Annotated in this window: 50 protein-coding genes and 1 pseudogene (1 of these 51 running past the window's edge); 21 read left to right on the top strand and 30 right to left on the bottom strand. The window is 44.7% G+C overall.

Annotation, left to right across the window (positions count from 1 at the left end; translation table 11 throughout):
- A protein-coding gene (locus BCT34_RS20675; protein WP_076651817.1) for a methyl-accepting chemotaxis protein crosses the window boundary here: on the top strand, positions 1-1,462 show its 3' portion. 410 nt of this gene lie to the left of the window's left edge; the window shows 1,462 of its 1,872 coding nt (coding positions 411-1,872); the start codon falls outside the window, past its left edge; it ends in the stop codon at positions 1,460-1,462.
- A gap of 99 nt (positions 1,463-1,561) precedes the next feature.
- Here BCT34_RS20675 and BCT34_RS20670 read toward each other — a convergent pair whose 3' ends face one another.
- Both BCT34_RS20670 and ppiC read right to left on the bottom strand, forming a co-directional pair.
- Positions 1,562-2,968, bottom strand: a complete 1,407-nt coding sequence (locus BCT34_RS20670) for an alpha-amylase family glycosyl hydrolase (protein WP_076651816.1) — start codon at positions 2,966-2,968, stop codon at positions 1,562-1,564.
- A gap of 283 nt (positions 2,969-3,251) precedes the next feature.
- A pseudogene (ppiC, locus tag BCT34_RS20665) lies at positions 3,252-3,530 on the bottom strand (peptidylprolyl isomerase PpiC).
- Positions 3,531-3,815: 285 nt separating this feature from the next.
- On the opposite strand from ppiC, the gene BCT34_RS20660 reads away from it, so the two are divergent.
- Positions 3,816-4,730, top strand: coding sequence for a chemotaxis protein (locus tag BCT34_RS20660; RefSeq protein WP_076651815.1), 915 nt, complete (start codon positions 3,816-3,818; stop codon positions 4,728-4,730).
- Positions 4,731-4,824: 94 nt separating this feature from the next.
- On the opposite strand, the gene BCT34_RS20655 is transcribed toward BCT34_RS20660, so the two are convergent.
- From BCT34_RS20655 to hutW, 4 genes are all read right to left on the bottom strand, one after another.
- Positions 4,825-5,385, bottom strand: a complete 561-nt coding sequence (locus BCT34_RS20655) for an ATP:cob(I)alamin adenosyltransferase (protein ID WP_076651814.1) — start codon at positions 5,383-5,385, stop codon at positions 4,825-4,827.
- A 113-nt stretch (positions 5,386-5,498) separates the two neighbouring features.
- Positions 5,499-6,029, bottom strand: a complete 531-nt coding sequence (hutZ, locus tag BCT34_RS20650; RefSeq protein ID WP_004731858.1) for a heme utilization protein HutZ — start codon at positions 6,027-6,029, stop codon at positions 5,499-5,501.
- 119 nt (positions 6,030-6,148) lie between these two features.
- Entirely contained in the window at positions 6,149-6,670 is a 522-nt protein-coding gene (gene hutX / locus BCT34_RS20645) for a heme utilization cystosolic carrier protein HutX (RefSeq protein ID WP_048609727.1), read from the bottom strand.
- 57 nt (positions 6,671-6,727) lie between these two features.
- A complete protein-coding gene (gene hutW, locus BCT34_RS20640) occupies positions 6,728-8,137 on the bottom strand; it encodes a heme anaerobic degradation radical SAM methyltransferase ChuW/HutW (protein ID WP_076651813.1) in 1,410 nt (469 codons plus the stop codon).
- Positions 8,138-8,298: 161 nt separating this feature from the next.
- Here hutW and BCT34_RS20635 point away from each other — a divergent pair, with 161 nt between their 5' ends.
- From BCT34_RS20635 to BCT34_RS20610, 6 genes are all read left to right on the top strand, one after another.
- Positions 8,299-9,102, top strand: a complete 804-nt coding sequence (locus tag BCT34_RS20635; protein WP_076651812.1) for an energy transducer TonB — start codon at positions 8,299-8,301, stop codon at positions 9,100-9,102.
- Positions 9,103-9,104: 2 nt separating this feature from the next.
- Entirely contained in the window at positions 9,105-9,806 is a 702-nt protein-coding gene (locus BCT34_RS20630; RefSeq protein ID WP_076651811.1) for a MotA/TolQ/ExbB proton channel family protein, read from the top strand.
- Entirely contained in the window at positions 9,803-10,216 is a 414-nt protein-coding gene (locus BCT34_RS20625) for a biopolymer transporter ExbD (protein ID WP_076651810.1), read from the top strand. The genes BCT34_RS20630 and BCT34_RS20625 overlap by 4 nt, the downstream gene beginning before the upstream one ends.
- Before the next feature lie 157 nt (positions 10,217-10,373).
- Positions 10,374-11,264, top strand: a complete 891-nt coding sequence (locus BCT34_RS20620) for an ABC transporter substrate-binding protein (protein ID WP_076651809.1) — start codon at positions 10,374-10,376, stop codon at positions 11,262-11,264.
- Positions 11,265-11,370: 106 nt separating this feature from the next.
- Positions 11,371-12,408 (top strand): iron ABC transporter permease, encoded by a 1,038-nt coding sequence (locus tag BCT34_RS20615; RefSeq protein WP_076651808.1) that lies wholly within the window; start codon positions 11,371-11,373, stop codon positions 12,406-12,408.
- Positions 12,408-13,190 (top strand): heme ABC transporter ATP-binding protein, encoded by a 783-nt coding sequence (locus tag BCT34_RS20610; RefSeq protein WP_076651807.1) that lies wholly within the window; start codon positions 12,408-12,410, stop codon positions 13,188-13,190. The genes BCT34_RS20615 and BCT34_RS20610 overlap by 1 nt, the downstream gene beginning before the upstream one ends.
- Positions 13,191-13,592: 402 nt before the next feature.
- Here the strand turns inward: BCT34_RS20610 and BCT34_RS20605 are convergent, their stop codons facing one another.
- A complete protein-coding gene (locus BCT34_RS20605; protein ID WP_061032208.1) occupies positions 13,593-14,054 on the bottom strand; it encodes a TetR/AcrR family transcriptional regulator in 462 nt (153 codons plus the stop codon).
- A 530-nt stretch (positions 14,055-14,584) separates the two neighbouring features.
- Between BCT34_RS20605 and BCT34_RS20600 the strand changes: the two genes are divergently transcribed.
- Positions 14,585-14,884, top strand: a complete 300-nt coding sequence (locus BCT34_RS20600) for a YfcZ/YiiS family protein (protein WP_017629453.1) — start codon at positions 14,585-14,587, stop codon at positions 14,882-14,884.
- A 36-nt stretch (positions 14,885-14,920) separates the two neighbouring features.
- On the opposite strand, the gene BCT34_RS20595 is transcribed toward BCT34_RS20600, so the two are convergent.
- The gene (locus BCT34_RS20595) at positions 14,921-15,217 is read right to left on the bottom strand and encodes a YnjH family protein (protein WP_076651806.1); all 297 of its coding nucleotides are present in this window, start codon (positions 15,215-15,217) and stop codon (positions 14,921-14,923) included.
- A 103-nt stretch (positions 15,218-15,320) separates the two neighbouring features.
- On the opposite strand from BCT34_RS20595, the gene BCT34_RS20590 reads away from it, so the two are divergent.
- A complete protein-coding gene (locus BCT34_RS20590) occupies positions 15,321-15,920 on the top strand; it encodes a hypothetical protein (protein ID WP_076651805.1) in 600 nt (199 codons plus the stop codon).
- Positions 15,921-16,052: 132 nt separating this feature from the next.
- On the opposite strand, the gene BCT34_RS20585 is transcribed toward BCT34_RS20590, so the two are convergent.
- Positions 16,053-17,159: a 1-acyl-sn-glycerol-3-phosphate acyltransferase gene (locus BCT34_RS20585; RefSeq protein WP_076651804.1), complete on the bottom strand. Its 1,107-nt coding sequence runs from the start codon at positions 17,157-17,159 to the stop codon at positions 16,053-16,055.
- 175 nt (positions 17,160-17,334) lie between these two features.
- On the opposite strand from BCT34_RS20585, the gene BCT34_RS20580 reads away from it, so the two are divergent.
- On the top strand, positions 17,335-17,961 hold the full coding sequence (locus tag BCT34_RS20580) for an AraC family transcriptional regulator (RefSeq protein WP_076651803.1): 627 nt from the start codon (positions 17,335-17,337) through the stop codon (positions 17,959-17,961).
- A 127-nt stretch (positions 17,962-18,088) separates the two neighbouring features.
- Here BCT34_RS20580 and BCT34_RS20575 read toward each other — a convergent pair whose 3' ends face one another.
- Positions 18,089-18,580 carry a hypothetical protein gene (locus tag BCT34_RS20575; protein ID WP_076651802.1) on the bottom strand — a complete coding sequence of 164 codons (492 nt, stop codon included), beginning with the start codon at positions 18,578-18,580 and terminating at the stop codon, positions 18,089-18,091.
- 22 nt (positions 18,581-18,602) lie between these two features.
- Entirely contained in the window at positions 18,603-19,124 is a 522-nt protein-coding gene (locus BCT34_RS20570; protein ID WP_076651801.1) for a nicotinate-nicotinamide nucleotide adenylyltransferase, read from the bottom strand.
- Positions 19,125-19,233: 109 nt separating this feature from the next.
- Here BCT34_RS20570 and nadE point away from each other — a divergent pair, with 109 nt between their 5' ends.
- On the top strand, positions 19,234-20,064 hold the full coding sequence (gene nadE / locus BCT34_RS20565) for an ammonia-dependent NAD(+) synthetase (RefSeq protein WP_076651800.1): 831 nt from the start codon (positions 19,234-19,236) through the stop codon (positions 20,062-20,064).
- A gap of 137 nt (positions 20,065-20,201) precedes the next feature.
- Here the strand turns inward: nadE and BCT34_RS20560 are convergent, their stop codons facing one another.
- Positions 20,202-22,088 (bottom strand): hybrid-cluster NAD(P)-dependent oxidoreductase, encoded by a 1,887-nt coding sequence (locus tag BCT34_RS20560; RefSeq protein WP_076651799.1) that lies wholly within the window; start codon positions 22,086-22,088, stop codon positions 20,202-20,204.
- 218 nt (positions 22,089-22,306) lie between these two features.
- Here BCT34_RS20560 and BCT34_RS20555 point away from each other — a divergent pair, with 218 nt between their 5' ends.
- Together BCT34_RS20555 and pyrC are read left to right on the top strand one after the other, a co-directional pair.
- Entirely contained in the window at positions 22,307-22,465 is a 159-nt protein-coding gene (locus tag BCT34_RS20555; RefSeq protein ID WP_008215717.1) for a YqaE/Pmp3 family membrane protein, read from the top strand.
- A gap of 192 nt (positions 22,466-22,657) precedes the next feature.
- Complete coding sequence (pyrC, locus tag BCT34_RS20550) at positions 22,658-23,686, top strand: dihydroorotase (RefSeq protein ID WP_076651798.1); 1,029 nt, start codon at positions 22,658-22,660, stop codon at positions 23,684-23,686.
- A gap of 120 nt (positions 23,687-23,806) precedes the next feature.
- Here the strand turns inward: pyrC and BCT34_RS20545 are convergent, their stop codons facing one another.
- A complete protein-coding gene (locus tag BCT34_RS20545; RefSeq protein ID WP_076651797.1) occupies positions 23,807-24,712 on the bottom strand; it encodes a DUF808 domain-containing protein in 906 nt (301 codons plus the stop codon).
- 174 nt (positions 24,713-24,886) lie between these two features.
- Between BCT34_RS20545 and BCT34_RS20540 the strand changes: the two genes are divergently transcribed.
- Positions 24,887-25,813, top strand: a complete 927-nt coding sequence (locus BCT34_RS20540) for a M14 family metallocarboxypeptidase (protein WP_076651796.1) — start codon at positions 24,887-24,889, stop codon at positions 25,811-25,813.
- A gap of 188 nt (positions 25,814-26,001) precedes the next feature.
- On the opposite strand, the gene BCT34_RS20535 is transcribed toward BCT34_RS20540, so the two are convergent.
- The 10 genes from BCT34_RS20535 to xsc form a co-directional block, all read right to left on the bottom strand.
- A complete protein-coding gene (locus tag BCT34_RS20535; RefSeq protein ID WP_076651795.1) occupies positions 26,002-27,609 on the bottom strand; it encodes a BCCT family transporter in 1,608 nt (535 codons plus the stop codon).
- Positions 27,610-28,094: 485 nt separating this feature from the next.
- A complete protein-coding gene (locus tag BCT34_RS20530) occupies positions 28,095-28,667 on the bottom strand; it encodes a malate synthase (protein ID WP_076651794.1) in 573 nt (190 codons plus the stop codon).
- 236 nt (positions 28,668-28,903) lie between these two features.
- Positions 28,904-29,824 (bottom strand): cache domain-containing protein, encoded by a 921-nt coding sequence (locus tag BCT34_RS20525; RefSeq protein ID WP_076651793.1) that lies wholly within the window; start codon positions 29,822-29,824, stop codon positions 28,904-28,906.
- A gap of 11 nt (positions 29,825-29,835) precedes the next feature.
- A complete protein-coding gene (locus tag BCT34_RS20520) occupies positions 29,836-31,176 on the bottom strand; it encodes a TRAP transporter large permease (protein ID WP_017057942.1) in 1,341 nt (446 codons plus the stop codon).
- 37 nt (positions 31,177-31,213) lie between these two features.
- Positions 31,214-31,756: a TRAP transporter small permease gene (locus tag BCT34_RS20515; RefSeq protein WP_076651792.1), complete on the bottom strand. Its 543-nt coding sequence runs from the start codon at positions 31,754-31,756 to the stop codon at positions 31,214-31,216.
- Between the two features lie 164 nt (positions 31,757-31,920).
- Positions 31,921-32,922 carry a TRAP transporter substrate-binding protein gene (locus tag BCT34_RS20510; protein ID WP_076651791.1) on the bottom strand — a complete coding sequence of 334 codons (1,002 nt, stop codon included), beginning with the start codon at positions 32,920-32,922 and terminating at the stop codon, positions 31,921-31,923.
- Between the two features lie 117 nt (positions 32,923-33,039).
- A complete protein-coding gene (locus BCT34_RS20505; protein WP_076651790.1) occupies positions 33,040-34,506 on the bottom strand; it encodes an FAD-binding oxidoreductase in 1,467 nt (488 codons plus the stop codon).
- A gap of 48 nt (positions 34,507-34,554) precedes the next feature.
- A complete protein-coding gene (locus tag BCT34_RS20500) occupies positions 34,555-34,992 on the bottom strand; it encodes a nuclear transport factor 2 family protein (protein WP_076651789.1) in 438 nt (145 codons plus the stop codon).
- A 262-nt stretch (positions 34,993-35,254) separates the two neighbouring features.
- On the bottom strand, positions 35,255-36,061 hold the full coding sequence (locus BCT34_RS20495) for an FRG domain-containing protein (protein ID WP_076651788.1): 807 nt from the start codon (positions 36,059-36,061) through the stop codon (positions 35,255-35,257).
- Positions 36,062-36,490: 429 nt separating this feature from the next.
- Complete coding sequence (gene xsc / locus BCT34_RS20490) at positions 36,491-38,302, bottom strand: sulfoacetaldehyde acetyltransferase (protein WP_050643312.1); 1,812 nt, start codon at positions 38,300-38,302, stop codon at positions 36,491-36,493.
- A 264-nt stretch (positions 38,303-38,566) separates the two neighbouring features.
- Here xsc and BCT34_RS20485 point away from each other — a divergent pair, with 264 nt between their 5' ends.
- A complete protein-coding gene (locus BCT34_RS20485; protein WP_076651787.1) occupies positions 38,567-39,547 on the top strand; it encodes an AAA family ATPase in 981 nt (326 codons plus the stop codon).
- 3 nt (positions 39,548-39,550) lie between these two features.
- Entirely contained in the window at positions 39,551-41,272 is a 1,722-nt protein-coding gene (locus BCT34_RS20480) for a cobalamin biosynthesis protein CobT (protein WP_076651786.1), read from the top strand.
- A gap of 51 nt (positions 41,273-41,323) precedes the next feature.
- Here BCT34_RS20480 and BCT34_RS20475 read toward each other — a convergent pair whose 3' ends face one another.
- Both BCT34_RS20475 and pta read right to left on the bottom strand, forming a co-directional pair.
- Positions 41,324-42,088 (bottom strand): sulfite exporter TauE/SafE family protein, encoded by a 765-nt coding sequence (locus tag BCT34_RS20475; protein ID WP_076651785.1) that lies wholly within the window; start codon positions 42,086-42,088, stop codon positions 41,324-41,326.
- A 57-nt stretch (positions 42,089-42,145) separates the two neighbouring features.
- Positions 42,146-43,255, bottom strand: coding sequence for a phosphate acetyltransferase (pta, locus tag BCT34_RS20470; RefSeq protein ID WP_076651784.1), 1,110 nt, complete (start codon positions 43,253-43,255; stop codon positions 42,146-42,148).
- 154 nt (positions 43,256-43,409) lie between these two features.
- Between pta and BCT34_RS20465 the strand changes: the two genes are divergently transcribed.
- Complete coding sequence (locus tag BCT34_RS20465; protein WP_076657310.1) at positions 43,410-44,198, top strand: IclR family transcriptional regulator; 789 nt, start codon at positions 43,410-43,412, stop codon at positions 44,196-44,198.
- A 259-nt stretch (positions 44,199-44,457) separates the two neighbouring features.
- A complete protein-coding gene (locus BCT34_RS20460; RefSeq protein ID WP_076657312.1) occupies positions 44,458-45,885 on the top strand; it encodes an NAD-dependent succinate-semialdehyde dehydrogenase in 1,428 nt (475 codons plus the stop codon).
- A gap of 225 nt (positions 45,886-46,110) precedes the next feature.
- Here BCT34_RS20460 and BCT34_RS20455 read toward each other — a convergent pair whose 3' ends face one another.
- Together BCT34_RS20455 and BCT34_RS20450 are read right to left on the bottom strand one after the other, a co-directional pair.
- The gene (locus tag BCT34_RS20455; RefSeq protein ID WP_102300445.1) at positions 46,111-48,294 is read right to left on the bottom strand and encodes a malate synthase G; all 2,184 of its coding nucleotides are present in this window, start codon (positions 48,292-48,294) and stop codon (positions 46,111-46,113) included.
- Positions 48,295-48,411: 117 nt separating this feature from the next.
- Positions 48,412-49,365: a LysR family transcriptional regulator gene (locus BCT34_RS20450; protein WP_061038005.1), complete on the bottom strand. Its 954-nt coding sequence runs from the start codon at positions 49,363-49,365 to the stop codon at positions 48,412-48,414.
- Between the two features lie 130 nt (positions 49,366-49,495).
- Between BCT34_RS20450 and BCT34_RS20445 the strand changes: the two genes are divergently transcribed.
- Both BCT34_RS20445 and BCT34_RS20440 read left to right on the top strand, forming a co-directional pair.
- Positions 49,496-51,094, top strand: coding sequence for an isocitrate lyase (locus BCT34_RS20445; RefSeq protein ID WP_017633361.1), 1,599 nt, complete (start codon positions 49,496-49,498; stop codon positions 51,092-51,094).
- 230 nt (positions 51,095-51,324) lie between these two features.
- Positions 51,325-51,915: a hypothetical protein gene (locus BCT34_RS20440; protein ID WP_241902814.1), complete on the top strand. Its 591-nt coding sequence runs from the start codon at positions 51,325-51,327 to the stop codon at positions 51,913-51,915.
- Between the two features lie 89 nt (positions 51,916-52,004).
- Here the strand turns inward: BCT34_RS20440 and BCT34_RS20435 are convergent, their stop codons facing one another.
- The 3 genes from BCT34_RS20435 to BCT34_RS20425 all read right to left on the bottom strand — a co-directional run bounded on the left by BCT34_RS20435 (position 52,005) and on the right by BCT34_RS20425 (position 57,653).
- A complete protein-coding gene (locus BCT34_RS20435) occupies positions 52,005-52,973 on the bottom strand; it encodes a GTP-binding protein (protein WP_076657316.1) in 969 nt (322 codons plus the stop codon).
- Positions 52,974-53,031: 58 nt separating this feature from the next.
- Entirely contained in the window at positions 53,032-54,690 is a 1,659-nt protein-coding gene (locus BCT34_RS20430) for an amidohydrolase family protein (protein WP_076657318.1), read from the bottom strand.
- 524 nt (positions 54,691-55,214) lie between these two features.
- A complete protein-coding gene (locus tag BCT34_RS20425; protein WP_076657319.1) occupies positions 55,215-57,653 on the bottom strand; it encodes a M9 family metallopeptidase in 2,439 nt (812 codons plus the stop codon).
- Positions 57,654-57,671: the final 18 nt, after the last annotated feature.

Raw genomic sequence — 57,671 nt, 5'->3', positions numbered from 1 at the left:
AGTTGTTACCGCTCCTTATGTGGACGTATCAAGTAAGAAAGTCATCATATCAGTGGGCACCCCAGTTAAAGACAACGGGCGCTTCACTGCGGGTATGTTCTATGACCTAGAATTGACTAACCTTGCAACGTTAATAAACCAAGTGAACTTGTTTGATGCAGGTTACCTATTTCTAGTGACTGCCGACGGCACCACGATTGCTCACCCGAATGCGAAAAACAATGGTGAAATGCTATCAAGTTACATGCCACAAGCAACCATTCGCGAAGGCTCTCAAGAAATTGAAGTCGACGGCAAAATGTTCCTCATTAACTTCACCCATATCCCAAGTGAAGATTGGTACATTGGCGCAATCCTTGATGAAGAGATAGCATTCCAAACGGTTGAGGAATTGAAGCATAGCTCAATGATCTACTCTTTGATTGCTGTGATTCTAAGCATCATTGCACTCACTGTTCTGATTCGTGTGTTAATGCGCCCACTGGATGCACTGAACCAAGCAATTCAAGACGTAGCAAGCGGGCAAGGTGACTTAACTAAGCGTCTCGATACCAACACCGACCAAGAGTTTTCTGACCTTGCAGAAGGCTTCAATACCTTTACCGAAAATCTGCAAAATCAGATCATTCAATCGAAAGCGATTGGTGTTGAGATTAAACGTGGTACGGAAATCACAGTGAAAGGTGCGGGCGAATCAGCGAACGCAATGAATACCCAGTTGCAAGAGCTTGAACAGTTAGCGACTGCAATGAACGAGATGGCGGTTACTGCAACAGAAGTAGCTAACAATGCTCAAGGTGCGGCAGCGGCAGCCCGTGAAGCAGACGAAGCAACGCTAGACGGCACATCTGTCGTAAGTGACACCACCCAAGCGATTGATAACCTTTCAGCTCGTATCGACCAAGCCGTAACCGAAGTACAAGTACTTGAATCGGCAACGGCCAACATCGAAACGATTCTAAAAGTAATCAACGATATTGCAGACCAAACCAACCTACTGGCATTGAATGCTGCGATTGAAGCGGCGCGTGCGGGTGAATCAGGACGTGGCTTCGCAGTCGTAGCCGATGAAGTTCGTACTCTGGCGCAACGTACTCAAGAATCGACCACTGAAATTCGTAACATGATTGAGCAGCTCCAAGCTGGCGCAAGCTCAGTATCGAATGCGATGAATCAAAGTAAAGACACTGCTACTGACGCCGTTGAACGTGCTCAGCAAGCAAACTCTTCACTTGACCGCATCCGTGACGCGATTCAACGTATCTCAGATATGAACATCCAGATAGCTTCAGCAGCAGAAGAACAGAGCTTGGTGGCAGAAGAGATCAATAACAACACTGTTAAGATCAAAGACCTTTCAACACAAGTGTCCAATGCAGCTCAAGAAGCAAACACAGCAATGCAGGTACAAACGGACAATGTTCGCCAACAAGATGAGCTATTGAACAAGTTTACGGTTTAACCACCTCACCGTTCAATAACTTGAAATAAAAACCCCGCTTACTGATTGCCAGTAAGCGGGGTTTTCTTTTTAGTGTTATCTATTTTCTCGCTCTGCGAGTTAACTCGTAACCGACTCGATCTCGTTGGTCGTCAGCATCATGCACTGATTCGATTCCACCTTAATGGTTAAATCCTTGCCAACACAATCGAACACTTCTCCAGACAACAAATCGGTCACTGCGCCAGTCCAATTTAATGAGGCTGTTTTGCTTCGTTTCGACTTGTTGATCACCACAATGCCTTTATCACCACGGACAAACACCAACAAATCATCATTCGCTTCAACCACACGCATCGCTTCGCCATGAACATGGTTATGGAATTGAATCATGTTTTTCATGTAAGGTGCTTGCCAGTCGTTAAGCCAACGAGGTTGACCGCTCCTGTCCAGAATACCGCTGGTGCTCAGTTCACTGTAAACAAGTGGCACTCCACCATCTCGACCAAGAATGAAAGCATGAGCTAATCGTTCGTCCACTTCATCCATCACATGGTCCAAAAACACATCGTTGTTTGGAATATCATGAGTAACCGCGAACGTAATCGCTCGCATGTTCGACAAAGCCTGACCAAAACAATAAGGGTTAATCAAAGACTTAAAACTGCCCTGCTCTTCGAAAGCTTTGAAGATGGTGTTAAACAACGGGAAATCATACGCCCCTAAGCGAGTGTGCTTTAAGTATGGCTCAAGAAACAGTTCATACTCTTCTTCCGTCGCGCCACCATCGGTGATGATCTCACCAAAAATGTGCATCTCTTCGCAGATATCATCGGTCCACACTTTACGCAAATGTGACAACGTCATGTGTTTCGCTGCATCAATACGGAAACCTTTCACACCAATGGCTTTCAATGCTTTCAGATAAGCTCTCTGCTGTTCGACGACGTTATCGTTGTCTAACAGTGTTGGTAGGCCAGGATCGCTAGCGCCACCGGTAATACGTCCGTTTTGCACTTCCCAAGTGTCTTTCCAATTCTTGATGCCAAACGCTTCCACGAAGTCGTTCTCATCAAATAAAGGCTCAGAAAGGTCACCAAACAAACGTATGGATTCATAATAGTCGGCATCTTTTTGATAAGACGCCATGTCTTGCTGATTGGGATACGTTAAATCGCCGCGGATACCCGATTCGTTGGCCATATGGTTAAACACGACATCTACATAGGTGCGAAGCCCATGTTGCTTTAACGTATTCACCATCGCAGTGAAATCTTGCGTGTCACCAAGCTGATTATCAATTACGCGATAATCTTGTGGTTGATAACGCTGCCACCATTGGGTGCCAGAATTTCGGTCGCAACCTTTAGGGCCGCGCAGCGATTTCATCGCCGGTGATACTAAAACAGATTTATAACCCAACTCTTGGATCAGTGGGGCGTTCTTCATTACGTCAGCGTAGCGCCAGTCAAAGGCATGTAATATGACATCTGTCGCTGGGTTGCTTAACATAGCTGAACTCTCCATGTTGTTCTCCTACCAAACTCGTTTACAGCTTTCTAGATAAATACAAAGGCTAAAAGGCAAAGCTGCATAAATTTCCTTAAGAATGGCATTTATTATATGAGTTACTCATTAAAACCCCTCCTCCTCCCACCGATTAGTCACGGCGGATAGTTAAGGGCGTAGCGCCAATTATCGCATAACGTCTGGGATGAACACTCAACCGTAGTACTTTAAAACGCGCAAAAAAGTCACAAAAAAGGAGCGTATATACGCTCCTTTTATTCAATTTAACACATATTTACGACTAAGTTCTGTAAAGAACCTTCACTACATGCCAGCCAAATTTTGTTTTTACAAGATGTGGTACAAGTGTCTCGCCAGAGAAACAAACCTTATCAAACTGAGGCACCATTTGACCTTTTTTGAACTCGCCTAGGTCACCACCCTTTTTGCCCGACGGACAAGTTGAATGTTTCTTCGCTAGCGTTTGAAATTTAGCGCCCTTTTTAAGTTACGTCATGATGTCTTCTGCTAGTTCTTTATGCTTCACCAGAATATGAAGTGCTGCTGCTGTTCTTGCCATGATAATTCTCAGTTTGTTGCTGCCAGTTTACTTACGATGATTACTTAGAATCATCACTAATGCACTGACTGTTGTAAATCTGTTTACCGTTAACGGCTTATCGACATAAATTCATCGACAGCCAACGTTTGGCGTGATTTTAACCCAAGAACAGCGATTCTTCACTCTATAACCGAAAACAACTGCCTTAAAGGTCGTTAAAAACCGCATAGTGACTTGCTGCGGCTTCCATTTCCCTTTAAATTAATCCTTATAAATTAAGCGCATATTAAGTAGGAGCCACTTATGGCCAAACCGATCAGTAAAGCGAGTCAGTCACAGGGAATGTTGATGTTCAAGTTGTCCCTCACTCAAAGTTTTGCGATTGGCACGCTTAAGGTCAGGGAAATCGTTCCTTTTCAACCGATGACCCAAATCCCCTACTCTCATCACCACGTGATTGGCACAGTGACCATTCGTGACCTTACTGTTCCTGTGATTGATATGTCTGCTGCTATTGGCTTCCGCCCGATCACTCCCGCTGAATATAACGACTGTGTACTTATCGTCACCGACTGCTTAAGAACAGTCGTGGCATTCTTGGTTCGCTCAATCGATAAAATCATTGAATGTGATTGGAAGAGTATTGAATCGCCACCAGCAAGCGTCGGACGCAATGTATTTGTAACGGGCATTACGCGTTTTGAAGATCGTATCGTGCAAATGCTCGATGTAGAACTGCTGCTCTCTAAGATCTACCCAGATTACGAGAACGCACATATCCCGATGCTGACCGATGTAGAGAGGGAGCGCCTCAAAGCGTTGAACATCTTATTGGTTGATGACTCGTTAATTGCGCGTAAGCAACTATCTGATGCTCTAGACAGCATCAACATCCCTTATAGCATCTGTAACAATGGCTTAGATGCGATCGACCTAATGAGACGCCAAGCTAGCGTGGGTAATGCGGTCGACCTGTTAGTGAGCGATATTGAGATGCCAGGGCTCGATGGCTATGAGCTTGCGTTTGAAGTACAAAACGACAGCGCTCTAAGTCATGCTTATTGTATTTTGCACACATCATTGTCCAGTGAGATCTGTGTCGACCGTGCAAATCAGGTAGGGGCACATGAAGCGCTTGAGAAGTTCAATGCGGGTGAGTTAATCGAAGCAATGTTACGCGGTGCAAAAGTCTTAAACGGAGCCTCAACGGCTGCTTAGGCTCCTGTTTTAGAAGCTAAACCAATTATCAACTCAATGGTTTAACTTCTTTGTCTGTTACTTTTTCCAATCTTAGTGAGAATCGAGCCAACCGTTAGTCTTTCTTTGTTGGCATAGAGCTTTTTGGCATCGAGTAACTCTTACTCACAAACTCCACTTCCTCGACTTCATTCACATGATTGGTGAAAGACGCCAATGCATAGAGTGTGTTCGCGACTAAGTTAGCATATTTAAAAAGAATCGGATCCGGTGACTTTTTGCTCTCATGATGTTCAATACTCACCAAAGCCCGCACCACTTTCTTAGCCTGACAACGACACAAGTGAAGCTCGCTTGATACACGGTGCCCACCGGGTAAGACAAAGCCTTTAAAACCACCTTCTAGCTGCTCTCGGATACGATGATAATCTTGCTTGAGCTCGACCAATTCAGATTCAGTGATGGCGAGCTTACCGCGCACAGATCCATTCAAGTGGTAGATGTTTGGCTGCAAGCGTTGCAGGATTTCACGAACCTGAAGCTCTAGTTCCAAAGACAACACCAAACCAATTCGGCAACAAAGTTCATCCGACAAAATCTCAAAATCACAGATAGGGCTGTCTTCATAGATAAATGGGTAACAGAACTCGTCCCAATCTCGACTTACTGGTTTCACGTACCGATCCTTACACATAAATAGTCATCAAACGCCAATATACCAAACTCTTTGATTTAGACACAAAAAAGCCCTCACATTGGAGGGCTCCTGAAGAAATCGGTTAAACGAGATTACTCGTTAGATACTTTTTTGTGGCCTTCTTGTAGGTGAACGAAGTCCACCAGATCGTCGCCTGACACTTGGTATGCCTGACCGAAGCCTTTAACGAATAGGCCGTTCTCTGCTTTAAGGTTGAATAGAGAGAAGTCTTGAAGTTGGCTCAAACCATCAATGATTTCACCAAAACGCTCTTGCATCTGGCCGATCACTTGAGTCCAAAGTTCCGTTTCACGCTCCACAACACTTGCTTGAGCATCAAACGTTAAACGCTTACGTGCGTAAAGCTGCTTCGAGCTCTCTTCGTCTTCAATCATCATCAAAGAGACTTGAGGGTTCGCTTTCAAGTTACGAGCATGACGAGCAATATCAGAAATTAAAACAAAGTAACCTTCTTGGTTCTGAACGAAAGGTGCGTAACTTACGTTCGGGCGACCTTCTTCATCAACCGTTGCAAGTTGAAGGGTACGGCGCTCTTGGCGAAACTCTTTAATTTCTGGACCTAGGCGACCTTGTAGACGTTCTTGTTTTACTTGCTGTTCCATGGGTAATTCCTTTATTCACTTTCTCTGATTTATTATTTTTGCTCGAGGTTGAGCGATCATTAGCGAACTAAACGATCCTCGAGCATTGATGTCTTATTAACTATTACAGCTGATTCTGTTTAAGCTTGTTCTTTTAGCGCTTTGAAGCGTTCTACTTGGTCGGCAATAAGCTCACGCTTTTCATTGCGCCCTAGGTAAATCTTGAAAATGTTCTCACCCGTTTCGCTGAAGAAACCGAAGTAATGACTTTCACGCCCCATGAACGCTTTGCTCACCAAACCGATATGTTTAACGTTATCAAGCTTTAGGTGGCCATGAAGCTCGCCCTCTTTGCCCATCAGGTTGTAGTAACCGCGCGCTACTTTACCTTTCGGGAACGGCGCTTTTACTTCAAAGATAGAACCGAATGAATGCACGATTGTGGTCACAGGGCCCCAACCCACTAAGCCTTCTAGAATTTCTTGAGCACGACTGCCATCTAGCATTACCGCCATGTCGTTTGGAAAGGCAGCAACTACTTCAACCTCTGAAACACCTAGCTTCTCAGCAATTGCTGTCGGCAGTAGTTTTGGCTCTTCTTCTAGAATACGAGCGACGCGTTGTTCTAGAGTTTCTGTCATTTCTAATGTTGTATCTGTCATTGAATATATTCCGTATAAACGAGTAATTTACGTAAGTTTTAAATTTAAAATTCGATATTAAGCGTGCTTCAAGCTTGCATGCGGGTGAACGCCCGAACCTGATGCTTTCGGCGCTGGGTGCATTGCTTGGTATTCAGCGTTAAGCACTTGAATCACACTCTGAGCGAGGCTTACTGCCCAGAAGCTACCAGCAATAGTCAGGCTCAGATAATCTTCTGAAAGCTCAACCAAGCCATTGTTTTCCCAATGTGAGAACAGAGGTTTCAAGTAATCGAACGTGTCTTGTCCCATAAAGCTCGGTAACGTGCTTCTTCTAACAACACCAGAATCAAAGCCTGCCTTTAATGTTGAGAAGATCGGCTCTAATGAGCTTTGCTTCGTCATCATGGCAATCGGCAACTGACCTTGTTTTATAGACTCCATGTAGCTGTCTAAAGTTCGATGTTGCATCACACCATGGCCGCCAATGTTGCCACCAGCACCACAACCAATTGGAAGCACTTCGGCATAAGTTTTCGCTAAGCTGTTGTAAATGCTGCGTTCGCGGTTATCGCGAGTCCAGTGATTCACGCTCAGCTGTTTAACCTTGTGCTTAGCCATGAACTCAACACCCGCCAAGTACATGCTCGCCTTATCAGGCGTATTGGCCGGTGGTGGGATTTTTCCTTTCTCCACAAGATTAAGCATAGGTGCATTGCCTGCAACAATCAGTTGGTAAAGGTCAATGCCGTGTGCGCCAGTAGACATGTAGTCTTCTAAATCTTGTTGGAACACTTCCATAGACTGGTGCGGTAATCCATATAGCAAATCGAGAACGATAGGCGCTTGCTCGGTGCGGCTTAGTGAACTGATACGCTCCAATACAACCTCTCGGTCATCTAGGCGCTTAGCACTGCGTCGAACTTGAGTATTGAAGCTTTGAATACCAAAAGAGAAACGGTTGAAACCACCTTCAAGCGCACGATCAAACATCTCATCGCCAAAGCGATTGATGCGCCCTTCTAAAGTCATTTCCACATCGTTTGCTAAAGGGAAATATTGGCGAATAGCCTTACCTAGTTGCTCTACCTGTTGAGGCGATAGATCGGTAGGTGTTCCACCACCAATGTAGACGGCGTGAAATAATCCAGACTGAGCCCAAGGCGTTTTGGCTTTTTGCTTCAACTCAACCATCAGAGCATCGAAGTACTCATCCACTAATTTGCGGCTTGCGGCATTTTGGAAGAAGTTACAGAAGGTACAGCGCACACGGCAGAAAGGAATGTGGATATACAGGCAACGCTTATCCTGTTTCTTCCCTTCGCTTAGCATCAGTTCATCAAAAAGCTCCAACTTCTTGCTCGGGTCGACCGGAATTGAACTTCCTCCGGCATGTGCTGAATGCTTTTTCGCAAACGCAAAACGAAGCGGGTCTGGGCTAGAAACACCCAAGATTGATTCGTCAAATTTATAAATATTAAGACTCATATAATCTCTCTAAACACTTACATAGCAAAGTCTGGAAGACTATTCGCTAAAAACTGAGAGAATCATAAATAGAGCCAAATGATAATGCAATTGATAATTGATCTTATTTAGATTCTAAGCAATAATCTGATACAGAATTTTGATTTGGTAAAGGATTGATTGTGAACGTTCCTAGATATGTTATTGCAGGCGGTGCATCTTTGGTGATTCATGCGGCGCTATTGTTTGTCGCTCAAGAATCCAAAGTATTTGCGATGCCTGCTGGTAGCCAATCGAACACGGTATCGATCAACTTCACGCCTAAAAGTGCTCCTTCTCAAGCTCAGCAAAAAACGGTTACAGAACCCGTTGAACCCAAACCAATTGAGGAAACGGTTTCACAAGCCGAACCTAAACCTGTGGAACCGAAGGCCGTTGAGCCAAAGCAAGCCAAACCGACACCAAAGAAAAAAGCGATCACCAATAAGCCTCAACCTAAGAAAGTAGAGAAAAAGGTTGTTGAAAAGAAAGTCGAAAAGAAGTCGGTTCAAAAAAAACCGGTAACTAAGAAAAAGGTCGTGAAGAAAGAACGCCCAGAACCAGCACCGCAACCAGAGAAGCTGGCCGACAAGAAAGTCGATAAGAATATGGACGAGTCTGCCAATCAACCTCAAGAAGTGAACCAAGGCGTATCAAACCAAGAGCCGGTGCTAATCACTAAGCCTTCGTTTTCTTCTCGCCCGACTCCACCGAACTACCCTCGCCAAGCCAGACGTCGTGGCGTTGAAGGTGTCGCAACTTATGAGATCTGGTTAGACGCAGAAGGCAAACAAATTAAACAAGCATTAGTAAATTCATCAGGCGCACTAATGCTCGATAACGCCGCTTTAGACGCCATTAAACAATGGAAATTCTCACCTCATACTGTCAATGGTCGAGCGATTGCTCACCGAGTACAAATACCTGTTCGTTTTAGGTTGGATTAATCATGCAACAAATCAGTTACTTACAAGATCAACTGGGCTTAATGACTTGGCCTCTTCTTATCTGCTCTGCATTAACAGCAATGATAATCACAGAACGTGTCTTCCAAGTTATGTTAAGCATTGGCGTTGGCAAACGTGCCATTCGTCGTGAGCTCAATCAGATCTCACCAACCAACAGCAAAGAGATTGAAGCACTCGCTCAGTCGATTTCAGGTAAACGACCGCTCCTGTACAAGGGCGTATCGATGTTGCTTGCTCACCACTCTTTCTCTAAAGGCTTACGTGAAGATGCAGCGGGGATCTGGCTACAAGAAAAACGCCACCAACTGCACGCTGGTCTAAGGCTGCTTGGTTTAATCGGCGTTATCAGCCCATTAATTGGACTGCTTGGTACGGTACTTGGCCTTATTGAGATGTTTAAAGGCGTTGCCGCGACAACAGGCAGCATCACGCCTAATGATTTGGCTGACGGTCTTGGATTAGCAATGCGAACCACAGCTGCGGGTTTGATGATTGCGCTTCCTGCAATCTCTGGTACACAGCTTCTTGGGTTATGGGCTGACCGAGTGCTTGCTCAACTAGAACATACTCTGAACTATGTGAATGTGTGGTTAGAAGGTATGTCGATTCAAACCAATCAATCTGACGATACTCAAGGTAAGCCTGTCAACAAAGCCTCTATCGGTGATGTGAGCCAAGCATGATTAAAACGCCCCACTCATCAAACACACAGAGTTTAGCACCAGACTTAACACCGCTACTCGACATCATTTTTATCGTGATGGTTTTCCTATTGCTTACTGCATCGGTAAAGCTGGAATCGCTAGAAGTTGAGCTGCCAAGCTCGGATGTCAAAAACGTTTCTGAGGTCCACAAAGATTCGATTAACGTCAATATTTTAGACCACGAACCCTACTGGGCGATTAACGGCCAAGAGTACATCGACTGGGAAAATTTCAAGATAGCCTTGTTAGAAGAGACAGGTTCTGCGGATAAAAAGCCGATCATCATTGGCGCAGATAAAGCTGCCAACGTGGAGAACCTAGTGAAGTTGCTTTCATTCCTTCAAGAGAACGGAATACCAGCGACTCAATTGCTCACTGACGATGGCTAGAACAACTCTCTATTTTCACGAGGTTAGGCTCTAGCTACTAAGACCAAATAGCCACAGCTAAACCTCTCTATAGATTCGAACTCACAATGCGAACGGACTTCTCACTGGGTATCTTCGCAATTACTCTCCATCACAAGAAAGTATAAAGATAAATATTATGAACAACTTAAACGTGCTCAATACATTAAAGATCAAGACACACCTTCTTTCAGTGGCCGCAATGAGCTTAGCACTTAGCGCACCAACCGCAATGGCCAACAACACTGAACAACCTCGAATCATCAGTGCAGGCAGTGCGGTTACTGAGTTGGTTTTGGCATTGGGTGCTGAAGAGCAGTTAGTCGCGATAGATGTAACCAGCCACTTTCCTCAAGCAGAAAACCTGCCAAAAATTGGCTATCACCGAAACCTGTCTGCGGAAGGCTTACTTGCCCTAGAACCAACCACTTTGATTGGCTCAGATGAAATGGGACCAGACAACGCGATCTCTCAATTGAAATCGGCAGGGGTCGATGTAGAAATCGTCAACACCGAAGCAAACGTTGAAGGGTTATTAAAGCGTATCGACCAAATCGCCAAGATTACCCATACCGAAGCACAGTCACAGCAAGTTAAAGCTGAAGTAAATCAGAAGATTGCTGCACTGAAAGCGAACCAAGTACCAAGCAACGAAGCAAAGAAGGTGCTTTTCTTATTGCTGCATGAAGGTCGTCCTGCGAACGTTGCTGGCGGTGAAACATCACCAAACGCAATCATCGAATTAGCTGGCGGTATCAACCCTGCTGCTCAGAGCCTAACGTCTTACAAGCCACTTTCAATGGAATCACTCGTTGAGATGCAACCTGATGTCATTTTAGTAAGCGGCCGTAGTTATCAAAAAATGGGCGGTGCAGATGCCATCCTGAAATCACTACCTATGCTAGCGGCAACGCCTGCAGGTATGAACAAGCAAATCATCACGGTTAATGGCAGCGCTTTAGTGGGCGGACTTGGTCTGGAAAGCCTTTCAGAAGCGAAACGATTAAACGCACTTATCTATCCGCTATAACGCAACCATCCTATTCCAACTATTGTTAACACAGTTCATATCACCAACCAGTTCTCATAGTGTTGGTGATGTAAACTGAATCTAGTTATGGACATTGAGGCCCTTTATGTTGTTAAGATCCGTACCTCTGAAAACGTCGATGTTAGGCTTAGGTGCTACCCTAGTCTTCGTCGCACTATTTTCAATCACCGTTGGGCCAATGAACATCAGCTTGGCTGACAGCGCAGCGAGCTTACTCCAACCAAACAATGACTTAGCACCTCACATCAACTTGGTGATTCAAGAAATTCGCTTGCCTAGAACTATCTTGTGCATGCTAATCGGTGCAATCCTCGCGCTATGTGGTGCTGTGATGCAGGGTTTATTTAGAAACCCGCTTGCTGAGCCTGGGATCATTGGTGTTTCAGCTGGCGCTGCATTAGGTGCAGCGTTGGCCATCGTACTTTTCTCGGAGCTTTCGCTTCAATACCCTGCTTTCATGAACTTTGCTGCAGTTCCTGTGTTTGCCTTTTTGGGCGGCGCCTTAACCACGCTGCTGGTTTACAAACTGGGTACTGGCAAATTCGGCACTTCAGTAACCATCATGTTGCTTGCAGGTGTGGCAATCAGTGCACTATCAGGCGCAGGTATTGGCTTCTTAAACTTCATTGCTGATGACCAAATGCTGCGTGACCTTTCACTATGGTCGATGGGTTCACTGGCAGGCGCAAAGTGGTCGGGTATTTTGCTTGCTGCGGTTACGCTCGTTGGTCTATTTGTCGTGTTTTATCGCCAAGCGATGTCTTTGAATGCCCTATTGCTGGGTGAATCAGAAGCGCAACACCTTGGAATTCCAGTACAAAAGTTAAAACGAAAGTTGATTCTGCTAACGGCTGCAGGCGTTGGTATCACAGTGAGCCTGTCAGGCATGATTGGCTTTATCGGACTTGTTATCCCTCATTTAGGTCGCATGTTAGCGGGCCCAGATCATCGAGTGCTACTTCCCCTGTCAGCGGTTCTAGGAGCATTACTACTAACGGCTGCAGACATGTTCTCACGCGTGGCACTGGCACCAGCTGAGTTGCCAGTAGGTATTGTCACCGCAATCATCGGCGCTCCATTCTTTTTGTATCTACTATTTCAACAGAAAGGGAGAATCCTTTAATGTTTCCTTCAGCTTTAAAAGCGACCGACATCGAAGTGAAGTTCGGCAGTAAAGTGATATTAGATGGCGTTTCTATTGAGATTGAAGCAGGAAAGGTAACCACACTGCTTGGGCCAAACGGCGCAGGAAAAAGTACACTGCTAAAAGCCTTATGTCAGGAGATATCGAGCAAGGGTGATATCCAGTATTTTGGGCACACCAAAGACAAGTGGCCTTCGCAGAAGCTGGCGAAACACTTGGCGATGCTTCCTCAACACAGTACGTTAACCTTCCCATTTCTGGCACATGAAGTTGTTGAGCTTGGTGGTATTCCTCTGCAAGAATCAAACAAAAAGCTCACTAGTATCGCTAGCCAAAAAATGGATGTGGCTGATGTCACTCACCTGAGTGAAAGGCTCTACCCTTCCCTATCTGGCGGTGAAAAACAGCGTGTTCACTTAGCTCGAGTGTTAACTCAGCTTCACCACTCTGGTGACCAGTGTATTTTGATGCTCGATGAACCGACGTCAGCCCTGGATCTCGCCCACCAGCACAACACCTTAAAAATTGCGAGAGAATTAGCCGACAGCCACAACGCCGCCGTTATCGTAGTTTTACACGACCTAAACCTAGCTGCTCAATATTCCGACCGACTGGTGGTATTGAAAGGCGGTAACTTGGTTTGTGATGGTAGCCCTTGGGATGCACTGAAACCTTCGATGATTGAAGATGTGTACGGTTACAAAAGTATCGTAGAAAAACACCCAACCATGAGCTTTCCTCAAGTACACCCGGCACAATAAACTCGATTTAGATCCTGCTCATTTTGAGCACCCGCCTCTAATAACAATTAAGTCACTATAAGCCTCGATTTTATCGAGGCTTTTTATTGGCTCACAGCCACTCTCTCGCTTTAAATTCAGTTTTATTGATAACCAAGCAATAAACACCAAAACGTCTCACCTTGAGCGTTTGAGGCTCTAGAAATGAACATTATCAGCTAGAGAGACTTAACGTTTAAAATTGGATAGCAAAACAAAGCGTGAACGTAAGCGTATAAAAAGAAAAGAAATAATTTCACTTAACATCATTCAATGCGACACAAAGACAACAACATCGGTGAGAAAATTGTGAGAGAAACGCAGAAAAGTGAAACTGCAGACACAAAAAAAGCCCCCGCAGGAGCTTCCTTTAATGAGTGCTGATTATTGGCTCATTCGAATCAATGATTTACCAATCAACCACTCTAGTTCTTTACCGCTAGTATCGCCAAACTGAGTTTCGGTCAGCTTGTATAGACGATCAATACCGTTTGCAGCGAACTCGTGTGCGCTCTCAGCAGTAACGATATGATGGAAAAGTAAACGTAAGATTGCTAGGAACTCAGCGTCTTCAAGTGCTTTAACCCAGCTCGCTGAAAATGCATCAAGGCCATTTTCAAAGTCAATGTGTTCCATGAACATCTTGAAAATACGACCGTCTAGAGCAGCAGTAAAATCCGTTTTCTTTGGAAAGTGATGACTTATACCTGTACGAGAAACACCCGTTTGTTGACTCAACGTCGTGTATGACATCTTGTCGTAACCCAATCTTAGTAATTGGTCTACAACGGCATCCATGATTTTCTGGATCGTGATTTCTGTATCTTCTTTACTACGCTTTGGCATATTCAGGCTCTTCTCTTTGTAAATCCATCTAACTCAATCAAATGAAGTCAGTATGAAAATCGTTATCAGCATTATGTGAGCAAGGTATTTTTTCGCAAGTATTTCCATTAAATACCTACAAATACTTTGTACGAACAATTTTACAGTGCTGCCTCTTTGGGCACTTTGTCTAATTATTCTTCGAAAGTTACCTTACCTCTCTAAGTGGTTAATCTAAAATAACAACTTAGAATATCAAATACCCAACAATAAATTCATTGTATAAATACCTATCAAGCAATAGATAGTCTTATAAAATTAGTTATGACGCAACTAACTGAATGATATTCTAACAAATTAATGACACGGCTTATCAACAAAACATGAGATAGATCACATACATATTTAGCGACGCGAATGTACACATTCATTTAACCCCTTCAACAAACAACATAGCATACCAGTATAAATTAGTTCAAAGATTTTAATTTTTGTAGATACAGTTCAAATTGCTCGTTAGAATAACCTCAGACTTTGTAAGAGGATTATTTATGAGCCAAGATAATGGTAACAACGATGTATGTGAGGCTTGCGGCTGTGCAGGCGAAATCGGGTTCATCATCAAAGAAGGCGACGATGTTGCTGAAGTAACGGTTTACGGAAACTCAAAAGCACTGATTGAATCTGAGTTTGCTAAGTACGTTGAGCTTGCTAAACAAGTGTCTAGCAACGTTGAATTTGAAACGTCAGAGATGACTGAAGAAAGCACGGAATTGCACGCTCGCTTTAAATTTGAAGTTAGCGCTGAGAAGATTATTTTTGAACTTAAGACTCGCTCTCTAGCGCGTTAATATAAGCATTTATATTCTTATTAAAAGACGAGTACATTACTCGTCTTTTTTTATTTGAATCCAAGCCAGTGAACCATTTTGCTCAAAATCGTTTTCTGCAGCGCATTGAATCACTACACCACCAACCTCTAACACCGCCCCAATGCTATAAGCCTTGTCATCGTAATAACAAACTCGTTGCGGTTGGCTACCTTGTGTTACCACTACCGCTGCTTTGCCAGGCGTTGAAATTACTTTGTTGGCATTCGCAGACATTGAGCAAAACATTGCACCTGCAATCAAAAAGACCTTAGTAATTCGTGTATTAACTCTAACCATTGATTTACCTACCATCTTTGCTCAATTTCTCGTTAATCTATCACCAAATGGGTAAAACGCTATGCGAGAATAATTTTTCCATTATAGTGTTAGCGTTTATCGTAATAAGAAGCCTGTTATGCTCAGAATAATTGCACTTATTATTGGTTCCTTAACCATAACAAATGTCAGTGCTGAACCACTCGATCACTATCAAATATTGAACCATCTCGATAATTACGGGAACTTATATCTACGAAATAAGCCTTATACATCACTTCCGACAGGCTTAGTGGTAGATGGTAACCTCAATATAGAGAACACTGCGATCACTCGCCTACCTAAAGGGTTGGAAGTGAACGGGAGCCTTAAAGGTTCTAACAGCCAACTTGCTCGAATCCCGACTGGGGTTAAGATAAAAGGTTACGTCGACTTAATTGGCAGCCAAATCACCAGTTGGCCAAGGGGTGTCAGAGTGGGCGGGTTTATCAACCTCACGGACACTCCACTGGAAAGACTGCCGAATGGCTTTAGAGTGAAAGGCGATCTAAGTGTGATCCGCACCCCTTTGACAGAACTACCCAACGGGATCGTGATTGAGGGCGACTTATATATAGGCGGTTCTGGGATTACATCATTCCCCGACACTATGACTGTAAAAGGCAACATCTATCTGGGCGGCAACACTGTGACCACATGGCCGACCAATCTCGAGCTCGGTGGCGCTGTCGCTCGCTAATTCAGCTTAATACGCTAATGCTTTAATGCTTGTATCAGCAGCAAGTCGTGATTCAGAAACAAAAAAGGAGCTTAAGGCTCCTTTTTCAATTCAATCAAGTTGTTAATCAACTAGCAAGTTAACGAATGCTCGTTAACCAATGTTCTTCACAGGGTTCGCATAGCTGTCGATCAAGTACTGACGAGCACCTTGTGGCAGGCTCGATAATTTACCTTCAAACTCTTGCTTAACTGCAGCGGTAATCGACTCGTCTTCTTTTTCTGCTGCCAGCAAATTTACTGGGAACAGTTTGTAGTTATCGTGGATCTGACGATCGATCTCTTCAGCTAATGCTTCAGGCGTATCAAAATCTTGATCGATAACCTGACCGAAGCCAACGTGAACGCGTCCTTTATTACCGATAATACCTTGAATGATACTTTCGATATCTTCAAACTCACCCTTTTCGTAACTGCCATTTACATCTTTTTCGAAAAGCTCTATCGCTTTAGCCGTGTCACATGGATCGTTCTCGTAAGAGATAGCCACAGGAACAATCTTCAATGACTTCACATATTCAGGAAAAGCGATTTTTTGCTTACGTCCCTCAACGTGGAACATTTTCAAAATTGCTGGCTCAGTGAAATCGTTACCGTCTTTAGCACGACCTTCCTTTTGCGCGATCCAGATTGAGTTACCCGTGTCTAGAGAGTGCTTAATATAAGAAGACAACTGCCCTAGCGCTTTCATCATCTCACGTGGTCCTTTAAGAGAACGCTTTACGATGAAGCTTTTATTCAGACGCATCAATTCAGTCGCACATGGCTTCTTCAACAGATTATCACCAATAGCAATACGACAAGTCTGATGATTATTTTGATGCAGAGCGTAGTTGACTAACGCCGGATCCATAGCAATGTCACGATGGTTTGATACAAACAGGTAAGCTTGATTCGCATCCAGTGACTCGACACCCGTGTACGTTACACCATTGGTGGTTTTCGCTAGCGTATCGCGTAAGTATTTTTTTACTTCAATTTGAATGGATTCAACGCTAGTCAGCTTGCTCCATTTCATTTTCAAGTACACACGCAAAATTGGGCTCATTAATGCTTTGAACCAAGACGCATGGTTTGAAAAACGGTAGTGCAAGATTGCACTGATAAATTCTTCATCATTAATAAGACGGTTTAGTGCCGCTGGAATTTCATCATCGCCGTAAGGACGAATATCAACATATGGATCGGTTGGAGAGGTCATTTTTTAATTCATATAATAAAAAGCTGGCTCATTCTACGCGTTGTTTTGACTTCTCGCAGCTACAGAGCCCATACTTTTGACAAGGTCAGACCAGAAACATCGAAAATCCCCTGTTATTGTTGGCATTCTTTAAGATTAACGGTAATCTTGACGCCCCAAAATTAAGGTACTATCTATGAACTTCGCTATTGAATATACATCGGCTTACTTTTCACACTTGGTGATCACACCACGCAAGAAAGTACTTAAACATAGCCTTGTATCGGTTCAAAGTGGCTTGGTTTTGATTAAGCTGGGTAAACAGGAGTACGCCGTTGAACCAGGACAAAGCGTCTGGATTCCATACGATTGCCTAACGTCACTGACTTACTTTCCAAACACGCAGGTTAACCGCGTCGACTTTTCTGTACGTTTAACAGATTCATTCCCAAGACAAGCGGGTTACATCACGCAAACCAACCTCTCTTCGGCATTACTAGAAAAGCTCGAGCAAACCAAAGCTCGTGCTTCCAGTACCAATAATACGGAACAAGCGTTTAAAGATATGCTCTCAGTATTGAAGCAAGAAGTATTGTCGTTTAAGCCACTGCTTTGTGAAAGTGCTCTGTCTCAGCGATTCAATCAGTGGAACATTGATGATTCAAATCTACCACAAGAGCACACTCTGGTAATGGTAATGCGAGAAGCGAAGAAACGCATGCAGTCTGGTCAAAAGCGTTCACTTGTGATTGATGACCTATTCTCAGGTAAAGAGGAAGAGTTCGAGCAATTGTGCATGCTTGTTTTCGGTGAAGATTTATAGCTTGGCGATAAGCTATCACTCTTGCTGACACCAACACATCAGATACTAAAAAGCCGCAAAAACTGAGTTTTTGCGGCTTTTTTAATTCTTAGTAGTTAGACGAAGATAGCGAACTATATGCGTCTACCTAGAATGGCAATTCGACCTGCATCATTAGGTCAGCGTCACGTGAATCATGCCAACGATAATCAAAGCGCATACGCGGTTGACCGTCCACCTTCTCACCAAAACCGATACTGAGTTGAAGGCCATGATTCATCAACCACTCTTCAGTCGACATATCATACTGCTCGTCTTCCAAGTCTTCAGGGAACCACATTCCCAAACCAACATAGTTTGACTCGAGGCTTTGGGTTAACAGTGGCGTGTCTTTAGTTTGGATTACCCAATCAGACCAATAGTCCGGCGTATTTTCGGCTTCTTCTTCACTCAAACCACTGATTTCCAGCATTCGCTGGCCGAAAGATTCAATACTTGTAGAAAAATCTAAACAGCTATTTTCATCATCAGAGGTCAGCATGATCGAGTCTAAGCTAAAAAAGTCACATTCAGCCTGCGCAGGTAAACTGCATGCTGCAATGATCATCGTCGCTGGTATCGCGCGCTTTAGCATAGTCATTAGACCTCTTGAATTAGTGAATCTACATTATTGTATACAGTCCACTATCTTGCAACATTTTTGTAACTGACTTTGTACTCAGTTTTGATACATCGCTCCCACTTATCAAAGCATTACGTATATCTGTGCTTCGGATCTTCACCTTTTCAGGACAAGCCATTACAGACCATCGCTCGGTAATCTCATCTGATTTAAAGAAAGATGAGAACTTAAAGAAGTTGTCAGGACCAATAACAAACGTGAGTTCAGCGTCACGATGTAACTTTTGCAGTTCACTGAGCACGGCGTAAGTTGTCACGCTTTCACCTGGTGTATAGAGGCTCTTTTCGATTAAAGAAAGCTCTACTTGATCCAATGAAAGATCACTAATAAATGCCTTAACTAACTGACATCTCGTATCAAAGTCTAGCATCTCTTTTCCCCAAGCATGCGCAATACTTGGAACCAGTAGAATTTTGTCGAAGTGGGCCAACGAATCAATCACACTTTTGTGCCCTAAGCTCGGCGGATTAAACGCACTACCGAAAATGGCTATTTTTTCCATTATTAATTACTGCCTTCTCTTTCTAAGCTTGTGCAAAGAGGTTTTTAAATCGGATGATTTAGGTATGATAACACTAGATTTTTAATTTGCTTGCAGGAAAGGAATACGAATGGAACAGTTAATTCGTGACGAAATGCGCGTACTACCTTCAATTGACCCTCACTTCGAAGTGACTCGTCGTGTGGACTTTATCAAAACGAAACTTCAGCAATCAGGCTGCAAGTCTCTAATCCTTGGTATCAGTGGCGGTGTAGATTCAACAACTTGTGGCCGCTTAGCACAAATGGCCGTTGATAGCCTAAATGAAAGCTCTGGTAGCGACGACTACCAATTCATCGCAGTTCGCCTACCTTACGGTGAACAAAAAGATGAAGATGAAGCACAACTTGCTCTGTCTTTCATTCAACCTTCTCAATCTGTTTCTGTAAACATTAAAGCCGGTGTTGATGGGCTTCACGCTGCATCTCACATTGCGCTAGAAGGCACAAGCTTGCTGCCAACAGACTCAGCAAAAATCGATTTTGTGAAAGGTAACGTGAAAGCTCGCGCTCGCATGATCGCACAATACGAAATTGCAGGTTACGTTGGTGGCCTTGTTATCGGTACTGACCACTCAGCGGAAAACATCACTGGCTTCTATACTAAGCACGGTGATGGCGCATGTGATTTAGCACCTTTGTTCGGCCTGAACAAACGTCAAGTTCGTGAGCTAGCAGCAACACTAGGCGCTCCAGAATTACTGGTTAAGAAAGTACCAACCGCTGATCTAGAAGAGCTTGACCCACAGAAAGCCGATGAAGCAGCATTGAATCTTTCTTACGATCAGATCGATGATTTCCTAGAAGGCAAAGCCGTTTCTCAAGAGGTATCCGATCGCTTAGTGAGCATCTACAAAGCAACACAACACAAGCGTCAACCAATCCCAACAATCTACGATTAATTTTCGAATTAATCATGATTCGTCCTCAATTTGTAAACACATTTCAGGACGGGACATCCGAATCAAAAAGGCCGGAAGCTCATTCATGAATTTCCGGCCTTTTCTATCTAGTGCTTTTTATTTTGACCAACGAGTCGTTAATCAACAACTTCGATATCGGTTTGAGGCACACTGCAACACGCCAGTATCTGGCCCATGTTACGTTCGTGTTCTTGTAGCGCTGGAACATCCGGTTGGTGAACTTGCCCAGACTCAAGAGTCACCTTACACGCGCCACAAAAACCAGCACGACAGCTTGAAGCGATAGACACGCCTGCCGATTCAGCTTGCTCTAGCAGGGTTGATTGGTTATTTCCTTCGAATAGGTAGCCGTTTACACTCAATTGCAGCTGCTTCACCGCCTCTTCCGTAGACTGAGCAACGCCAAACGCTTCTTGATGGTAATGTTGAGGGTTAAGCCCCATTTGAATCAGCAGTTTCTTTGCACTGTCCATAAAGCCGTCTGGCCCACATACGAATGCTTGACGCTTGTGTAGCGCTTCAATTTTAGCAACGTGAGACACGCTCAAACGCCCAGATAAACCATCCCACTCTTTAGTTGGTTGGCTTAGTGAGTAAATCACCTGTAAGCCTGGATGTTCATTGGCAATTTGATCGATCTCAGCCTGATATGGGATATCTTCTTCGCTGCTGCATTGGTGATAGAAAACCACATCATCAATTTGACCATGATCAGCTAAATAACGAAGCATCGACAACATTGGCGTAACGCCACTACCCGCAGACAAAAGCAATAGTGGATGCTTAGGGTTTTCTTCTAGATAGAAAGCACCATCTGGATTTTGAGCGACAAGCGTATCACCTACTTGGAAATGGTCGTTCAACCAGTTGGAGATTTGACCATCATCCACTCGCTTCACAGAAATCGCTAAACGACCTGCGCGCGACGGACTAGAAGATAACGTGTAACGGCGAGATACTTTTTCACCATCAATTACCATCTCAATTGGTAGATGCTGCCCTGGCTGGTAGCTTGGTAGTAAGTGGTTCTCTTTGGCAGGCTCTAACCAAAACGTTGTGAAATCGCGAGCGATCTCTTCACGCTCTACGCAAGTTAAATGCAGCGACTCAACCCAAGTGTCTTCATAGTGTTCTTTCTCTTTGGTTTCGAGTACTTCAACTACATCACCCGCTTTCACCAAACCTTCATTTTTAGCCACAAGGTTCTGACCAAAGAAAACGCCACCGCGTTCATTGGCTCTAAACGTAGAAAAGGTATTAAGTGGCTCTTTTGTCGCTCTAAATTCACCACTCCCAACATCGACTGTCGTTAGGATGCAGCGCTCACAAGGTTTCACCGCTTCGAATTCAACTTCACCAATTCGGATACGCTTCCAGCCGTCTTCGGCAAAAGCTTCTGTATTTGAAACCACAAAGTTGGTGCGGAACTGATCCATAGAATGGACTTCAGGACTACGGCGATTGAGCTCATCGAGAGAGGCTTGGCTAATCACCAACATTGGATAGCCGTCAGCGAAACTCACATTTTGACCAAGCTTTTCGCGAACGCGATTTGATTGCTCACCACAGAACAACAGTTCTACGCGAACACCAAGTACATCGCTGAACCAATCATCCGCTTCGTCGTTGGTGGTATACGCAGTGAAACTGTCTTTCCAAACCGTTGCTGGCGCTTCTTGCATCTTGAAGTTTGCATACTTCAACCGCAGCGGCTCTTTACCTTCATAAGTGAAGATCAAACCGTCTGGCTGCAGGCTTGAAGACACCTTGACCATTTTAGGGTACTTACGCGCCGTCACCATTGAGCCATCAGCCAACGCCAACATAAAACGTCTGTCGAAGGTAAGACCCTGTTTTTCGACCCAAGCAGAAGAGAGTGCGATCCCGCCCACTGACTTTACTGGAAACACATTTATTTGAGATAGAGAAGGCACTTTATCTGAAAGCTCTTGCTCCAAAGCTTTTTGAGCTAAAGCTCTTTGATCTGAAGATAGCTGCGACATAACGATTCCAATGTTTTGTTGTTTGTCTCAATGCTAACAAATGGTTATAAATAGATAAACTGGCAGGTACTAAACACTTGATACTAAGCTAATATCTTGAGATGTTTAAATCATTGTCTTGTATACATTGAGACAGCAATGCATTAACACTCTTCATACGTTCTATAATATGAACACGGTTATCGCATTGAACTTTCATTGAATAAAAAGGATTTATCATGAACAAACTCGTCATTATCATTTTATGTGTACTGCTTCCGCCTGTTGGTGTGTTCTTCGCTCGTGGTGCAGGCAAAGATCTGCTGATTAACATCGTCCTAACCTTCTTCTTCTGGGTACCAGGAATGATTCACGGACTCTGGGTGGCGACTCGCTAGCCCCTCTTCAAAAATAAATACCGAATAAAATACGCAGAAAAACAAGCTCCTACCTCTGAAGAGTTAAAAATAGGATGAAATGAAAGTGCTTTTCCACTATCATCCTGTCGCCTAAACGTAAGCGATTGCTTTCACAGATTTCGCCGAGTTTAGGCTCCAACTACAAAACACTTCAAATGGTGGGAGCCTTCAATGACACAACTTACGATTACTCGTCCTGACGACTGGCACGTTCATCTACGCGATGGCGAAGTATTAAAAGATACAGTGCGCGATATCAGCCGCTACAATGGTCGAGCGTTAATCATGCCAAATACCATCCCACCGGTAACCGATACCGAAATGGCTCTAGCTTACCGTGAACGCATCATGGCAGAGCAGCCAAGCGAGCAATTCCAGCCTCTAATGGCACTTTACCTAACTGATAACACAACACCTGATGAAATTCGCAAAGCGAAAGAATCTGGCGCCGTAGTTGCAGCAAAGCTTTACCCAGCGGGTGCGACGACTAACTCAGATTCTGGTGTAACATCAGCGCAAAAGATCTACCACGTACTAGAAGCAATGCAAGAAGTGGATATGTTGCTATTGGTTCACGGTGAAGTAACCACTCACGATGTTGATATCTTCGACCGTGAGAAGCAGTTCCTAGACACTGTGCTAGCTCCGATTGTGAATGACTTCCCTAACCTTAAGATTGTTCTAGAGCACATCACAACCGCTGATGCAGCAAACTTCGTTAAGAACGCGAACGACAACGTAGCGGCAACCATCACTGCTCACCACCTACTTTACAACCGTAACCACATGTTGGTTGGCGGCATTAAGCCACACTTCTACTGCCTTCCGATCTTGAAGCGTAACACTCACCAATTAGCACTTATCGATGCGGCAACAAGCGGTAGCAAGAAGTTCTTCTTGGGTACAGACTCTGCACCACACGCAAAAGGAGCAAAAGAGTCAGCATGTGGTTGTGCAGGTTCTTACACAGCGCACGCCGCCGTTGAACTGTACGCAGAAGTGTTCGAATTAGAAGGTAAGATTGAGAACCTAGAAGCGTTTGCAAGCCACAATGGCCCTGACTTCTACGGTTTGCCACGTAACACAGACACCATCACTCTTGTCAAAGAAGAGTGGAACGTTGCTGAAACGATGCCTTTCGGTTCCGACATCGTTGTGCCAATCCGTGGCGGCGAGACGATCGCTTGGTCAGTAAAATAAGTACTCGCAAGACAAAGTAAATACGTTGTAAATACTTCACTTCAACTAAAAAGGGTCACCAGATTATGGTGACCCTTTTTAATATGTATGAAAGGAACGCTCTAAGACGTTGTTTAAGCCCTACTTGCCGCGAACCTTCTCTATCACACTCCAAACCGCGACAACAAGTAACCCTGCTACTACACCAATCACGCCATTCAACAAAGTGGGAACAACTGCAGTCGCTATCGTATGCCCACTGAAGTCCATGATGATAGGTTCAATCAAATGATGAATCGCAGGAACGTTATGAACCACGATACCACCACCAACCAAGAACATGGCAGCCGTACCGACAACAGCAAGCATCTTCATTAACTTTGGCGCAAAGGAAACAAGCCCATTGCCAAGCTTTGTTTTGACTGAGCTACCGTCAGATGTACGTTGAAGATAGAAACCTAAGTCATCCAACTTCACTATCCCTGCAACCAAGCCATAGACACCAATCGTCATCACGACAGCAATCAAGCTAACGACAATAATCTGGGTCAAGATGCTGGTCCCCGTCACGGTACCCAGAGCAATCACAATGATTTCTGCGGATAAGATGAAGTCGGTACGAATTGCGCCTTTAACCTTTCTCTTCTCATAGTCCTCAATGGACTCACCGGTTTTATCTTCATCTCCTTTGTCGTCATCTTGGTGGGCATGCGGGAAGAACTTTTCTAAGATCTTCTCAGCCCCTTCGAAACAAAGAAATAAGCCACCAATTAACAGCAATGGCATGATCAACCAAGGAATGAAAGCGCTGATCAATAATGCCGCTGGCACCAAAATCAGCTTGTTTTTAAATGAGCCTTTGGCAACCGCCCATACCACTGGGATTTCTCTTTCAGCAGATACACCTGATACCTGCTGAGCGTTAAGTGCTAAGTCATCTCCCAACACGCCAGCGGTTTTTTTCGCTGCCACCTTAGACATCAATGCGACATCATCCAGTACAGTTGCAATGTCATCCAATAGCGCTAATAAACTTGCTCCAGCCATTTTATGGTCTCTTTTAGGGGATTAAACAATTGATTAAATGTTACACCATCAATTCACTCATCAAAGTTATGGGTCTGTAAAAAATAAAGTCTCAAATTGTGTTTTCTATTGCCGCCGCTGCTAGACAGGACTAGTCTGTCTTCATCTTTCACGAACATAAAAGAAAAAGTATAGATGAAAAGTGAATACAGCTACCCTATCGGTGAACCTGGAAAAAAATGGCAACAAGCAGAACGTCAAGCATGGTTCGCTCAAAGAACCGTTAAGCGTGAATACCAGCAAGAAGTCGTGCCCAAAATCCAAGCATTGGCAGACCGCTTTGACATCGAACAATACGGCGCGCTGAGCTACGATGAAGCTCGCTTCCCGCTTTTCGCAATCAAGAGCAAAAACTGGGATGCATTAAAACCAACTATCCTTGTAACCGGTGGTGTTCACGGTTACGAAACCAGTGGTGTGCATGGCGCGATCAAATTCGCCGAAACTCAAGCGGAACAATACTCAACGCACTTCAACATTGTTGTTGCACCTTGTGTGAGCCCTTGGGGCTACGAAGTGATCAACCGTTGGAATCCTAATGCTGTTGATCCAAACCGCTCGTTCTACGATGGTACGCCTGCAGAAGAGTCAGCAAACCTACGTGCTCTAGTCGCTTCTTTACCAAAGATCTTGGTTCACGTTGACCTACACGAAACAACGGACTCAGATGAAACAGAATTCCGACCTGCACTCGCAGCTCGTGATGGTATTGAGTACATTGAAGGTATGATCCCAGACGGTTTCTACACGGTTGGCGATACAGAAAACCCACAGCCTGAATTCCAAGCGGCAGTGATTGCTTCAGTTGAAAAAGTAACCCACATTGCACCAGCTGACGCGGACGGTAAGATCATTGGTTCTGAAGTTACCCAACATGGTGTAATTAACTACCCAATGAAGAAGCTTGGCTTATGTGGTGGTGTGACAGAATGTAAGTACGGAACAACCACTGAGGTTTACCCGGACAGCGATAAAGTGACAGACGAAGAGTGTAACGACGCTCAAGTTGCTGCGGTAGTCGGTGCTTTGGATTACGTAATTCAAAACGAATTAAATGCATAAGCGACTAATTCAACTGTAGTGAACTAGATTAAAGTTGAGAAAAGCCACAAGTGATGAATCATTTGTGGCTTTTTATTTCTTATTAACGAGCATAAAAAACTCCCTTACACACTGTGCAAAGGAGCTTTGAAATAACGCTTCGTCTGAAGTAAGTAATGACCAAATTACTTACTCACAACTTAGTTACTTTATTTCGCTGTTTCGCCAACGCTTGCCTGTCCTTTATCTACTTCAGTCAGTAGACCTTTCAACAAGCTGAAACAGCCAATCAGAAGAATGATCGTAAACGGCAGTGCTGCAATGATCGTGATCGATTGCAGTGCTTGGATAGATTGAGTACCACCAATCCACAACATCACCATTGCGATAGCACCTGAAATAACCGCCCAAACCACTTTTTGTTTCACTGGTACTTCAAGCTTACCACCCGCCGTCATACCATCAATAACAATAGAACCTGAGTCTAGGGTTGTAACGAAGAACACGATGATCAATGCAACTGCAATAACCGATAGAATGCTACCAAACTGGTAAGCGTCTAGCATGTAGAACAAGCTTAAAGATACGTCTGTGATACCTTGGTCGAGGCCAAGTTGTCCTACATGATTAATTACTTGCTCGATAGCCACACCACCGAAGATCGACATCCAAGCCGACGTTACCAGTGTTGGGATAATCAGTACGCAAAGTAGGAACTCACGAACCGTACGCCCCTTAGAAATACGCGCTACGAACATACCGAAGAACGGTGCATACGCAACCCACCATGCCCAGTAGAACACAGTCCAACCATGCAACCATGTTGTATCTTCACGGCCGGAGCTTTGGCTCAATGCAATGATGTTTTTCGCATAACCCGTTACAGCAGTCGCGACAGAATCAAGCACAGTAGTGAAGTTCAGAACAGCGATCAGACCAAGGAATACGAACGCAATAACCATGTTTAGGTTACTTAGGAACTTAACACCACCGTCCATACCACGTAGCACAGAGATGATCGCTAAGCCCATGATCAAAACGATGATCGATTGCTGAAGGAAGATGTTGTTGTCCAAGCCAAACACGTGGCTGATACCACTTGCTGCTTGTGTACCACCTAAGCCCAATGAAGTCGCAAGGCCAAACAGGGTAACCAGTACCGTTAGTACATCAATAACATCACCCGTTTTACCCCAAACTCGTTCACCCAGAATTGGGTAAAACACAGAGCGCATTGATAGCGGCAAACCTTTGTTGTACACAAAATACGCAAGACAAAGTGCCGTCATGCCATAGATAGCCCAAGCATGGAAACCCCAGTGGAATACAGTCGCACCAAGTGCCAGTTCACGGCCCGCTTCTGTAAAAGGTTCTGCATCGAGTGGCGTTCCGAACCAGTTCGAGAAGAACGCAGTTGGCTCTGCAACACCCCAGAAAATAAGTCCAATACCCATGCCTGCTGCGAATAACATCGCAATCCAAGATGACATTGAATAGTCCGCCGTCGCGTCTTCGCCACCTAGGCGAACTTTACCTAGAGGTGAGAATGCAAGAATAACGGCAAAAATTAGCATGATGTTGGCTCCCCACATAAACAGGAAGTCAAACTTTGATAAAACAGCACCCTTGATAGAATCAATTGCCGCTTTGGCATCTGCAGGAGGAAGAGCAAGAAGAGTGATGATGAAGAGAAGAGATAAGCCTACTGAGGCTACGAAGACTGTGTTATGGACATCCATGCCCCATTTACTGACGTTATCTTGACCAACTTGATAGTCAGTAGAATCAATACTGTATTTTTTTGATTTAAAACTCATAAATTATGATGTTCGCATATCCGAATCAACGAATATAAGGACGCTCTCCGTATCCAATTACTACTTGATTGGCTCGCCGTATCACCGAAATAAAGGCGATAAAAATCACTATATTTAGTGATATTCGGTCTTACTGGCTCAATCCCAAGGCGCACATTATAGCACAGCTCAAAGCATTTTGACGGATTTTTAGCTCAATAGTTACCCAAACCTCCGTTGATAGTGATAGTTAAGCCAGTAAAAACAGAATAAAATAAAACAACAAAAACCTTTAAATACAATACCTTAAATTAAAATGACGCACTGTAAAATTCTTACCAAACTTTCTACAGATAATTTTATCATTTGCCCAATTTACTTATAGCTCTAATAAAAAAGCCCCGCTATAGGGGCGGGGAAAATTACCAAAGGTAAAAGAGAAATCTGTGTTCAGATATCAGTGCTACGTCTAACAGAGCAGCACTGGATATTACAAAGACAGCACATTAAATCGCGAAGCAAAAACCTAGGTTATAGTCTTCACCATTTTTCGCCGTGAACTCTTTGTCTTCACTGGATGCATTAGGGCGACCGCTATCATCGCCTTTTACCAAGCTAACCCAGTGACGGATACCAGAAGAGCGGCTAGCCTCAATTTGACCAAACGTAGTGCATGTCTCTAGTTGAATGTCCTGAATATCAACAAGCTCTAGACGCCCAGTGCCTTTACGAGCGCCGATTGTGACTTCAACGTGTGTACCGCTTTCATCACGGAAAAGGATGGCTGAAGGCTTCGATTTATCACCAGTGTAAGCCACAAAGTGTTTCGCTCTTTTCAGTCCTGTATGTTCGCCATTTTTGAAATAAACCTGAACGTGTCGGTAGTCGATTTCATAGCTCACTACATCTTCGTGTGAACCAGTCTCCAGAGGAAATAGAGTATCAAGCAACTGTTTCGCCATTTTTTGTTTTTCGAGTTGCTTATCTGCTTTCACCATTTCGACGGCAAAGACAGCTTCAGCAATAAATGTTGAATGGTTTCTGTGAAGTTCTGTTTTGTCTAGTGTCAGCATATTCATAGTCTATCCCTCGTACGGCTTTAAATTTCATTTAGGTCAAACATCCCAATTGACCCTTTTCAAAATTGTTCTTTACTGTGTGGTTTCCATGTTTTTCATACTACTTGTATTTTTGAAGCAATTTCACAACAAAAATTTCACAGTGTGAATTTTACTAAATTGCTTTTTTACACAAACAGGTATTTTTAGCCCCCAGCCCTTTATCTATATGGGCTGAAGGCTCAGAAAAAACGCGTTTATGTGTTGTTTGAATTTGTGTAATAACCGACCCCAACCAACTTATTGTCGATCACTCGATAGTAAGTGTGCTTAGTTTCCACTTTGCTCGACAGCGGGTTTAACCATCGATAGGTGTAAACGCCACGACCATTTTCTTTGGCTAGGTTTAACATCTCAGTGAGAATCGGCTTATCGTCAGGGCTTAGAATTTCGCTGTGTGAACGACCGATAAGTTCAGGAGAAACACCGTGTGCAAGCAGCTTTCCAGAGTTCATGTCCATCACAAACACATATAAATCCCCTTCCACAAAGCTGCCTTCAGCGTCATTAAACTCGGCAAGGCTTTGTTGCTCCGACTCAACAATTGCGGTCAGCGCTCTCGCCAGTAAACTCTTTGCCTCGGTCGCACTCGAACGTTCTGGGTAATACCCCACGGCAACAATCACGTCACCGACACGCTCAAAGAAAGTCGTTTTAGGTTCACCCATGCGATCGGTCGGGTTAGTCCAATGGTACTGAACTTCACCGAAGCCGTTGTGTACCGCTTTGGTTATCATTTCACGGAAAAAAGGATTGCCGTAGACGTCTTGCGTATCTAAAACACTGTCACCCACCAACACCATCGAAGAACCGCCACTGGCAAGGAATTGGCCATCGATGCCCAAAGCAAACACATAAAGCTCCCCATCGATATATTCAGGGTCACTCATGAAATCTTTAACGCTATCGTCCCCCTCTTTTTGGACGTAGACTACTGCCTTCGCAAGCAAGGTTTTGGCTCTTCTTTCAGCTTTGCTGACAACATGTGGTTCTGAGATATCAAGCACATTGACAGGCTTGGCTTCTTTCTCTGTTTCAGAGTGTTCGGCACGTAAACTCATGCCACTCACTACAGCAAACACGACACAACCAATGAGGATGATTCTGGATAAATTCATGGTTCTCTCTCCTAATAGCCGACTAAGGACGGTAGCCAAAGCGTAATTTGTGGGAAGAAAGCGATAACGAAAACACCCACAACAGAAGCAAGTACAAAGGGATGGATCTTCGCGGTGATCTGCTCAACCGTTGAGCCCCCTATGCCCGAGGCGACAAAGATATTCTCTCCAAGTGGCGGCGTTGCAAAACCTATCGATAAGGTACACACCACCACAATGCCCACGTGAGTAGGATCAGCACCTAGCATGTACATGATTGGTAGTAACACTGGCACGATGATCATGATGGCCGCTAAGGTTTCCATGAACATGCCGATGAACAACAACAAGGTAATGGTTAGCGCCCACACCATGTACATGTTATCGGTGAAACTAAGTAGCGATTCCGCCACCACTACGGGGATCTTTTGCTCGATCAACAAACGTCCAAACACGGTAGCGGCAAAGAGGATCAACAACACACGCCCAGTGATCCATGTCGTGGTCGACAGAGATTTCATCACACTTTTAAACGACAGTTCGCGGTGAATGAACAACCCAACAAACAACGAGTAGAATATCGCTACAACCGCGGATTCTGTTGGTGTAAACATACCGCTGTAGATACCGCCAAGAATCAAGAACGGCGCTAATATCGACCATAACCCGCGACGTAAGTAATGCCTTACATCGCCAAACGACCATGTCTCAGTTAGTCCTTTATAGCCTTCACGCTTAGCAATGAAGTAGTTGGTCACCACAAGTGTCGATGCCATGATGAAGCCCGGCACAACCCCTGCGACAAACAGTTTTGGGATCGACAAAGAAGCAAACTGGCCGTGTTGAGCAATGGCTTCTGGTGGTGCCATTAAGCCCATTGCAGAAATACCAAAGATAACTAAAGGAATGGATGGTGGGATGATAATACCCAACCCTCCGGATGCAGCTGTAACGGCCGATGCGTAGCTCTTATCGTAGTCACGCTTCACCATCGCGGGCACCATTAGCATGCCGACCGCTGCGGTTGTTGCAGGGCCCGAACCTGAGATAGCACCAAAGAAAAGACACGCCATTACGGTTGCTGCGCCCAGGCCACCTGTTACGGGCCCAGCTAAGCTTTCAGCGATATCTACCAGACGTTTGGAGATCCCTGCCGCCTCCATTAATGCGCCCGCAAGCACAAAGGCTGGCAGTGCCATGAGCGGGAAGTTACCTACCGAAGTAAATGCGATTTGTACCAGTGCGATGGGATTTTTGTCGAGCAACATATAGGCCGCCATCGAAGCGCCGGCCAGTGATACTGTGATTGGTGCGCCCAGAATTAACAGCGTTAAAAAGCCACCAAATAAAATTAGAGTTAAATAGGATTCCATTATTACATCTCTCTATTACGACTATTCTCTGTGATGACTATTGCGCGGACTTTTGTGCCGTCATTTTGCGCAGCTCTTTGACTTCTGGATCTTCGTTGGTTGCGCCTTTGAACAAACGCTCATAGTTGTTCCAGATAATTCGGATCATCATCAGTGAAAACGCGATAGGTAAAATCATGTAGAAGTACTTCATCGGGATACCTGTAGTCTGAGACTTCCAAAACAGATTCATTTTGTTGAATACGAAGTCGTAGCTGAGGTAAACGAAGTAGCCGTTGAAACAGAGCCATAAGAAGTCAGCAATGGTTTCACTCACGGTCTGCACGATTGGCGGAAAGAATTTAAAGTGAAAGCTCACTCGGTTATGCGCTGACATCTTGGCCGCAACAACAGCCCCTAGATAGGCAAACCAAACGAACATATAAGTAGCGACTTCATCCCCCCAAGGGATAGAGTAATCAAAGAGCTGGCGAGTAAGGATTTGTGTGAACAGTAATAGGACAAAGCTTGCGAGCAGCAGACAACATGTATATTCCTCAATGTTGTTTAGGTGCTTTTTTATTGTTTTAGCGACTGACATATAACCTCCAATGTTGATTTCCACATGACAACCAGTCGCTCACGGTCCTAAAAAGATCAGGTACAGAACAGATCAACGAGTACAGCCATGTAAATGCCCTATCTCACTGTTCTATCGCTAGGTGATTAAGTAGCGAAGAACAGCAGATAGGGCGAATCTAATCGTTACTTTCTACCGAGTAACTCAAGAACGTCGTCTAGCTTGTCTTTTCCCCCAATGCTTGAGTAGAACTTAGGCCAAACTGACTTAGTCACCTTGCTGATCCACTCTTGCTCGTTGTCTGCAGGGTCTGTGAATACCATGCCTTTTGCTTGTAGCTCTTCGCGAATTTGGTTTTCCGTATTTTCTAAATAAGCGAAGCTGTGCTCTGTCGCTTCCTGACCCGCTTCAAGAATGATCTTCTGCATTTCAGGTGTCTGTTGTTGGAAGACCGTTTCACTCACGATTAGAGGTTCTAGAGAGAAAATGTAGCGAATGTTGGTCACGTACTTTTGTACTTCGTTGAACTTCATCGCGTGGACTGTGATGTAAGGGTTATCTTGTCCATCTACCACACCTTGTTGCAGGCCAGTGAAAGTCTCAGACCATGCCATTGGTGTTGGGTTTACACCCCATGCTTGGTAAGACGCGATCATGATTTCGTTACGAGGAACACGAATCACTAGCCCTTTTAGATCTTCTGGTGAAGCAACTGGCTTTTTCGAGTTAGTCAAAACCCTAAAGCCAGAATAAGCCCAACCGACAATACGAACACCAGCGTCACGAATCGTGTTATCAACTAAGTCTTGGCCTACTTGACCTTGAGTCAGTAGCACAGCTTCTTCTGCGCTTTGAATCACGTAAGGCATGGTCAATAGACCAACGGTTGGGGAGAAAGGCGTCACGTTGTTGATCGCCAGTACAGAGAAGTCTAGAAGACCGATTGCCGCATCGTTTACAGTGTCTTGCTCGTTGCCTAATTGGCCGTTCGGGAACAGATCGATTTTCACTTTACCGTCTGTTTTTTGCTCCATCAGTTCAGAGAATGAGGTCGCTAGTTCCCACTGCGTACCACCAGCAGCATCGCCGATAGCCATTTTAAAATTCGCTGCTGCCGCGGTATGAGATAACACCACTGTTGCTACAATAGTGACACCAGCAATAATTTTATTTTTAATCAATTTCATAGTCTTAGCCTTTCCTATCATACAGACTTCCTGCCTGTACTTTGCTCACAAGGTGACCTGGTACAACTTTCCTGGTCGTAGTTCTATTTCCCTATTTTGGAAACAATGTTCGGGTAGTTACAGCCTTTCATCCTTTAACGAATACCACTGATAAAGGAACCGCTGCCCCATTCTTCGAAACGGTGCAAACATCTCTGATTCCACCACTTCCCTCACGTTGGGGAACGGAAGTTTTGATTCAAATATTGGTAGGTCGAGCTTGTGACCTTCACCTGCTATCCACTGAGCAAGGCGCTTACCCGCTTGAGCGGAATACATCACACCATTACCGCCATATCCCAGCGCGTAGAAGATGGATTGTTTTGGATTCGGCTGATAAATTCTCGGCATCATGTCGTGACTAACATCCACCCACCCCCACCATGAATAATCGATTTGGATCTGATCGAGAGACGGGAATTTCCGAGTAAGATCCGCTCTTAACATATCTTCATATTTTTTCTCTGGTGCGTTCTTGCCACTGATGGCACTGCGCGTTCCAATCTGTACTCGGTTATCCGGTAATAAACGGTAGTAGTGGCGCAGAATTCGAGTATCTGTAATCACTTGATTGGTTTTGAAGTTACACGCGGCGATTTCATCTTGAGTTAGCGGACGTGTCACCATCGAATTCGAAAGCACTGGCAACAGGCGATTCTTAAGCTCGGAGTGCAAACCTTGGCTGGTATACCCACCTGTACAAACACCGACAGAACGCGCCTTCACCACACCACCTGGCGTTTTCAGGTAATGCGCACCGCCACGAGTTTCCCATCCCATCACTGGGCTAGACGGGTGAACCTTAACGCCGAGTGCTCGCGCCTTTCTTAGGTAACCAAACGCCAACTTCCCAGCATGAATACCAATCCCTTCGGGTTCATGCATCGCACCTGCCGCTTCTTGGTCACCAACGTAATCACGCTTTACAGTTTCCGCATCTAAGATCTGCGCATCGTAGTCAAACGTGTCACGCAGCAACTTGGCTTCTTTCTCAAGTGTTGCCATCACTTTTGGACGGTGAGCCACATATAGATGACCACCCGGTTGTGGGTCACAATCGATGTCTTTGATCAGTGACTTGAACGTTTCCATGCCATCCACACACTCGCGGTGCATTTTTTGCGCCGTTTCTAGGCCCCAGCGTTCAATCCACTGAGAACGCTTCAAACGCCCAGAAGCACACTGTGCTTGGCCACCATTTCGGGTACTGCAGCCCCAACTCATACGGTTAGCTTCAATCACAGTCGCTTTAATACCGTACATTTCAGCAAGGTGTATCGCGGTACTTAGGCCTGTGTAGCCTGAACCGATTATTGCCACATCGACATCCATGTCTGACGTGATTGGGCCATCATCTTCAGGTTGTGCGCCTGCGGTATCTACCCAATAAGTCGGGGCGTATTCTTTGCCGTGACCTGGGCTCTTGTCTTTAAGTGGATCGTATTTTGGATCGTATCTTTCTTTCGCTTGGGTACTTTCTTTTGCTTGGGTGCTTTTCACCTTTGGCGGCACATCGGCTGCCGGTTGTTCCATTACTAAACTCATAATTCGACTCTCCTAGTCATAACACGTGAACGGGTTGTGGTTTCGTGTCTAGCTCTTGGGAGTGTTGTTAGGAGTCAAAAGAGGTCTTGTTTTACGGAAGGCATTTTTTACGCTGATTTTTCCATCTTTCAGGGTAAACACGTCGACCATGCGAGCTTCGATGACGCTGCCATCCGGATTCGTAGCAGAAAACGTTGATTCACTCACAGCGCGATCACCGCACACAAAATGGACAGGGTCGCTCCAAGCCGCATCTGGAAAGTTCTGCCAAACCAATTCAAAGCTATTTCGAACCGCTTCGTACCCTTCGATAGTGTTTCCAAGCAAGCCTTCTCCTGCCACAGTGTGGAATACACAGTCTTCTGTCACGAAAGACATGAGCGCTTCAATATCATGGTTATTCCACGCATCACTAAAAGACTGTAAAAAGGCGGTGTCGACTTGGTTTTCCAGCACGAATGTCGCTGCATTGGTTTGCATATTCATATTCCAGAATCCTTTATGTTTTCGTTATTGGTTTAAATTTCAGTAGCTTTGCGCCACTTTTTTATTAGAGTGTTTAAACTAGACCTGTGAAAATTTAACAACTTGGTAACAAGATTCATCACTCTAACTTCGAGTTAGGTTATAAACAATCTCTAAGCTCACAGATTTCATCTTTTTATAAATTAATTAGTGTTCTAATTTTATTTACTCGAATTTTCACTCACGATATAAGAGGTATAATTAAATTAGAACGTGTTAGCCTTTAGTCGAAATCAAAGTCTTGATGATACTTTCGACCATACTGTTCAAGTTGACGATCATGAGTATTAACTTGCAATTCGATATTGCCGTCACCTTTATTTATCACTTGGTTGTTATCTGCATGTGCTTCGTTTTTTAAATCCGTTAGTTTCTCTTCGACGTACTCTGTCGGTTCATTTAAAACATTCATGGATATTAACTCCTTTATCAGGTTTACTTTCACTGATGGAAGAATATGAACGGACACTAGACCGTTTGAATATTCTTTCTCATCGTACAAAGGCTGAATGGCATCATTGCCACCTTCCTTAAATGGGTGAATGGAATACCACTTGTCCTTGCGTGGCTCTTGCTGATCGCAATCCGCCACATTAAATATCTGAGTTTTGTTGATGTTACACGGCGAGCTAAAAACACTAACCCGCTGATAATCAATAGCTTTAATTATATTTATGCAGTCTTTACTTTGGCTATGACACACCGACCAAAGCGCATTTAACAGGTTATCGGTCCATTCCAGCAAACGGGTGGGAAAACCCTGCTTCTTGGCTAAACACATCAATAACCAGTCATTTATGTCGTGTGAGCTCAGCGAGTGACCACCGTAAACTCTCATAGTTGAAAGCAACTCTTGTTCGACACGACGTATGTTCTTACGATTGGAACGACCTAAACTTGGCATTAGGTTATTATTTTCATAATCACACACGTTATACATCAAACCACGTTGGTCACTGCATTCAGTCAGTAATGAATCGATTATTTTATACAGTTCTTCGAGCGTGCTGATATAACGTTTATTGTTCATATTTGGTTCCAACAACTCGACAATATAAATAACCAAATTAAAATTTATTCGTTAAAAACTGAAATATAATAAAATACACAGACTAAAGTCTAATAACTCTATCGACTTATCGGTAATTACTATTTAAAAGCAACTCATAATAATTATTGATAAGTCTCTATTAATAAAACCGAGCACCTATTCACCTTGGTTATTTCATTAGGGCTCTAATATTTAGAGCGAAATAATAGAAATATATGACCCAATACTTAGATAACAGCACTATTAAGAATCTTTAAAAACAACTCACTCGTTGAGCCATTCTGTTTGATCATCCAATTTAAAATTAATGGCTAGTGTTAGAGCTTAATTTGTTTGCCCAACCACATTCTCGATAACTCTTTATCTAGCATTCACGAGACGGTTTTGGTCGGGCAAACTTCCTATGACTTATACGTAGTCTTTGTACTTATCTAGGAAACGAACCGGCGTTGATAGTGCATCTCGGCGGAACGGGTCGCCCAGCTCCTGAGTACACATGATTTCAATGATGGTTGTTTTGCCTTCGTTCATTTGCATGTCGATGGCTTTTTGCAGAGTTGGACCTACATCTTCTAGCTTATCAACCGTGATACCTTCAGCGCCCATTGCTCGTGCGATTTCCGCAAAGCTCTGGTTATCCAGTTCACCAGCAACAAAGCGTCGGTTGTAGAAGTCGACTTGGTTCTTCTTCTCAGCACCCCATTGACGGTTGTGGAATACCACGGCTGTCACAGGAATGTTATGACGAACACATGTCATGGTCTCCATCAAGCTCATGCCCCACGCACCGTCGCCTGCATAAGAAATAGCTGGACGATGAGGTGCTGCCGCTTTCGCACCAATGATAGTCGGGAACGCGTAACCACAGTTACCGAAACTCATTGCTGCAAAGAAGCTACGTGGTTTTTCAAAGCGTAAGTAGCTATTTGCCACCGAGTTGATGTTACCGATATCCGTTGAGACCATAACGTCTTCTGGCATCGCTTTTTCTAGTTCACGCAGCACTTGGCGAGGGTGTAGATATTCGCCACCAGAGAACGGAGTTTCGTGCGAGTTTTCTTCAATCATATCCAAGCTGAACGAATCACGTTCGTGCGTCCACTCATCAAGCTCTTTTTCCCACAACGCTTTTTCTGTTGCCACTGTGTCTTGGCGAGCGCCTTTGTTGTCATCACACAACAGTGCACGACCTTCTAGTCTTTCAGCTAATGCCACAGCCGCTGCTTTTGCGTCGCCACAGATACCAACAGAGATCTTCTTCACGAGGCCAAGCATCTTGTTGTCTGCATCGATCTGAATGATTTTTGCGTCTTTCGGCCAGTAATCCATACCATGTTGAGGCAAGGTACCGAATGGACCAAGACGTGTACCTAATGCGATAACCACATCCGCTTGAGCCATCAACTTCATTGCTGCTTTCGAACCTTGGTAGCCTAAAGGACCACACCATAATGGGTGACTAGCAGGGAAAGAGTCATTGTGCAGGTAGCTGTTTACTACGGGTGCGCCTAGTCGTTCTGCCAGTGCCGCACACTCTTGAACTGCGTCTGCCATTACCACGCCGCCACCAGAAATGATGACTGGGAATTTCGCTTCAGCAATCAAATCTGCCGCTTCATTCAGAGACTTCTCACCACCTGGACCACGGTCTAAACGCGCTGGTTTAGGGATCTCGGTTTGAGTTTCACCGTAGAAGTAGTCACGTGGAATGTTCAGCTGAGTCGGGCCCATTTCGCTCATTGCGCGGTCAAAGCATCGGCCTGTGTATTCCGCCATACGGTCTGGGTGCGTTACGTGTCCTTGATACTTAGTAAACTCTTGGAACATTGGAAGCTGGTTACACTCTTGGAAACCACCTAAGCCCATTGTTTTAGTGCCTGTCTCTGGCGTCACAATTACGACCGGGCTATGTGCCCAGAACGCCGCTGCAATCGCAGTCACACAGTTACTAATACCCGGGCCATTCTGGCCGATAACTACACCGTGGCGACCAGAGACTCGAGAGTAACCATCAGCCATGTGGGCAGCACCTTGCTCGTGTACCACTGGAACCAATCGAATGCCAGCAGGAGCAAAGATATCCATTGCGTCCATAAATGCTGACCCCATGATGCCGAACATATCGGTGACATCATTGGCGACCATAGTTTCAACGAACGCTTCTGATGGTGTCATTGTTACTGTGCCGGAAACAACCGTACGTTTTTCTTGCTCACTCATTCTTCCATTCTCCTTGAGTTAACCAAAATTTCATTTTTCGGAATGAATTGTCTCTTTTTCGAATTCATTTTCACCTTAGTAGTAGATTTTTTGCGCGTCAACTTTTTATATTAAATTGGAACAATTCATTCTAATTAATGAAACTGGATCACATTATTGATAGTTTTTCGTACAAAAAGTGCCGTTAACTTAGAGTGAGCTGTTAATAATCGATGACATATCGCCCATCGCGGCAGTCATGGAAACTATTAAGAGGGAAGAAAAATGAATGATGCGGAATTGATACCAACGCAACCAGTAAGTGTGAGAGAGTGTTTTGACATCGACAGCAACCTAACCGTATTGGCGTTTGAACATGCGGGAGAGTATGTACCCAAGGTCGATCCTAACTACTGTTTTGATCCTGAGGTAACGCTAGCGATATTGGCGGGTTTCACCTCTAATCGCCGCACGTTGATACAAGGTACACACGGAACAGGCAAGTCTTCCCACATTGAACAAATTGCTGCGAGATTGAACTGGCCGTGTTTGAGGATCAACCTAGACGGGCACTTAAGCCGCTTGGATTTCATAGGAAAGGACAGCATCGTCATTAAAGATGGAATGCAGGTGACAGAGTTTAAAGAAGGCATTCTTCTGCAAAGTATCCAGCACCCCATAGCTCTGGTATTAGACGAATACGATGCAGGACGACCAGATGTGATGTTTGTGATTCAACAACTCTTAGAGCAAGACGGCAAATACACCTCCTTAGAGCAAAACCGAGTGGTCACGCCTCACCCTTCTTTCCGCCTGTTTGCTACCTGTAACACGTTGGGGTTGGGCAATTTCTCAGGGTTGTATTCCGGTACTCAGGTACTTAACCATAGTCAACTTGACCGATGGAACATCATCGCCACGCTTAACTATTTAGATCCGCAACATGAAACCAAGATCGTGTTATCCAAGCGCCCAGAACTAAACAATGAAATCGGTCAGCAGTTAGTTGAGAAAATGATCGCAACCGCTGGTTTAACGCGAAATGGTTTTAGAGCAGGCGATCTGTCAACGGTAATGTCTCCGAGAACCGTGATTACGTGGGCTGAAAACATCCGAATATTCGATAACGTAGCGACGGCATTTAGGCTTTCATTCCTCAACCGTTGTGAAGATGAAGAGAAAGAGCTAGTGAGCGAATATTACTTCCGCTGCTTTGGTGAGGCCTTAGAAACGCCGACTCAGAGTTATGCGCAGTCGGAGTCGTAAACCATGACCAATGTTTCTTCTCAGCAGAAAAAGATCCTCGACCTCGGTGTGTCTGTCGCGAGAGCGATCAGTGGTGAATTGAACCTAAATTATCGGGGCGAGCGTCTCTATAACGGTAATACCCCCTGCTATTATCAGTCTGCACACACCAACGATCTCACCTTTGTTTCTCGCCATGAGTTAACAAACAGCAAGCTCTCAATGCAGGGCAAGATCGATTCATCGGCACTGAGACTCTTGTTGTCAGATGCTGATCTTCACTATTCATTACGACCGAAAAACGACGTCGAACGTCTGTTATATGATTTCTGCGAACAAGTACGAGTCGAATCACAAGTCCCGTCTTACCTAAAAGGCGTGACTAAGAGCATTCAGTGTAACTTTGCGTATTGGAGCGATCAGTACCATCAAAATGGCTTTACTGAATCACGAATTGGGATGTTACTGTTCACGCTGATGCAGATCATCCACACCCGCTTAACTGGTGTTCCAGTCTCTGAGCCGATTGCTGAAACCATTGAATCAACTCGTGCGGGCATCGTGCCTATTTTCGGAAACAGCTTGAAGCGCTTGAAGGAACATCGAGCCGATCAACTACAGTTCGCTCACTGCGCCAATGAACTGGCCTCTTTAACGCAAGAGCTCATCAACCATGAACAAGAGAGTAATAACTCGCCAACACCAGCGGTAGAAGAAGACATCAAAATCCTCGCGCAGCTTGCCCTTATCGTTGATGGCGACATTCAAGATGAAGACATCAATGCCGACATCACAGGCAGTAGCAAGGTGTTCGAATTGTCGGGCGCCAATTATCAGGTCTTTAATTCAGAATTTGACCAAGTGGTTGCCGCAGATAAACTCGTCAGGCGCGCCCTATTACTCGAACTGAGACAAAAACTCACCGATGACATTATGGCAAGACAAGTGAACACTCGCCGTTTGGCCGCTATGCTCACCCGCTTTGTTGCGACGCCGCAAAGGAATCGACGTCAGGATCATTTGGAAGAAGGCATTGTTGATGCCACCGCCATCAATAAGCTCGTCACTTCGCCGTTGGATCGTGCTGTCTTTTATCAGCCAGAGATTGGCGCATCCCATCAATGTGCCATCACGTTTTTGATGGACTGTTCAGGCTCAATGCAAAAACACAGTCACAAACTCAGTCTACTAATGGATACGATTCTCAAAACCGTCGGACTAGCCAACATCTCTTTCGAAATTATCGGCTTCACCACCAACAACTGGAATGGTGGCAAGGTCTATCGACAGTGGCTCAAGCAAGGTCAGCGGAAGCACCCAGGTCGTTTAAACGAAGTTCGACATATCGTGTTTAAGGATTTTGATACCCACTGGAGACGCTCTCGCCTTGGCATTGCGAGTCTTCGCAAAGCAGACATCTTTAAAGAAGGGATTGATGGCGAAGCGGTTCAGTTCGCTAGCCAGCGATTGCAGCAACATAGCGCACCGCGAAAGGTGTTGATTGTGTTCTCAGACGGCTGCCCGATAGATACCGCTACCAGCACAGCCAATGATCAGTTCTATTTGGATAACCATCTCAAACAAGTGATTGAACGCGAGTCGATCAAAAACAGTATCGAAATTCATGGTGTGGGGATGGGCGTCGATTTAAGCCCGTACTATCGCAGTAACATTACTTTAGATGTGCAAGAGAGCTGCTTGTTTGGGTTATCTAGGAGTATCTTTGAGATGCTAAAGCGTGTTTAGACAGAGAGGCTTAAGCTAGCGAACCACTAGCCTCCTTTGTCGAAAGTGCTTTTACGAAGCGCCAAACAGCGACCATGCAGATGCGGCCATCAAATACCCACCAATCAACATCAACATCAACACCAGCTTTCTGAGCTGCTCATTAGACAAGGGTGGCGGGAAGCGCCGAGCAAACATAGTAACAAGTGCCACCAAGGGAACAGCAATAGCAGATAACCACAGTATGCTTGGTTCCATGTCGCCTGCCGCGTAGACATTGACGGTACGGGACATCGACGTACAAGCAAACACCATCAACAGTGTGCTTCGCACCAGATCGAGCGTAAAAGGCTGCCGATAGAGATGATAAACAATCGGTGGACCCGCCATCCCAAACAGCCCTCCCGCTAGGCCAGAACTAAAGCCAGACAACAAGAAGGATACTGTTGCCGAGCGCTCTTTTCTGGTTTTAGGTTTGAACATAAAACTCAAACCTGCGAATAACACCATTGCCCCCAATAGCCCTCGCAGAATATGCGTCGCCGACTCACTCAACTCGTCCAGTAAAAACACGCCCAACGACACGCCGGGGATAATACCGATCACTAACGCCACCAGAACTTTGAGTTCCACCAGCAGTGGCTTGCCCATCAACGCGACCAAACAATTAAACAAGGTAACGATACTGACCACGGCGGCAATCACGGGTAACGAAACCAGATTAAGGCTAACTGTAAGACCAATTACGATAATGCCGAGTCCAAACCCCGTGACTGTTTGGAAGTAGGTACCTACCGAAATGGTGGCAAGAATGGCGAGTAAAACAGGTAGCTCCATTAGCAATCCTAATTAGGTGTTTTTACTTAGTACGAGTGCGAGCTTTAAGTGTGAGCCTTAGTACCTAAACTCAAATTCTGATTCTTCTCTTTCTTTAGCACCTTGATCCTCTGAAGCGCTTTGAGCTTCTTGAGCATAAGCTTCAATATCCGTCGTTGAGTTTGCCGTTTTACATTGTTGTGCTTGCACGGCAGTCACCGCTATTACATTGAAGATATCTTCGGCGCTGCACCCTCTTGATAAGTCATTGGCAGGTTGATTCAGCCCTTGCAACAAGGGACCAATTGCGACCGCACCACCTAACCTTTCAGCAAGCTTGTAACCGATATTGCCAGCTTCTAAGTTGGGGAATATCAACACGTTCGATTCGCCCTTAACCTCGGAATCGGGCAATTTTTTCGCTGCTATTTCAGTGACAATCGCCGCATCGAGTTGAACGTCCTGATCAACCGCAATTCCCGGGCTGCGCTGCTTCACTAACTGGGCAGCATGACGCACCTTATCAACCGATTCATGCTTGGCACTGCCATTGGTCGAAAACGACAACATCGCCACTTTCGGTTCTTCCATCAACAGCGTTTGAGCACTGTTTGATGCCGCCACTGCGATTGATGCAAGCTCGGTTTCATTGGGGTTAATCACCAAGCCACAATCACTGAAAATCATGCCACCTTTAAGGTTATGGAAAGGCTCGCACAACATCATTAAAAAGAAGCTCGATACCAATTCACTGTCTGGTGCTGGGCCGATGATCTGCAGCGCAGCTCGCACTACATCTGATGTGGTATAAACCGCCCCATTAACCGTGCCGTCGACCAGTCCTTCTCTTACCATCAAGTTGGCAAAAATCAGTGGGTCTTTGACCCTTTCCAATGCCTCTTCATAAGACATACCTTTAGCTTTTCTTAACTTATACAGACGTTCAGCTAATACGCCTTTAAGAGCCGAGATTTGTGGTGAAACGATGTGAATGCCTGCAAGGTTAATATGATGCAACTGAGCGGCTTCGATAATCGCCTTTTCGTCGCCCACCAGCGTGATATAAGCGAGTTGTTTATCTATCGCTAATCGTGCCGCTTTCAGTACACGAGGGTCTTCAGCTTCACTCAAAACCACACGCTTACGATCTAAGTGCGCCTTATCAATAATCCGTTCAATTGCTTTCATTTTAAAATTCCATTTATTGAGATTAATTGTTCCATAATTTATATTTATATAATTGAAATAATAAAAAAGGTCAAATTTTATTCAGATAATTGAAGAATATTGATTTGGTATGTACACTCTTACACATAGACATATCGCAAGGATGAATCACTGTATGCAAACAGAAACACCACAAGTTCAAGGAGATACGCCCACTCTCCGACTTTTTGCACTATTAGAGGTGATAGCGCAAAAAGACGAGTTTATTTCCCTTCAAGGGCTCGTCGAAGAAACCGGGCTACCGAAACCCACTCTGCACCGTATGCTGCAACAATTAGAATCCGCAGGCATCATTCAAAGAGACGGCGATGAAAAGCATTACAGCTCTGGCATTCGACTCAGAAAACTTGCCGAAAACTTGCTTTTGAATAGCACCATGCACAGCGCCCGACGCACCATCCTTGAAAATCTAAGAGCAGAAGTCGGTGAGAGTTGTAACCTGACTGCTCTTTCAAGTGGTGAAATCATCTATCTCGATCGTGCCGAAACTGAAGCCCCTCTTCGCTTTCACCTGCATCCAGGCTCTCGCGTTCCCGTGCACTGCTCGGCTACTGGCAAACTGTTTTTAGCACACATGTCTAAGTCGCAGCGCAGACGACTAATTGAAAATGTGCCGCTGACTCAATACACCGTAAACACGATTACCGACTATGCGACCCTAGAGAAAGACATCGAAGAAGCAAAAATCCGAGGTTTTGCTATTGATGATGAAGAGTTTTTGCCGGGCTTAGTCTGTATCGCAGTGCTGATACCATCACCGACTGGTCAATCTAACTTGGGCTTAGCGATACAAGCGCCAGTGATTCGAGTGAAACCGGATGAAGCCATAAGGTTCCTACCCGCACTTCAAAAAGCAGCAAAAGCGCTCGCGAAGATCGAAGCTGATAATTGGAGCCAGCAATAGGCCTTTTCTAGAAATTTCGAAGTCCATGACTTAGGTGAGCATGGATTTCGAAAATCCTACTTTGATAAATAATGATTTGGTAAGCATGAATTTGGTAAATATCGCTTTGGTAAACAATGCTTTCGCAAACAAGGACTTCAAAACTATCGAATTAACGACCACAATCTTCGATTAATCAAAACTTGGTCAAAGTGATCTGAACACTCACCGACCCGCACATCAGCAACACGTCTAAAGTAATCACGACAAAGGAATCACGATGCTAAACATTGATAACCAGCACTTACTCTCTTTTATGGTGAAAGAAGCAAACAACGCAGTTGCAGTCACAAACCCAGCTACGGGCGAACTTATCGGCTATGCTCCGATATCTTCAGAAACAGAGTTAACGAGCGCAATTGAACGAGCTCATGTGGCGCAGAAAGAGTGGGCAAAGGTGCCTGCTAAATCTCGTGCTGCACTACTTCATCGCTGGCACCAGCTGATCCTAGAAAACAAAGATGACCTTGCTCGAATCATGACGATAGAACAAGGCAAGCCGCTAGCAGAAGCAACAGGCGAAGTGGTTTATGGTGCAAGCTTTATTGAATGGTTCGCTGAAGAAGCCAAGCGCACTTATGGTGATTCCATTCCTAGCACAGTCGCAGGTAAACGCTTAGTAACCATCAAGCAACCTATCGGAGTCGCGTGCGCCATTACGCCATGGAATTTCCCTGTTGCAATGATCACTCGTAAAGCAGCACCTGCATTAGCTGCCGGTTGTAGCTTTGTCGTGAAACCTTCAGATGAGACACCACTTTCCGCGTTTGCTGTGGTCGAACTGGCTTACCAAGCGGGTATCCCTAAGGATCTACTCCAAGTCGTATTAGGTGATAGCCCAGAACAGATTGGTGAGCTATTCACATCACATCCATTGATTAAAAAAATCTCTTTCACTGGATCGACCCGTGTGGGCAGTATTTTGATGGCTCAAGCAGCAAAAGGCATTAAGCGCACTTCTATGGAGCTCGGCGGCAATGCACCTTTTATTGTGTTTGACGATGCCGACATTGATGCTGCGGTTCAAGGCGCAATGGCTTCGAAATTCCGTAATGCTGGGCAAACTTGTGTCTGTGCAAACCGATTCTACGTTCACAGTAAAGTGTACGATGAGTTCGTGACTAAATTCGATCAAGCGGTTCAACAGCTTAAGGTTGGTAACGGCCTAGATGAAGGTGTAACCATTGGTCCTGTTGTCAGTCAGAATGCGAAGAACAACATCCAAGCATTAATAGACCGAGCAATAGAACAAGGTGCAACACCTGTAACACCAACTCAAGAACTTGATGGGCTATTCCTTCAGCCTGTCATTCTTAAAGATGTGAAACACAGCATGGACATTGTTCAGCAAGAGATCTTTGGCCCTGTCGCTCCTGTGATGCAATTCGACACTGACGAGCAACTCATCGAGATGGCGAACGATACTATTTATGGTTTGGCGTCTTACTTCTACAGCCAGAACATTCACCGTGTATGGAACATTGCAGAGGCACTTGAATACGGAATGGTCGGCATTAACGATGGTTTAATCTCAACCGAGGTAGCGCCTTTCGGTGGCGTTAAACAATCAGGTATTGGCCGTGAAGGTGCGAAAGAAGGCATCGATGAGTACATGGACATTAAGTATCTGTGTTTTGGTAGTAACTAGATTTCGACTGTAGTTAGGCTTCGACGTTAACTCGTTTTGGTCGCTATTAAGATTCAAAAGTAATTAGATCTTAGTGAGTACGAACCTGCCCCATTCTTCCCCCTTCCAACTACAAGAATAAATTAAAAAAAAGCCGCGCTATAAAGCGCGGCACCTTGGGCTCGGTTAAAGGGGGTTTCTTTTTTTAGTATTTTATATTCTATTTTTTGTTATTCGGTTGCTTCACTATTCCTGCGCTTTCAATTTTAGACGCATAGCGTGTAACACTGGCTCGGTATAACCACTCGGCTGAGCACAGCCTTCAAATACCAACTGACACGCTGCGGAAAACGCAATGCTGTTTTCAAAATCAGGCGCCATGTTTCGGTAACTTGGGTCGCCAGAGTTTTGCTCATCAACCACTGCAGCCATGCGCTTCATGGTTTTCATTACTTGGGCTTCCTCGCAAATACCGTGACGTAACCAGTTAGCGATGTGTTGGCTTGAAATACGCAGCGTCGCGCGGTCTTCCATTAGCCCTACATCGTTAATATCAGGCACTTTCGAACAACCTACGCCTTGGTCAATCCAACGAACTACGTAACCAAGAATACCTTGCGTATTGTTGTCCAGTTCATTTTGGATATCTTGAGCTGTCAGCTTTTGATTACCCAGTAGCGGGATAGTAAGAATATCATCAACGTTCGCTCTCACACGCTCACGAAGCTCTTTCTGACGGCTAGGAACACTCACCTTGTGATAGTGCAAGGCATGCAGAGTCGCCGCAGTTGGAGAAGGAACCCAAGCAGTATTAGCACCCGCTTGAGGATGCCCGATTTTCGCGTCCATCATCTTCGCCATGTTGTCTGGCTCTGGCCACATACCTTTACCAATCTGGGCTTTACCTTGCAGGCCACAAGCTAAGCCAAGATCAACGTTTTGATCTTCGTATGCGCCAATCCAAGTCATGGTTTTCAGCTGTGTTTTAGGTGCAAAAGGACCCGCTTCCATACTAGTGTGGATCTCATCACCCGTTCGATCTAGGAAACCTGTGTTGATGAACACGACACGGTCTTTGGCTGCGCGAATACACTCTTTCAAGTTCACGGAGGTACGACGCTCTTCGTCCATAATACCGACTTTAATGGTGAAGCGTTCTAAACCTAGTGCATCTTCAATGCGCCCAAACAATTCATTAGTAAACGCAACTTCTTCAGGCCCATGCATCTTAGGTTTAACGATGTTGATGCTGTTCGCGGTTGAGTTTTGGTAAGGGCTATTCCCCTTTAAGTCATGCATTGCAATGAGCGATGTCACCATACCGTCCATAATGCCTTCCGGCACTTCATTACCTTGAGCATCAATGATCGCTGGGTTAGTCATAAGATGACCCACATTGCGGATGAACAACATGCTACGGCCTTTCAATGAAATCTCACCACCCGTTACGCTTGTGTATTGACGATCGGGATTTAGATTACGAACGATGGTTTTGCCGTTTTTCTCTAGCGACTCTTGTAGGTCGCCCTTCATTAAGCCTAACCAGTTGCGGTAAGCCAATGCTTTGTCTTCACCATCAACGGCAGCGACCGAATCTTCACAATCCATAATCGTGGTTAGTGCCGATTCCACCAGCACATCTTTAATGCCAGCCACATCAACGCTGCCGATCGGTGCACTCGGGTCGATTTGAATTTCGATATGGAGATTATTATGTTTAAGCAGGATACAAGAAGGCGCGCTTGCATCTCCTTGATAACCAATAAACTGGTTACGATCAATTAGAGTGACTTCTTCGCCATTATCTAACGTTGCTGTCAGCGTGTTGCCAATGCTCACATTGCTGATGCTGTATTTGGTCACGTCTTTATGAGAAACACCATTCAGCGGTGCGGCGTCATCAAGGAACCCGCGCGCATAACTCACTACTTTAGCGCCACGAACAGGGTTAAAGCTTCCACCTTTCTCTGCACCGTCGCTTTCACTTATCACATCGGTGCCGTAGAGCGCATCGTATAAACTGCCCCAGCGCGCGTTTGCTGCGTTAAGTGCAAATCGCGCGTTCATGATAGGCACCACAAGCTGCGGCCCTGCTTGTGTTGCGATTTCAGGCTCTACGCTTGCAGTGGTAACTTGAAAGTCTTCGCCTTCTGGCACTAGGTAACCAATCTGCTGCAGGAACTGTTTGTACTCTGCTGCATCCAGTGTTTGACCAGCACGCTCTTGGTGCCACACATCAATTTGATGTTGAAGATCTTCACGCTTGATAAGCAAAGCACGGTTCTTTGGTGCCAGATCTTTAAGGATGGCTGCGAAAGATTGCCAAAAGTCCTCTGCAACTATGCCTGTTCCAGGAATGACCTGTTCATTAATTAATTGGTAGAGGGTGCTATCAATGCTCAAGCTTCCCTGTTGAATACGACTGCTCATAAAATCTCTCTCAAATTAACCGCTGACTACTAAATAAATTTACGTAACTGACGAAAATTTAGCTAATTTATGCCGCTTATATTGGATATTCACAAAAGAAATACCACAAAAACTGTGTTATCCCGTCACACCACTTTCGATTTCATTGGCGACACTTTTGATCAAGCGACGCATCCACTGGTGGTCTGGATTGGTTTGTAACAATGGGCTCCACGCCATCTTCACCTCAAAGGGTTCAATAGCAAATGGGGCTGGTTTGATTAACAAATTAGGGTTGTTGCGCTGCAATTGCGCGGCTTTAGTTGGAATGGTCAGGATCAGATTCTTCTGTTGCGCGAAGAGAATCGCCGACAAATAGTGTCGAGTAAACACCGTGATGTTACGGGTTTTACCAATGCGCATTAATGCTTCATCTATCCACCCCAGCTTTTGTGCTTCACTTGGGTTGATCCCCACTCCGGTTCCCATCCCCGTCTTACTTACCCAGATATGTTGCGCCTTTAAATAAGACAAAATATCAAAGTTATCGGCTATTGGATTATCACAGCTAAATAGGCAAGAGAACCCATCGTGCCAAAGGCTCATCTGGTGAAAGGACTGTGGAATGTCATCAAAACGGTTGATAATAATATCAACTGTACCTTGCTCTACATCCTGATAGCTCACATCACTTGGCGTCATGATATCCAGTCGTATTTTCGGCGCTATCTCGCTCAGTTTTTTCAATAGCGGCTGAATAATGGTCGACTCAGCATAGTCACTCGCCATGATACGAAACACGCGCTCACTGTCTTCTGCATTAAACTCTGTGGTCGGCTGCAGTGTCTTCTCTACATTCGCCAAGATGTTGCGAATCAGCGGTTGCAACTTTTGCGCGCGCTCGGTTGGCACCATCCCTTCACTGGTTCTCACCAATAGCGGATCTTCAAATAGATCACGCAGTCGGCGCAGTCCATTACTCATGGCTGGTTGAGTTATTCCTAATTGATTTGCCGCTCGTGTAACGTTTCTTTCACGTAGCAACATGTCTAAATACACAAGCAAATTAAGGTCTATACGAGCAATATTCATAAGAAAAATACCGAATATAATAACTATAAATTAACAAAATTATCACATGCGTGGTTATTCTTTGTCCATAGCAAAGTTTTAATCCAAGCCAATTTGGCAACCATACCCCACGTGAAACTAAGGAATAGTTATGTCGCAAATTACACAAGATATCGAAATGATAGAAGTTGCAAAAAGCGCTGCAGGTGCTCCATGGGATGCAATCAATGCTGAATCTGCTGCTCGTATGCGAGCTCAAAACAAATTCAAAACAGGTCTAGATATCGCGCAATACACGGCAGATATCATGCGTGCGGATATGGAGGCTTACGATAAAGACAGCTCTCAATACACTCAGTCTTTAGGTTGCTGGCATGGTTTTATCGGCCAACAAAAGCTGATTTCTATTAAGAAGCACTTTGATGGCAAGACAGATCGCCGCTACCTATACCTTTCGGGTTGGATGGTTGCTGCACTTCGCTCTGACTTTGGTCCACTTCCAGACCAGTCAATGCATGAGAAAACATCGGTTGCTGGCCTAGTAGAAGAACTATACACATTCCTGCGCCAAGCTGATGCACGTGAACTAGGTGGTTTGTTCCGTGAACTGGATGCTGCTCGTGAAGCAGGCGACGTTAACCAACAAGACCTTATCCAAGACAAAATCGACAATCACGTAACACACGTGGTGCCAATCATTGCCGATATCGATGCAGGTTTCGGTAACGCAGAAGCGACTTACCTAATGGCTAAGCAGATGATTGAAGCGGGCGCATGTTGTCTACAAATTGAAAACCAAGTTGCCGATGAGAAGCAATGTGGTCACCAAGACGGCAAAGTAACGGTTCCACACGCTGACTTCCACGCGAAACTTCGCGCACTTCGTTACGCATTCCTTGAACTAGGCATCGACAACGGCGTTATTGTTGCTCGTACCGATTCTCAAGGTGCTGGCCTAACAAAAGAAATCGCAGTAGTGAAAGAGCCGGGCGACCAAGGTGATATCTACAACTCATACCTAGATGTTGAAGAGATCGATGTTGCAGATATGGCAGAAGGCGACGTTTGCTTTAACCGTGACGGCAAGCTAGTTCGACCTAAGCGTCTACCTTCAGGCTTATACCAATTCCGCCAAGGTACTGGTGAAGATCGTTGTGTATTCGACTGTATTGAAGCAATAAACGCGGGTGCTGACCTACTTTGGATTGAGACTGAGAAGCCACACATCGGCCAAATCAAAGAGATGATGGACGGCGTTCGCGAAGTTCACCCTAACGCGAAACTGGTTTACAACAACTCTCCATCATTCAACTGGACGCTAAACTTCCGTCAGCAAGCTTACGATGCATTGGTTGCTGAAGGTAAAGATGTATCTGCTTACGACCGTGCAAACCTAATGAGCGCGGAATACGACGAAACTGAACTGTCTGCAAGTGCTGACGAGAAGATTCGTACATTCCAAGCGGACGCATCTCGTGAAGCGGGTATCTTCCACCACTTGATTACGCTACCGACTTACCACACTGCTGCGCTGTCTACCGACAACCTTGCGAAAGAGTACTTCGGCGACCAAGGCATGCTGGGCTACGTTGCTAACGTTCAACGTAAAGAGATCCGCCAAGGCATCGCATGTGTTAAACACCAAAACATGTCTGGTTCAGACATCGGTGATGACCACAAAGAGTACTTCGCTGGTGAGAATGCACTGAAAGCAGCGGGCGAAGCGAATACGTCTAACCAGTTTGATTAATCGCTAACGCTTTTGGTTAGCTGCTAAAACTAAAGCCTCCCCCGCCCTTCTCTCTTACTTAGGTAAGATCCGGGGGAAGGCTTTGAGATAAAGCTTGTACTGCCGGCTTTATCTCAAAGTCTAAGAATTGTGTTCTACACCACGGTCAGCTAAGTAACATCTGTTTAAGCTAACTGTATTCATGTTTGTTGAAATTCCTGTTTGTTGATATTTTTTGATTGAGAGTGCCTATGACTTCAATACCTAAACACCTACAAGATGCAAAAACGCTGCTATCAGAAAATGGTTTCGCAACGGGTGATACTTGGTATCACGGCACATCTTCAGCCTTGCTTGCTTCAATTAAAGGGCAAGGCCTGAAACGTTCTGGAGACAAAGCACTCAATGAGGCCGCTTCAAAAACAATGGCGACGATTGGCAATAACTACACCGAATCTGTAGAACCTGTCTTCCTAACTCAAAGCAAAGAGCTTGCGTATTACTGGGCACAACAAACGGTTAGAGAGCGCAGCGTTCGTTTCGAAGGCGAGGAAAAGCCTGTTGTATTAGAGGTAAATTTATCTGAAAAGCAACGCGCTAAAGTAAGACCGGACGTAGGGGCAATGAGCTTGCTAATGATGTGTGTTGGCGAACAGTTCATGGCTCACCTAGCTATGGTTTATCAAGAGAACAACATCGCAGGCCCTGACATTGAACTGCGCACTGCAGATCGCATGGACTATCTGAATAAACTAGGGATGGCCTACATTGATGAAGATATCAGCCGCGCTTGTGTTTTTGAGTTAACTGAGAAGGCAGAATTAGAACACAGAGTTACTTGAGAATGAAAAATTATCTGAAAGAAAAGGTGGCCTGAGCCCTAACAGGTATAAATAGAGGCACCCTTTCCTTCTAACCCATTAAAATTTCATCACACACGATGCTTATTAATAGCTTCCTTGAGGCTTTTTTTGTCAATGCTTCCTTTAGGTGCAATGAACACGAGCCTAGATTGACGAACCTCATCTTTGCCCCACTCATCGCCAACAGTTATCGTAGCTCGCTGCCCTGTACATTGGAAAATACATTGCCTGTCAGAACGTTCTGCAAGGTTCAAAATACCTTTCATTCTATATACATCCATAGATAAACGCTCCAGCAGTGGATAAAGAGTCTCGACCATTAATGGGCGTTCAGTTTCGTAACTAAATGTTTCAAAATTATGCTTTAAACTAGCGTGATTGGCCTCTAACTTTGCACTCTCGATAACATTCCCTTGATTTACTATCGGAGAGGTCTCTGTATCGAATATCAATGCCAAATCGACCATAGAATTCTGTACATTTATAATTTTAGAAAGTGGAGATTGCTCTCGACACCATCTATGTACTTCTAGAACCACATTCTCGGGTACCAAATCAATTTTATTAACCAAAACAAGATCGGCTGCTTTTGCTTGTTGTTCTGCAAGACTTAGCATGTCGCCTTTTAGAGATAAAACATTTTCAGCATCAATAGTGGTGATAATGGCATTTAATGGTGCATGTTCCTTAAAGCCTTCCTCACTGAATTTTGATGCAATATCAATCGGATCAGAAATTCCTGATGTTTCAATAACGATTTGCTCAGGACGACATTCTCCTGTCATCGCAATAATACGCATTACTGCAACGACTAATCCTTCGGCCAAATTACAGCAAATACAACCGTTTTCTAGAGCAATCATTGTATTATCTTGATGTTTAACTAAGCTAGCATCGACATTGATCGAGCCAAAATCATTCACAATAACAGCTACTTTATTATTCTCTTTATTGCTAAGTATATGATTCAGTAATGTCGTTTTTCCTGCGCCTAAAAAACCAGATAAGATTGTAACGGGGATGGGTTTGTTTTTCATAATTCACCTAAAATTTGGAAAAAGCAGGCAGTGTAAATACTAACCTGCTAATTATTTACTAAACGTTTCTACGTATAGCTTGTCCCGGTAACTTCCCTTCAACCCTCTGGTTGTTATCAATAACCAGCTGACCATTAACCATCACAAACTGGTGGCCGGCAGCTTGTTGTGCAGGCTCAGTGAACGTTCCCATATCTTTAATTTTGTTGTAATCAAAACAGATAATATCTGCATCACAACCTACTTGAATACGGCCTTTTTTCTTCATCTGAGGCACCGCTTCAGAAATGATATTTGCTGGTATCAAAGATGTTTTTGCTAGTCCGTCTAACAATGAAATGCTTTCTCGTTCAACAATCCATTTGTGCACAAATCGAGAGAAGCACCCACTACTTCTTGGGTGCGCAAACGCATCAGCAGGCAATGGCCAAATATCACCTTCAAGAATGGTACCTTTGCCATCTAACCACGGCATACCGTCAGAAGCGATTGCCCCACCAGGATATAAAACGGCAAGATCCAATAAAGCCTGGTCTTCTGCGGACTTGTCTTCACTCAAGAAATGAAAGTTGATAGGACTGCCTGGCGCTGTTTCTTGTAGATCAATAATACTTTGTTTAGTCATAGGTTTACCCAACAACTCTACTGTCCCATAATCAGTATTACCAAAACGTTGTAACCAATCATCCCCACGCATAAACTCCGCACCAATCGCGGTTGAAAAAGCGCCATACGAATATGATTCAACCGTAACAGGAATGCCTTTCGCTTGTGCTTCTTTTAATAGGTCGGTGCCAGCCTTCAAATCACGATTCGATACACTGTTAATATGACAAACATGCATATGTGCGCCCGTAATAGCCGCTAACCCTATCTGTTCACCTAAGGCTTCAAATGAGCTTTGCGGCTCTAAAACACTCATGTAACGATCATGAGTGAACGTCGGCATATTATATTTTTTAGCCATTTTAGATAGTTGGTAGTACTCTTTTCTACCCATGCCCGGTGCATAGCCTGCGTTGATTGAAATACCAATGCCACCTTGTGAAATACCCTCTTCTACCAACGCTAAAATACGTTCTAACTCTTGATCTGTTGGAATTGAGTTTTGCCAATTTGTGTAAGAAAAAGCCTGTTGGAACCAAGACATTTTTCCTGTCGCAGGTGGAATATCTTTCTCCAAAACTAATGCTCTAGCAAAAGCCCATGAAGCACCGAAGCCATAATTTATTGGGCGACCTTCTTCAGCTACATCACGATATGCCATATCAATTGGAAGCACCCCAGACTCCAATTCCAGAGCCGTTGTCACGCCATCAAAGGCTTGCATCCAAGCAGCAGGGAGTTGCTGACCATGCGCGTGTAAGTCAATAAAACCAGGCGCTACAATAAGGTTAGAAGCATCGATAACTTTTGCTCCTTGCAATGTTTTCTCTGAAATGGCAGCAATGCGTCCTTTGATAATTCCGAGATTGCGAACAGCGTCTAATTTCGTTTCTGGATCAATAACACGACCATTTAGAATCACAACATCGTAAGGTCCTTTTTCATTAGGTTTTAATGCAATCGCTTCACCAAGATCAAGATCCAAGTCACCAGCAATAGACACCAAAGGGGTAGCTGCCGCAGCAACGGCCAAGCCTGACATAAACTTGCGTCGGCTCACACCAACCTGCTGATCAACAACTCTATTTTCTGTTGCATTTTTGTTACTCATCATTCCACCTATTATTAAACAATGTAATTTGCGACTCCAAGTGCACTCATGCCTGATATCTACCTATTGATTTTCTACACTAACAATTTCAAAACTAGGTCGATATGTTCACATTAGACTACATTCTTGTTATTTATGAATCATAATTAACAATCTTGATTCACAACAAACTCCGCGCCATCGATTAAAAATATATCGAAACTTCATCAAGAGTGATAATCCATTATGTAGGATGCTGTCCTCACTTACTCACAACATACATAGTTAGTTGACGATGTCGCCCATTGACAATTTAGGAGGTGTTCGAATTAGTAACACTTCTGAACGAATTAGATACCCAGTCTACAAAACAAGAACGGAGAAAGAGCGAGGGGCCTTGTGTCTGCATAAAGTAGACATAGCAAAACCGGACGTTAATGCCCGGTTTTTTATCTATCGAACTACCTGATATTTAAATCGTTTAGCTCGGTGACTTTTTAGCTAACGGCATTTTGCTGAATGCAGTTCTTACTAATGCTGCTTTATTAATGAAAATAAACCAACATCTCGACATCATCACCTTGTTGTTCTGCACCGAGTAGGAAGTGTAAATAGCCTTCCTTTGTTACAGGGATTTGTAGGTACTCATTGCTACCACGGTAATCAGAGACATAGTCATGCTGTCCTGCCGTTGGCCAATAGGAGTGACTGGCAAACAGATCAACGTTACCTCGATTTTGGTGCTCGGTATTCTTATCATTCAACCACACTCTTACCTCCTGCACGCCCTGTGGGACATAAACCGCGGCATAACGTCGCTGATGCACAGTCAGGGTTTGAGCCTGACCCGATTCGAAGATCACTGGTGTTAAATCATCTTGTTCTTGTGTGGGTGGTGTTGGCGTTTCTGCTTCTAGCGAAGCCAACAGTGTCACATCCTTGAAATCAGTACGCCCCGCAATACTCATGTAGTAGCGACCCGGTTTGATATAACCTGATGTCTCTGGCTCAAACGTGACAAGCTCGTTATTGCCGTTATCATATTGGCTAAATTCAAAGTCATAGTAATGCGCTTCTTTGTTGTAGCTCATGTAAAGATCAGCATCACCTTGGCTTTGGCCTGAAGCATGACCTTCAATCGAAACCTCAAAATGCGTGGTGTTCTCTGGTACATCGACGTAGAACAACTGCTCACTGTACGCCTCGCCGTTCAACACTACACCTTGGTTTGCTGCAAGCACTATGGCTTGGTCTGTTGGATTTGTAGGTTCTGTGGGATCAGTCGGCTCTGTTGGTTCACTTGAAACGGTGTCTAGCCAACGCTCAAACTCACCATTGTATTGTTGCCCAAGCACTTTCACTTGTTGCGCCCATTCTGAAAATTTGCCAGCACGAGACAGTGCCAACAAGCTCTGTACTTCTTGAGGATGTTCTTCCATCATAAAGCGCACTGCCAAGTAACCCCATCGGTAAATACGATTAGAATCGTGCGAGTAAGTGGTCGCAAGCACATCCGACAAACTCATCTTCCCGCTACTAATCAAACCAACAGCGGCATCGTAACCTTGCTGGTAATGCATGAACTCAGCAAAACCTTCTAGCCACCACACGACATAGCCATGAACCAAATTATCACTAAAGGAACCATACTGGTTAAAACGAGCATCGAGATAATGGGTGTATTCATGCTCTAAATTAAGAATCGAAAGGTCATCGCCGTTAGCATAACGATAAGCTACAAAACGTGCCACGTTACCCACTTCTGCAGGGTTTCCTTCTAAATACTGACCGCCGTTGTCGGTAGTGTTTCCAAACAAAAATGCAGAGTAATCGGTGTAGCTACCTTTGCTGCCAAATACCGCCACTTCAACGTGGTTGTTGTTATCGCCGGCGACGGGTTGTTGCCCAGTATTCGCCACTTGATGAAACTCTGCCTCTTTCGCTGCCAACACATCACACGCTTCAATAGCTTGTGACACACTCAAGTCTTGAGAGCGAATAATGGCAGGCCCTTGGCATTCATGACGATTAGGAAGAATACGCATGGCTACATCACGTTTTGCTTCCTCAATATCTAATCCGTTCAAGCCTTCAGGAGCATAATGGCCCATCATTTCAACAGCGGCCAACCAAAGTTTGTCGTGCTCACTGCCAAGCGGATTTTGTGCCATCACTTGCTGCATAACTCGTAACGCTTTATCTTTAGTTTCTTTGTTTGGGCTTGCAAGCAAGCGACCGGTTTCACGGACTGCGTTATAAACAAGAAAGCCTGCATCAGTATCCAATGCCCAAGAGTTATCACGAGCGAACGCTGCAAGCGTATCGATATGCTGAGTATGACTCGCCATATAATCGTAAAAGTTATCTCTAGCTGCGTGACCCGCCATTGCTCGAAACAGATTACTTAACCCGTCGACCCATTGTGAGTCTTGCGCGGTCTCTCTATTGAAGTGGGTCAGTGCCGCAAGTTGAGCGTCCATCGTCAATGGTAATTGCTTAACGTTATCGACCATCAGCGTCAAACTTTTCATAGCTCCAACTTGCTCACGACCTTGGTTTAGTGCATTTGCATTCGCAAGAAAAGCATTGACCGATTGAGCAAACCGCTGGCTCAACGCCTCAGAAAAATTGTCTGCTTGCGCATTATAGCGAACGTAATAAGCTGCACGAACAAACTCACCAAGGTTTTCGAGCTTACGAGCTTGTTCCGATTCACCTCGATAATGGGTAATTTCTGAGTTCAGCGCGACCTGAATACGGCTTAGGTTAGCTTCACTGTAGATATTATTTAATGAATTTTCCGAAGCTGAGAACCAAGAGCTATAACAGCTGTTGTCCGCTGCAGAAACAGACAAAACAAGCTCAGAAGCTAGCTGAAGATCCGAAACATCACACTGACTTTCAGCAAAAGAGAAACTGGAAACAGTGGCAAGCATGCAAGCGATCGCCAAACGATGGCGTGGGAATAAACGGGGATGAGACATACTGTAGTGGTCAAGTAA

Source organism: Vibrio sp. 10N.261.45.E2 (genome assembly GCF_002875705.1).
Taxonomy (GTDB): domain Bacteria; phylum Pseudomonadota; class Gammaproteobacteria; order Enterobacterales; family Vibrionaceae; genus Vibrio.
The sequence above is the reverse complement of the archived record's forward strand: the minus strand, read 5'-3'. Positions and strand labels throughout refer to the sequence as shown.

Excerpts from the sequence above, each read along its gene's own strand:
- BCT34_RS20670 (WP_076651816.1), bottom strand. The coding sequence starts at position 2,968 with ATGGAGAGTTCAGCTATGTTAAGCAACCCAGCGACAGATGTCATATTA.
- BCT34_RS20660 (WP_076651815.1), top strand. The coding sequence starts at position 3,816 with ATGGCCAAACCGATCAGTAAAGCGAGTCAGTCACAGGGAATGTTGATG.
- hutZ (WP_004731858.1), bottom strand. The coding sequence starts at position 6,029 with ATGGAACAGCAAGTAAAACAAGAACGTCTACAAGGTCGCCTAGGTCCA.
- hutX (WP_048609727.1), bottom strand. The coding sequence starts at position 6,670 with ATGACAGATACAACATTAGAAATGACAGAAACTCTAGAACAACGCGTC.
- hutW (WP_076651813.1), bottom strand. The coding sequence starts at position 8,137 with ATGAGTCTTAATATTTATAAATTTGACGAATCAATCTTGGGTGTTTCT.
- BCT34_RS20630 (WP_076651811.1), top strand. The coding sequence starts at position 9,105 with ATGCAACAAATCAGTTACTTACAAGATCAACTGGGCTTAATGACTTGG.
- BCT34_RS20625 (WP_076651810.1), top strand. The coding sequence starts at position 9,803 with ATGATTAAAACGCCCCACTCATCAAACACACAGAGTTTAGCACCAGAC.
- BCT34_RS20620 (WP_076651809.1), top strand. The coding sequence starts at position 10,374 with ATGAACAACTTAAACGTGCTCAATACATTAAAGATCAAGACACACCTT.
- BCT34_RS20615 (WP_076651808.1), top strand. The coding sequence starts at position 11,371 with ATGTTGTTAAGATCCGTACCTCTGAAAACGTCGATGTTAGGCTTAGGT.
- BCT34_RS20610 (WP_076651807.1), top strand. The coding sequence starts at position 12,408 with ATGTTTCCTTCAGCTTTAAAAGCGACCGACATCGAAGTGAAGTTCGGC.
- BCT34_RS20605 (WP_061032208.1), bottom strand. The coding sequence starts at position 14,054 with ATGCCAAAGCGTAGTAAAGAAGATACAGAAATCACGATCCAGAAAATC.
- BCT34_RS20600 (WP_017629453.1), top strand. The coding sequence starts at position 14,585 with ATGAGCCAAGATAATGGTAACAACGATGTATGTGAGGCTTGCGGCTGT.
- BCT34_RS20595 (WP_076651806.1), bottom strand. The coding sequence starts at position 15,217 with ATGGTAGGTAAATCAATGGTTAGAGTTAATACACGAATTACTAAGGTC.
- BCT34_RS20590 (WP_076651805.1), top strand. The coding sequence starts at position 15,321 with ATGCTCAGAATAATTGCACTTATTATTGGTTCCTTAACCATAACAAAT.
- BCT34_RS20585 (WP_076651804.1), bottom strand. The coding sequence starts at position 17,159 with ATGACCTCTCCAACCGATCCATATGTTGATATTCGTCCTTACGGCGAT.
- BCT34_RS20580 (WP_076651803.1), top strand. The coding sequence starts at position 17,335 with ATGAACTTCGCTATTGAATATACATCGGCTTACTTTTCACACTTGGTG.
- BCT34_RS20575 (WP_076651802.1), bottom strand. The coding sequence starts at position 18,580 with ATGACTATGCTAAAGCGCGCGATACCAGCGACGATGATCATTGCAGCA.
- BCT34_RS20570 (WP_076651801.1), bottom strand. The coding sequence starts at position 19,124 with ATGGAAAAAATAGCCATTTTCGGTAGTGCGTTTAATCCGCCGAGCTTA.
- nadE (WP_076651800.1), top strand. The coding sequence starts at position 19,234 with ATGGAACAGTTAATTCGTGACGAAATGCGCGTACTACCTTCAATTGAC.
- BCT34_RS20560 (WP_076651799.1), bottom strand. The coding sequence starts at position 22,088 with ATGTCGCAGCTATCTTCAGATCAAAGAGCTTTAGCTCAAAAAGCTTTG.
- BCT34_RS20555 (WP_008215717.1), top strand. The coding sequence starts at position 22,307 with ATGAACAAACTCGTCATTATCATTTTATGTGTACTGCTTCCGCCTGTT.
- pyrC (WP_076651798.1), top strand. The coding sequence starts at position 22,658 with ATGACACAACTTACGATTACTCGTCCTGACGACTGGCACGTTCATCTA.
- BCT34_RS20545 (WP_076651797.1), bottom strand. The coding sequence starts at position 24,712 with ATGGCTGGAGCAAGTTTATTAGCGCTATTGGATGACATTGCAACTGTA.
- BCT34_RS20540 (WP_076651796.1), top strand. The coding sequence starts at position 24,887 with ATGAAAAGTGAATACAGCTACCCTATCGGTGAACCTGGAAAAAAATGG.
- BCT34_RS20535 (WP_076651795.1), bottom strand. The coding sequence starts at position 27,609 with ATGAGTTTTAAATCAAAAAAATACAGTATTGATTCTACTGACTATCAA.
- BCT34_RS20530 (WP_076651794.1), bottom strand. The coding sequence starts at position 28,667 with ATGAATATGCTGACACTAGACAAAACAGAACTTCACAGAAACCATTCA.
- BCT34_RS20525 (WP_076651793.1), bottom strand. The coding sequence starts at position 29,824 with ATGAATTTATCCAGAATCATCCTCATTGGTTGTGTCGTGTTTGCTGTA.
- BCT34_RS20520 (WP_017057942.1), bottom strand. The coding sequence starts at position 31,176 with ATGGAATCCTATTTAACTCTAATTTTATTTGGTGGCTTTTTAACGCTG.
- BCT34_RS20515 (WP_076651792.1), bottom strand. The coding sequence starts at position 31,756 with ATGTCAGTCGCTAAAACAATAAAAAAGCACCTAAACAACATTGAGGAA.
- BCT34_RS20510 (WP_076651791.1), bottom strand. The coding sequence starts at position 32,922 with ATGAAATTGATTAAAAATAAAATTATTGCTGGTGTCACTATTGTAGCA.
- BCT34_RS20505 (WP_076651790.1), bottom strand. The coding sequence starts at position 34,506 with ATGAGTTTAGTAATGGAACAACCGGCAGCCGATGTGCCGCCAAAGGTG.
- BCT34_RS20500 (WP_076651789.1), bottom strand. The coding sequence starts at position 34,992 with ATGAATATGCAAACCAATGCAGCGACATTCGTGCTGGAAAACCAAGTC.
- BCT34_RS20495 (WP_076651788.1), bottom strand. The coding sequence starts at position 36,061 with ATGAACAATAAACGTTATATCAGCACGCTCGAAGAACTGTATAAAATA.
- xsc (WP_050643312.1), bottom strand. The coding sequence starts at position 38,302 with ATGAGTGAGCAAGAAAAACGTACGGTTGTTTCCGGCACAGTAACAATG.
- BCT34_RS20485 (WP_076651787.1), top strand. The coding sequence starts at position 38,567 with ATGAATGATGCGGAATTGATACCAACGCAACCAGTAAGTGTGAGAGAG.
- BCT34_RS20480 (WP_076651786.1), top strand. The coding sequence starts at position 39,551 with ATGACCAATGTTTCTTCTCAGCAGAAAAAGATCCTCGACCTCGGTGTG.
- BCT34_RS20475 (WP_076651785.1), bottom strand. The coding sequence starts at position 42,088 with ATGGAGCTACCTGTTTTACTCGCCATTCTTGCCACCATTTCGGTAGGT.
- pta (WP_076651784.1), bottom strand. The coding sequence starts at position 43,255 with ATGAAAGCAATTGAACGGATTATTGATAAGGCGCACTTAGATCGTAAG.
- BCT34_RS20465 (WP_076657310.1), top strand. The coding sequence starts at position 43,410 with ATGCAAACAGAAACACCACAAGTTCAAGGAGATACGCCCACTCTCCGA.
- BCT34_RS20460 (WP_076657312.1), top strand. The coding sequence starts at position 44,458 with ATGCTAAACATTGATAACCAGCACTTACTCTCTTTTATGGTGAAAGAA.
- BCT34_RS20455 (WP_102300445.1), bottom strand. The coding sequence starts at position 48,294 with ATGAGCAGTCGTATTCAACAGGGAAGCTTGAGCATTGATAGCACCCTC.
- BCT34_RS20450 (WP_061038005.1), bottom strand. The coding sequence starts at position 49,365 with ATGAATATTGCTCGTATAGACCTTAATTTGCTTGTGTATTTAGACATG.
- BCT34_RS20445 (WP_017633361.1), top strand. The coding sequence starts at position 49,496 with ATGTCGCAAATTACACAAGATATCGAAATGATAGAAGTTGCAAAAAGC.
- BCT34_RS20440 (WP_241902814.1), top strand. The coding sequence starts at position 51,325 with ATGACTTCAATACCTAAACACCTACAAGATGCAAAAACGCTGCTATCA.
- BCT34_RS20435 (WP_076657316.1), bottom strand. The coding sequence starts at position 52,973 with ATGAAAAACAAACCCATCCCCGTTACAATCTTATCTGGTTTTTTAGGC.
- BCT34_RS20430 (WP_076657318.1), bottom strand. The coding sequence starts at position 54,690 with ATGAGTAACAAAAATGCAACAGAAAATAGAGTTGTTGATCAGCAGGTT.
- BCT34_RS20425 (WP_076657319.1), bottom strand. The coding sequence starts at position 57,653 with ATGTCTCATCCCCGTTTATTCCCACGCCATCGTTTGGCGATCGCTTGC.